The following is a 50,180-nucleotide window of genomic DNA, read 5'->3' as shown; positions in this document are numbered from 1 at the left end:
TGCTTAACCGAAAAACAGGTAACAAAGGGTAATGGCCGTAATAATACCCACTAAATCGGCGAGTAACATGGCGCCAACGGTATAACGGGTATTCTTTACATTTACAGCACCGAAATAAACGGCTATTACATAAAATGTTGTGTCTGATGATCCTTGTAAAATACTCGACAGGCGACCAGCAAAGGAATCCGGTCCATGCGTAGTCATGGTGTCAATCATCATACCTCTTGCACCACCACCACTAAGGGGCTTAATTAAAGCCGTAGGGATGCCGTCAATAAACCTGGAATCGGCACCTAAAATGGTACATACATGTTTTAAACCATTGATAATGAGTTCAAAGGTGCCACTCGTACGCAATAAACTGATGGCGATTAACATCCCTACTAAATAAGGAATAATACGGATTGCTGTATCAAAACCTCCTTTTGCACCATCGATAAATGCATCAAACACATTGATGTTTTTGTAAACACCGCCAAGGATAATTAAAAAGAAAATCAGCAGTAATATACCATTGCTCAATATGCCAGAGAAGGTTTGCAAAGCACCGGTGCTTAAGCTGGTCAGGTATAACACCATTGCTGCAATGACAGCGGAGATGCCTAATACCCAGGCCAGGATCACAGGCTGGAAAACGTTGATCTTTTGTTTGAAGGAAACAATCAGCATTGCGGCAATAGTAGCCATAAAGGTGGCAATCATGCAGGGAATAAAAATATCTGTCGGGGTAGCTGAATTCAGCGATGCCCTGATGGCAATGATACTTACAGGAATTAACGTTAACCCTGAAGCATGCAAACAAAGAAACATGATCTGTGAATTCGATGCCACATCTTTATTAGGGTTGAGCTCCTGTAAACTTTCCATCGCTTTTAACCCGAATGGGGTAGCGGCATTGTCAAGCCCTAGTAAGTTTGCCGAAAAGTTCATCACCATGTGGCCTGTTGCCGGGTGTCCTTTTGGAATGTCCGGGAAAAGTTTAGAGAAGAAAGGACCAATGATTTTAGATAATAGCCTGATGCCTCCAGCGCGTTCGGCAATGCTCATGAAACCCATAAAAAGAGCCATAATACCAATTAGCTTTAAACAGATGTTGACGGCTGTCCAGCAAGTTTCAATTACGCCATCCACTTTTAGGGGATTGCCCACATCACCAGCTTTACCAATGATCATCCAGTTGAAAATTTCGGACTGCCCAAGAAAAAAACATTTAAAACTGGCTACTACAATTGCAACGATAATAAATGCGGACCAGATTCTGCTTAATGCCATGTATATTTTTATTTTGAAAGGGTCTAATTTATAGTTTTGATTGTAGAATACCGTTTTTGAAGGACAATAATATCATATTATCTTTTTTTAGGGTAAAATTAGCAGGTTGATAGATGTCAATAGGGCCTTCAATCTGTAAAGTCTCCTCTTTATATATATGATAGGCACCTAAATGATCAAGATCGCCAATATCTTTGATGGTATAGGTTTTAACCGTAGCATAACCTTGTTCAGCAGGCTCCTCTTCATAGCTCAGACCAATGCTTACCCGTATATCCTGGTGAAGAAGATTTTTAATCAGGATATGAAAAATCTCCTTGTTGTTTTTTGGAATGGAGAAGTAGTGCTGCAAGGGCTCTTCAACATAATTTCTGGTGCTAATGGCATATAAACCACTTAAGATGGAGAGAAAGAAATACTTTCTGATTTCTTGCTTTTCTTCATCGCCAAACATTCCACCGGCTTCAATTAAAATCGTTGAAGTACCTGCCGCCTGGAAATTGTCGCCAAAAGCCCGGGCTTCATATTCATCATCAAACAAACCTATTTGTTGTGGCAAAAGTGGATTTAGGTATTTGTACATCTGGGCAATGACCAGCATGGCATTTTGCCGCACTTCGTTTACACTCAGCGCTTCATCAAAGGCGGGTGCTAAATAGGAGAGGGTTGCTGGTTTTCCTGTTTTTTTGACACTCCATAAGGTAGACTGGTCATGGAGGTTAAAGCCAAAATGAGGGTTGATTTCAGCTCTGGTATTTTTCAATAACCGTGCTTCCGGGCTCACCTGGTGATTAAAATCGCGGTTAATGTCTATTTGCTGTGCATTCCTTCTTACAAACCTCTCTGCACCATCAGGGTTCACCATTGGCAATAAATAAAGGGTACAGCTTTTAGCCAGCAAACTGCTGATTTCCTGGAACTGCGGAAGCTGCAGGAAATTAAAAAGATCGAACAGGGCCATGGTGCCTGTGGCCTCATCACCATGCATCTGGCTCCAAAGAAATACCTTTATAGATCCATTACCCCATTGGATTAAATTGATGTCGCGGCCTTCATGAGATTGCCCAATGCAGCGCTGCTCAAATGCTTCAGGCAGTTTCTTAATTAATTGTTGGATAGTTTTATGTTTTAAAAAGCGGCTGTTCAGTGCCGCTTCTTTAAAACTATGGTATTCTTCTAAGTATGTTAATGCCTGCATTAAGGTTTTTCATTGGTCAGGTCAAAGCCCCAGGTATTGCCTTTTTCAGTGGCAGAGATGCCTCCTACCATCCATACAGGTGCTTTTGCACCCTTCAGGTAGTAGTCGAAAAACTGTTGCTGTCTGATTTGTATGTCTTTTCTATTCTGGCGCAACATCAAGTTGTGTGCCTCATTGTTGTAGTTTAACAACCATGATGGTTTACCTAATCTTTTTAAGCCTGTAAAAAGCTCAATACCCTGATACCATGGCACAGCGCCATCAGCATCGTTTGCCATGATCGCAATTGGTGTATTGACCTTAGGCAAAAAGAACAGGGGAGAGTTCTCGATATATAATTCAGGTTTTTCCCATAACGTAGCGCCAATTCTGCTTTGCGTTTTTTCATATTGAAACTGCCTGTTCATGCCACTTTCCCAACGGATACCACCATAAGCAGAGGTCATGTTGGCAACAGGGGCACCAGCCCATGCGGCTGCATACATATTGGTTTGTGTAATCAGGAAAGCTACCTGGTAACCTCCCCAGCTTTGTCCTTGCAAGCCTACCTTTGTGCCCTCAACCCAATTGTTTTTCTTCAGCTGCTCTACACCAGAGTTGATAAATTCCATCGCTGATTTACCCGGATAGCCGGTTTCGTAGCTGATATCCGGTGCAAAAACAAGGTAGCCATTGCTCACAAAATAAGGTATATTTAACCGTGAGGGAGTAGGTGCTGGTGCCTGGTAATTATATAATCCATCAGATAGTTTCTCATAGAAATACACAATCATTGGGTATTTCTTATTCGGGTCAAAATTCTCTGGTTTATATAAAATGCCCTCTGCTTTGAAACCTTTTGGTGTGTTCCATTTAACCAGTTCTGCAGTACCCCAGTTGTAGTTTTGCTGCTGTGGATTAGTTGCACTCAATTTAACCTCAGTTTTGAAGTCTACAGTACTGAAAACATTTGGCGACTGTACATAATTTCCTTTGTCGAATAAGTAGCGATCTACCTCTTTGGCTTTTGTTAAGGTTGAATATTTAAAAGGTCCCATCACCAGCAGCTCAGGGTTTTTAGGGTCAATGCCGTTCTTTTGAAAGAAGCCATTTTCTTTGGTCACATTGTTGAAGGCCGATAAGATGATGGTGCTTCTTTTAAGCAGGAAACGCTGTTCTGGATCCAGTTTGTTATACCTGAAAGTAATATTGTTGGCTCTTCCATAACCATTGGTCACGTTTTTTGGTGTAGCTTTACCATCTGGTGTAAAGGCCCAAATGTCATAACGGTCATAAAGTAAAACAGCATCATCGTCTTCTGTCCAGGCAGCCACACCGTAAGCCGATGGATCATCAGGCACATCATTATCTTCTTCAGCAAACTTTTCGCTGATGCCTTTATTCAGTGCCGTCACTTTTCCAGTGGTAACCCCATAAGTATACCAAATACCATCCTTCTTATTGTAATAAAGAATATATTTTCCGCCAGGCGATGCTGTAGCATAACCATATAAGCTTTCAATGATCTTTTTTCTTTGTCCGCTTTTTACATTGACCAGGTAATAATCACGGCCAGCAACACCGCTCCACTGACTGGAAATCCTGTTGCCATAATCGGTGGAGGCCAAAACAAATTCTGAGTCACCATCATTGATGATGCTTGCCTCTGGCAGTTTCAAATCTGTTAAAGGCACAATCCGGGGGTCACTGTTAAAGATGTCTATATTGGTTAAATAGCTTCTCTTACCTTCTTTCTCCGCATTTTTTATTTGCATAGGCTGCAAGTAATCATCCTTATAACCCCAAATGTCTAATTTAGCATGCTCAAAGTCTATCAGGGTGGTGTCTTTAGCAGTTTTGATTGGTGCAATACCGAAGTAAAGTTTGTCTCCCGCTTTATTAAAGGTTAACTTTCCATCGCCGCTCACCGCCCATTTTGCAGGCATGCCCGGGAAGTCCGTTTCAACAAGCACCTGTGCCGTATCCAGGCTGGGGGAATTGTAGTAAACGAAATATTCTTTGACCTCTTGTTTCTCAGGACTGCTTTCTCCTAAAAAGGCGATATGTTCATTCTCTTCATCGAAAACGAAGTCTTTATAGTTTCCTTTTTTCGATACTAATGTTTTGATCGTGCCTTTAGTGGTGTTCAGTAAGATCACACCTGTAGGACCTGAACAGGCCATCACCAGCTGCTGGCCGTTTTTGCTGAAAGCATAAGAGGTCACCAATTTAAAGCTGCGTTCTATACCTGTGTTCAGGTTTTTGAAAACCAAATCCGTGCCTTCCTCAGCACCTTTTTTTGCTGCTGCAGCTGCTTTTGCCGCTTTGGTGGTGTCTACAGCTTTTTCTAACTGATAGGCAATAAGGTCAGCACCTTGCTCAGGTATTTTGTAGCTTTTAACTCTTGCAACCTTTGTAACAGTTAAAGTTCCTAAATTCAGGATCCCTAAACTGTCTTTGGTCATTTCTTCAGGTTTCTTTTTTTTGATTTTTTCCTGTCTGGTTTGTTGGAATGTTGGCTTAATCAAAAAAGCAGCGTACTTTGAGCTGTTGCTAAATTTAACCAGGTCTGCCCGTGGTATTTCTTTTTGAGTACGGTTAAGGGTATGGTTGAAATAAGTCTTTGCATCACCTTCTTGTTCCATAAGGGCATAGGCAGCCCACTGCCCGTTATTAGATAAAGACTTACTGCCAATACTTTGCCAACTGTCGTACACACTGTGGTCGAGTGGTTTTTTCTGAGCATAGCTCATACTAGCCAATAGGAGTAAAAACAGGGTTAATGTAGGTTTCATTGCTGTGGTTTAATTGAGGGTAATCAAGCGATCAGCAGCTAAAATACAATATTTAGCGCTATTTAAAACCAAAAAAAGGTGCCTTTTTGGGGCACCTTTTTTAAATATTTGTTAATCAAACTATTTTTTCTTTTTATCCTGAATCTTTACTTGTTGTTGCTGACGCATATAGTCATCTAAGCGAGATTGGAATTTAGATTTTTTCTTTTCTTCTTTAGGTTTTACTTTATTTTCTCTTAAAGTAGCATGGATCTTTTCGTCGTTCACCATACTCTTAATTAAGAATTGCTGACCAAAAGTAAGCATGTTAGCTAAGAAATAATAATAGTTCAAACCAGCAGGGTAATCATTCAGTACACCTAAGAAAATGATTGGCATAATGTAACCAATGTATTTCATTTGACCTTGAGCACCTGAAATCTGGTTGTTATAATAAGTATAGATCAACGTTGATATCGTCATCAAAATACACATTAAACTCAAGTGATCACCGATAAAAGGAATGCTGAAACCAAATTTAATGAAATCATCATAAGTAGAAAGGTCATGCATCCATAAGAAACTTTCTCCTCTTAACTCAAACAAGTTCGGGAAGAAGAAGAAAAAGGCCATTACAATCGGTAATTGCAATACCATAGGCAAACAACCACCAATAGGGTTAACGCCTACTTGTTTATAAAGTTTCAAATATTCCTGTTGTAAAAGAGTAGGGTTGTCATCGCCAACTTTAGCTTTAATCTCATCCATCTCCGGCTTTAAAATTCTCATTTTAGCCATTGAAATGTATGATTTATAAGTTAATGGTGATAAAACAAGTTTCAACAAGATGGTTAAAACAAGGATAATTAAACCATAGTTCCATCCAAAACCTTCCAGGAAGTTAAATACCGGAAGTACCACATACCTGTTGATGTATTTTAATGGCCAGTAACCCATTTCTACCAATTTCTCTATTTCATGACCTTGTTTTTTAAGCTCAGAGAATTTGTTGTTACCGAAATAGAATTTCATGGCGTAGCTTTGTGAAGCTGACTGGTTAAATTTCAACTGCATGTTTGCAGCATACCATTTTACCTCACCAGGCTCCGTGCTCACTTTAACTTCAAGTTCGCCTTTTTCAAATCCATCTGCAGGAATTAATACACCTGAGAAAAAGTGCTGCTTAAAGGCAATCCACTCAATCTTACCTTCAGTAAGTTCTTTTTTAACGTCTTTGTCAACACCAAGGTGATCAGGGTTTTCCTCTGCATACTTAAAGTAAGGTGCAGAATAACGCTGTTCGTTTTTAATAGATTTTTCTTGCTCCTGTAATACAGTTTCCCAGTTAAGGGTAATGTTGTTGTTCTGGATTACCTGGTTTAAGCCGTTCAGGTTAATATTGAAATCAATATTATTGCTGTTAGGTTTTAAATCATAGAAATACTCAATGTATTTACCTTCACCATAAGTTGCACGCATGGTTACCGAAGTAGCACTTGCATTGACAGCAGTGAAATAAAGATCGTTTGTACTTATTGTCTTTCCACCAATGTTCAAGTTCAAACCAAATTTATTTTGATCGCCTTTAAATAGAATTACAGGTTGACCAGAATATGCCTTAACGCCTTTTACTTCAACAGATAGAATTTTACCTCCTTTATTGGTGAAGGTAACTTTCAATTTTTCGTTTTCTACAACGCTGGTCACTTGTTTGCCAGTGATGTTAGCACCAAAAGGTCCTTTCATAGCGGCAGAATCTACAACCGGAGTTGCAGTTGGAAGTGGTGTAGCAAGGTCTGCAGGTTTAACACCTGCTTTTTTTGCTGAATCCAGAGAGATCCTTTGTTGTTCTTTCTTTAATTCAGCTTCACTTGGCTTGAAAAAGTAAAAAGAACCGGCCAAAACGATCATGATCAGGAACAGCCCTGTAAATGTATTTCTATCCATTATTAGTGTTTAAACGCTTATTTGTTTGTTTTCTATTCGCATACTCCATCGCAGCGGCGACAAATTTAACAAAAAGTGGGTGAGGATTAGCAACTGTTGATTTTAATTCTGGGTGAAATTGTGCACCCACAAAAAACGGGTGGTTTTTAAGCTCTACAATCTCTACTAAATTGCTCTCTGGATTGATGCCCGAAGCAATCATTCCAGCATCTTCGTATTGTTTTAAATACTGGTTGTTGAACTCGTAACGATGTCTGTGTCTTTCAGTGATGTGGGTTTTTCCATAAGCAGCACTTGCTTTTGATCCCTTTTTAAGGTCACATGGGTAAGAACCTAAACGCATAGTGCCACCTTTGTTGGTCACCGTTTTTTGCTCTTCCATCATATTAATGACTGCAAATTCTGTATCCTGGTCAATTTCGGTCGTGTTGGCACCTTTCAGGCCTAACACATTACGGCCAAATTCGATCACGGCACATTGCATCCCTAAACAAATACCAAAGAATGGAATTTCATTTTCTCTGACAAATTTAATGGTATCGATTTTCCCTTCAATACCACGGCTTCCAAAGCCAGGTGCAACTAAAACAGCATCTAAATGACCTAATTTTTCTTGTACATTGTCTGGATAAATACCTTCTGAGTGGATGTATTCCAACCTTACTTTACATTCATTTTTAGCACCTGCATGGATAAATGATTCAGTAATAGATTTATAAGCATCAGGAAGCTCTACATATTTACCAACTAAACCGATTCTTACATCTGCAGTAGGGTTTTTAAGTCTTCCAAGGAAAGCTTTCCAGTTATCCATATCTGGCTCAGTTTTCTGTGGCAATTTCAATTTGCTCAATACTGTTTTATCCAATTGTTCCTTCATCATTAACAAAGGCACACTATAGATAGATGCTGCATCAATAGATTCAATTACAGCATTGATATTAACGTTACAGAATAAGGCAATTTTTTTGCGGATATCTGGCGTCAGGTGATGCTCTGTACGACAAACTAAAATATCTGGCTGAATACCATATTCTAATAAGGTTTTTACAGAGTGTTGTGTTGGTTTAGTTTTTAATTCTCCGGCAGCAGCTAAGAACGGAATTAAGGTAAGGTGGATCACGATGGCATTGTTAGCACCTTCTTCCCATTTAAACTGACGTACAGCTTCAATAAATGGTAAAGATTCAATATCACCTACAGTACCACCAAGTTCAGTAATGACAATATCAAACTGACCACTTTCGCCAAGAATCCGCATGTTGCGTTTAATCTCGTCGGTAATGTGGGGTACAACCTGTACTGTTTTCCCTAAATACTCGCCCTGACGTTCTTTATTAATTACATTCTGGTAAATACGACCCGTGGTAATGTTATTGGCTTGCGAGGTAGGTACATTTAAGAAACGCTCATAATGACCTAAGTCTAAATCTGTCTCTGCGCCGTCTTCTGTTACATAACATTCACCGTGCTCATAAGGATTGAGGGTTCCAGGATCAATATTAATATAAGGGTCGAATTTTTGGATGGTTACCCTGTAGCCTCTTGCTTGTAAAAGTTTGGCCAATGAAGCGGAGATGATGCCTTTTCCTAAAGAGGAAGTAACACCGCCCGTAACAAAAATATACTTAGTCATGTTTGTGAGTTTGTGTGTGCCAGAACGGCATTTTAATAGCTATTCTTAACGTTTTTGTACGGGATACAAAGTTAACAAATAAAAGGATACTCGCCTTGTCTTTTTGAAATTTTAGTAAAGCAGGTTTGAGGTGTTGTCAAAATTGCAGCACCAAAAAAAAACGCCAGGAATCTTCCAGGCGCCTTTTTAACTTATATTTGGTTAGAATATGCGGTTTAGGTATTGTTTTTATTAGCTGTTAACTAATTGGTTTTATAATGTTAAGAAATTATTTTGACACAACCATAACAATTCTCCGGGAAACACGTATATAACTGAAAATCAGTATATTTAATTTTTAAGAACAGCATTCATAATAAATTTTCACTTTCTGCTCTTTTTCAGACCAGGCAATATAAGCCTTGCTTTCTTTTCCAAGTCTATATTTGAAGCCATTTAACTGGCTGTTTTGAAGTTCCTTAAAGAAAACAAGGTCCTTAGCGTTATGATCGGGTCTTTCATCGGGCATTAAGGCAGGCCATAAGAAGTTCTCTTCATCTAGAAACAGGTTGAACTCCTTATTCATAAACTCCCGCTGCTCATTTTCTTTGCGCAAGTCTACCGTTTCTTTATAATTATTGATCAGTGCTGATGCTTTAAATACTTTTCTGAAAATCTCTTTACCTTTAAAAGAGTTAATACGAAAGATAAGCAGCATTTCTTTTGCTTTCACTCCCGTTAATTCAACTTTAAAAGTATCCATTTTAGTGCTGTCACTAAAATAGCTTGTCGTCGATTTAAACTGGGCAGCCTGAACCGCTGTTTGGTTTTCAGAATTATTTGTACAAGCGGACAATAGTAAAACAAACAGGCAAAGTGGGCGTAAAATGTATTTCATTGGCTTTATCATCATTTAAACAACGATTTAATGGATCTTTTTAAGATCATCAGGCGTATCTATCGCTAAAGTTTCCAGGGTCGTTATTTTTGTTTTGATTTTATAGCCATTTTCGAGCCAACGCAATTGCTCCAGGTTTTCTGCAAGCTCTAATGGAGAAGGCTGCAGCTGTGTAATTTCTAAAAGAACTTTACGGGTATAGCCATAGATGCCTATATGTTTATAAAAAGAATGGCTTGCCAACCAGTCTGCCGGTGCTGCATTCCTTAAAAAGGGGATAGTTTGGCGACTAAAATATAGGGCTTCTTCTAAAGTATTTAAGGTTACTTTAGGTATATTAGTATTAAACAACTCCTCGTCTGTGGTAATGGCTTTCACTAAGGTAGCCAATTGTACTTGTGGGTCGTCAAAGCAACGGGCAACAAGGTCAATTTGTGCAGGGTCTATAAAAGGTTCATCGCCTTGTATATTGATGATGATGTCAAAGCCTGTTAATTGCTCAATAACCTCTGCACAACGGTCTGTGCCACTTTGGTGGTTGCTGCCGGTTAAAACATAATCACCACCGAAGCTTTTAACTTCATCCATAATCCGCTGATCGTCTGTAGCTACCACTACATGATCAAGGGCGCCAGATTGTAAAGCCTGTTCATAAACCCTTCTGATCATGCTTTTACCTGCAATCTGGGTTAATGGTTTCCCCGGAAAACGGGTTGATGCATATCGGGAAGGAATAATGCCTATGGTCTTCATTGGAGAATTAATTTGTTATGGAACAGTCAATGCTTTGTAAGGGGATGTTGAATAAGCTTCTTTATCAAATTACCCCTTGCAATTTAATGGAAATAAAGCGTATGTTTAAATACGCTGAATTAAAATAGACCGTGAATTTCTGCTTCTATAGATTGTATAATAGCACCCAGATCTTCTGGATTATTAGTGAAATCTAATTTATCTTTATCTAAGATCAGCAATTTACCCATCGAATAGCCTTTAATCCATTCTTCGTATTTCTCGTTTAATTTTGATAAGTAATCAATGCGAATGCCTGCTTCATAATCTCTGCCACGGCGTTGAATATTGTTGACCAAGGTAGGCACAGATGCTCGTAGGTAAACCAATAAATCTGGTGGTTTAATAAAAGAGGTAATGTTGTCAAAAATGGCCCTGTAATTTTCATGATCCCGTGTGGTCATTAAACCCATGTCATGAAGGTTTTCTGCAAAGATGTGTGCATCTTCATAAATAGTCCTGTCCTGAATCACATTGCGCTGATGTTTCTCAATCTCCACAATCTGTTGAAAGCGACTATTTAAAAAATAGATCTGGAGGTTAAAACTCCATCTTTTCATGTCGCTATAAAAATCTTCCAGGTAAGGATTGTTATCTACTGCTTCATACAAAGGTTCCCAGCCGTAATTCTTTGCCAATAAACCTGTAAGCGTCGTTTTACCGGCGCCAATATTTCCAACTATTGCTATATGCATTCTAAAATGGTTTAAAACCAATTAATTCTCTAACTTCTTTGATGGTTTTATGAGCACTTTCCCTTGCTTTTTCTGCCCCGTTTGCGGCAACTTTACGTAAGTAATCGGTATCTTTAGAAATACCTTCAATACGTTCTAATATTGGTGCATTGGAAATGATCATGTCTTCTGCTAATTGCTTTTTGAAATCGCCATAACGGATGGCCATTTTATTGTATAATTCATCGAAGTGAGCTAGTGTATCAGCACTGGAAACAATTTTCATCAGGTCAAACAGGTTTTGTATAGCTTCTGGTTTGGTTTGATTTTCTTCCGTTGGTCCGCCGTCGGTTACCGCACGTGATACTTTTTTGCGGATAATGTCTGGTGTATCTGATAAATAAATGCAGTTGCCATCACCTTCAGATTTACCCATTTTACCTTTTCCATCTAAGCCAGGTACTTTAACCAGGTTTTCAGCATAGGTAAAAGCATAAGGCTCGGCGAAGTATTCCTTATTGTAGAGTCTGTTGAAACGATTTCCGAACGTACGGGTCATCTCTAAATGCTGTTCCTGATCTTTACCTACAGGCACTTTCGTGGCATGGTGTATCAGGATATCCGCAGCCATTAACGAAGGGTAGGTTAACAATCCTGCATTCACGTTGTCTGGATGTGCACGTATTTTATCCTTAAAGGAAGTGCTTCTTTCCAGTTCGCCCAAATAGGCATTCATATTTAAATACAAATAGAGTTCTGCAACTTCAGGCACATCACTTTGTACGTATAAGGTAGCTGCTTCGGGGTCAATACCACAAGCAAGGTATTCTACCATCACATGTTTTACGTAACCGTTTAAATCTTGTGGCGTAGGGTGTGTAGTTAAGGAATGAAGGTCAGCAATAAAAAAATAGCAATTGTATTCATGCTGCATTTTTACAAAATTACTCACTGCACCAAAATAATTACCTAAATGTAATTTCCCCGTTGGACGTATTCCACTAACAACCGTTTCTTTCATAGGGCCGAAATTAATAAAAAAATGATTTGGAATTGTAATTTAACATGCATCTCTCTTTTTTTACTATTTTTGAAAGGCATGAATAAACGCTTAAGACAAATTCACCGGACTTACGTCATTATTGTCATTCTGTTTTTCTTTATCCTTTTTTACCCTTTTTACTACTTCGCGGCCAGTAAACCAAAATGGTATGGCTTGCTCAATAAGTTGAGAAGGTTGAACAGCATGTGCTGCAGCTTTTTTACTGGGATCTTTTTCAGGCTCACTTATGAAGATCCATTGAAAAAGGACCAGACTTATATCTATTGTGCTAACCACAGCTCTAACCTTGACATTATGGTCTTCTGCCTGCTGGCTAAAGGCAGGTTTCATTTTATGGGCAAAGAAGAGCTTTTAAAAAACCCGGTATTGAAGCTTTTTTTCAATACCATAGATATTCCCGTCAACAGAAATCACCGCATCTCTGCTTACCGTGCTTTCAAAAGGGCTGGACATAACCTTAAAGAGGGCAGAAGCCTCATTATTTTTCCTGAAGGGGGTATTGAAGGCGAAACTTATCCGCCACAGCTGCTGCCCTTTAAGAATGGTCCTTTCCGGCTGGCCATTGACCAGGGAGTGAGTGTGGTGCCCGTTACGATTTGTGATGTATGGAAAAAAATGTGGGATGATGGCAATAAATATGGAAGTAGTCCGGGGATTTGCGATATTTACATTCATAAACCAATATCCACTGTTGACCTTGGCATTGATGATACCGATATGTTGAGAGGGAAGGTGTATGATTTAATAAACAGTAAACTTGTTACCCAATGAACATAGATAAGAAAACCATCCATAAAGTTGCCGAGCTTGCCAGGATAGAAGTGAAGGAAGAGGATGTAGCTAACTTAATTGTAGAGATGAGTAAAATACTTACCTTCATGGAGAAGCTCAATGAGCTTGATACCACACAGGTGGAGCCATTGGTCTACTTAAACCCTGCTGTTAATGTTTTTAGAGAGGATGTAGTGAAACAGGAAATTACCGTTGAAAAGGGATTAATGAATGCCGCACTTCACAACGAAGCTTTTTTTATGGTTCCTAAAATCATAGAAAAATAAAAACCATGTAACATAAAGGCCCTTATGAGGGTCTAAAAAACAAAAGCAATGGAACAACCACTCATTCAAGTAAAAGATATAGGCCGGAAATACGTCATCGGATCTGAAGTTATCCACGCCCTGAAATCAGTTACGTTAAATATTAATAAAGGTGAATTTGTTGCTTTAATGGGTCCTTCGGGCTCAGGGAAATCTACTTTAATGAATATTTTGGGTTGCCTTGATACGCCAAGTAAAGGAGACTATATCCTCAACGGTATCAATGTAAGTAAGATGACCGATAATGACCTTGCCGAGGTAAGGAACAAAGAAATTGGCTTCGTTTTCCAGACTTTTAACCTTTTACCACGCTCTACGTCCCTGGATAATGTGGCCTTGCCTTTAATTTATGCAGGTGTAAGCAAGACTGACCGCGATAAACGTGCACAACAGGCATTGGAAAATGTTGGCCTGGGCAATAGGGTTACCCACAAACCCAATGAGCTTTCAGGTGGACAGCGCCAGCGTGTGGCTGTAGCGCGTGCTTTAATCAATAACCCGTCGATTATTCTTGCCGATGAGCCTACAGGAAACCTGGATACCAAAACCTCCGTAGAGATTATGGGCTTGCTGGAAGAAATTCATGCAAAAGGAAATACCATCATCCTGGTTACCCACGAAGAAGACATTGCCCAGCATGCTCATCGGATCGTAAGAATGCGTGATGGCCTGATTGAGAAAGACTATGTTAACCCAGATATTAAAACAGTGTCTCCACGGTTAAGTGTCCTCGAAGCTAAAGGGGATGATTTTGAAAGCATGGGTTAATCCATCAACACAACAATGAAGATATATACTAAAACCGGCGATAAAGGACTTACTTCTCTTATTGGGGGAACCCGTGTACCCAAATACCACCTTCGGATAGAATGTTATGGCACCGTAGATGAACTCAATTCTTATATTGGGCTTATTCGCTGCCAGGAAATAAAAAGTCATTACCAGCAGGTGCTGAAAGAGATTCAGGACCGTTTATTTACCATCGGTGCTTCTTTGGCGGCAGATCCTGAAAAGTCAAAGATGAAGATCCCGGACCTTCATCTGGCAGATATTGAGTTATTGGAAACAGAAATGGACTCGATGAATGTAGAACTGCCAGAACTGAAACATTTCATCCTTCCGGGGGGTAATACCGTGGTTTCTTATTGCCATGTGGCCAGATGCATTTGCAGAAGAGTCGAAAGACTTACTTTTCAACTGGCAGCGGATAGTTTTGTTGACGAAAAAATGACTATTTATTTGAACAGATTAAGCGATTATTTATTTGTTTTGGCAAGAAAGTTGAATTTAGACGCTCAGACCGAAGAAAACATCTGGATTCCGCGAATCTAAAAAATTGTAAAAAATTTTTGTTTTCATCAGGTTTTTTAATATACTTTTGCGGAAATAAAAAAGAATAACTAATTACTATAAGATATGTATTGGACATTAGAACTCGCATCGCATCTGGAAGACGCTCCATGGCCTGCAACAAAAGATGAATTAATTGATTACGGCATTAGATCGGGTGCACCTGTAGAGGTCATTGAGAACTTGCAAGCCCTGGAAGATGATGGCGAACCATATGAAACTATTGAAGAAATATGGCCCGATTATCCGACCAAAGATGATTTCTTCTTTAATGAAGATGAATATTAATTACCCCATTTAAAGCCTCACTTGTTGAGGCTTTTTTATTTTTGGAACGATGATTGTTTGTGTAATGTCAGGAAAGTTATTAAAGCTTACCGGAAACACTTATTTAATAAATCAAAACAAAAATTAACATTATGGGAAATTTACTCTATTTAGTTGCAGTGGTATTAGTGATACTATGGATTATCGGCTTTTTCTTTCAAGGATTTGGTGATGTTGGCGGGTTAATTCACGTTTTATTGGTGATTGCAGTTATTGCCATTATCTTAAAATTAATTAACAGAGCTACATAATATAAAAAAGGCTCCTGTTTTCAGGAGCCTTTTTTTTGTAATATTAAATTGGCGAAAGTCAAATCCAAAGGATAAGTGATCTTTATGTTCTCCCGCTCACCCTCAATCAGGGTAATTTCATAGCCTGCATGTGCTACAACTGATGCATCATCGGTATAGGCATTGTGGTAAGGCTGCTGGTAGGCCTTTTTCAACTGCATACTTTGAAAAGTTTGGGGTGTCTGTACCAGGTAAACCTCATCTCTGTTTAAAGCCTTATTCCCTTCGTTCTCTGCTATTCTAATGGAGTCAGTAGGGTGAATGGCTGCCACAGCATTTCCTCTTATTAAGGCTACGTTAAAAGATTGCTCAATTAATGCCGCAGAAACAAGAGGCCTAACGGCATCATGAACCGCCACTACAGCATTTCCTTTAATCATTTTGAGGGCATTACTTACAGAATGAAAGCGCTCCTGACCACCTTTAACAACTTCGTGTGCTACAGTGAAGTTATATTTAGTACATAATTCTTCCCAATATTGGTGCTGGTGTATATTGAGTACCAACAAGAGCTGTGGCTTTAGTTTACAATCGTTAAACGCTTTTAAAGTATGCATCAGGATAGGCAAGCCGTCTAACAAGAGAAATTGTTTAGCTTCCTTTGTTTGCATCCTGCTGCCAGTACCTCCGGCAACAATAATCGCGTAATATTTCATGTCTTAATTGTTTTGCTGTTAATGGAAAAGAAATATAGATGATACAAAAATAGGAGATCTAACCTCTGGTTAAAATCTCCTATTTCTATTAATTTTAAAACTTAACTTATATAATTAACATGGCATCACCATAGCTATAAAAGCGGTATTTTTCTTTTAAGGCTACTTCATAAGCATGTCTTACATAGTCATAACCACCAAATGCACTCACCATCATCAATAAAGTAGATTCAGGCGTATGGAAATTGGTGATCATTGAATTTGCAATGCTAAACTCATAAGGAGGGAAAATAAACTTGCTGGTCCAGTCGTTAGCAGGTTTCAATAACCTTCCCGAAGAAACAGCAGATTCAATAGCGCGCATAGAAGTAGTTCCTACAGCACAGATTCTTTTTTTATTTTCCAAAGCTTTGTTGACCAATGCAGCATCTTTAGCTTCAATAATGAACTGCTCAGAGTCCATTTTGTGTTTGGTTAAATCTTCAACCTCTACAGATCTGAAAGTACCTAATCCTACGTGTAAAGTAACCTCAGCAAAGTTGATTCCCTTTAGCTCCAGTCTTTTCATCAGCTCGCGGCTAAAGTGTAAACCTGCAGTAGGGGCAGCAACAGCGCCTTCATGTTTAGCGAAAATAGTTTGGTAACGCTCTTTATCCTGGGCTGTAGCTTTACGCTTGATATATTTTGGAAGAGGTGTTTCGCCTAAAATTTCAATGTTCTTTCTGAATTCTTCGTCAGTACCGTCAAATAAGAAACGGATGGTACGTCCTCTTGAAGTTGTATTGTCTACCACTTCAGCAACAAGAAGGTCGTCATCACCAAAATATAATTTGTTTCCTACACGGATTTTACGGGCAGGATCTACTAAAACATCCCATAAGCGTAGTTCTTTATTCAGTTCACGTAGCAAAAATACTTCAATTGTAGCACCAGTTTTTTCCTTATTTCCATACAATCGGGCAGGAAAAACCTTGGTATTGTTTAAGATCATTACATCCTGATCATCAAAATAGCTTAAAACATCTTTAAATATTTTATGCTCAATTTTGCCGCTATCCTTGTGTAAAACCATTAAACGGGCTTCATCACGTTGGTCTGAGGGGGTATTGGCAATTAATGACTCAGGTAAATTAAATTTAAATTGAGATAACTTCATGTTTTTCGATGTAATAATTAAGGGCGCAAATTTAGCAAATAAAATCCCTAATTTATAAATAAAGACAATAAGCACTAAAATAATGCCCAAATTTAGTTATTTTTTAATATGCTGTAATTAGCTGTAACCTTTTTAAGTAGTTTTGGTCTAAACCCTACTTATGATGATCTTTAGACTTATCGCTGAAAGTTTTTTGTTTGCCGCAGATGCCCTGCGTCAAAACAAACTCCGCACTATGCTCTCTTTGCTGGGCATCACAATTGGTATTTTTACTATTATTTCAGTGTTCTCTGCTGTAGATACGTTGAGAAATAAACTGCAGTCAAGTGTAGATAAGCTAGGCTCTAACACCATCTTTGTGCAAAAATGGCCATGGGTGTTCAGTGATGATTTTCCATGGTGGAAATACATCAACAGACCCGAACCCAGTTTAAGGGATTATAAAGCCTTAAAAGAGCGTCTTGAAAATGTACAGGGCATCTCTTTTGAAGCCTCGGCCAGCAACCGTACCGTAAAATACAGAAGTAATTCTGTAGAGAACGTTACCTTGAATGCAGGTTCACAGGACATGAATAAAACCTGGAATCTTGATTTCCAGGAAGGCCGGTATTTTACCGAAAACGAAGGTAAATCTGGCGCACCGCTGGTTATTTTAGGTGCAGACATTGCCGAAGGCCTGTTTGATGGGCAGCCCGCAGTAGGTAAACAAGTAAAAGTAATGGGCCGCAGTTTAACAGTAGTTGGCGTTTATAAAAAAGAAGGTGAAGACATGCTGGGCATGTCACAAGATAAAAATATCCTCATTCCGCTCAACCTTGCCCGTGGATTGTTTGATGTAGAGAATGGAAATTACGGACCTACCATTACGGTCAGGGGTAAAGAAGGGGTGAGCCTGGAAGAGGTGGAGAGTGAACTTCAGGGCGTAATGCGCTCCATACACCGCATTAAACCCGGTGCTGAAGATGATTTCTCCTTAAATAAAGCGACACTGCTGTCTAACCAGTTAGACATTATGTTTAAAATGGTAAACATTGCCGGATGGGTAATTGGCGGCTTTTCCATTTTAGTAGGAGGATTTGGTATTGCCAACATCATGTTTGTGTCTGTTAAAGAACGCACCAATATTATAGGAATCCAGAAATCTCTGGGTGCCAAAAACTACTTTATCTTATTGCAGTTTATGTTTGAGGCTGTAGCCTTATGTATTCTGGGTGGTGCCTTAGGCTTGTTTTTAGTGTATATCATCACCGTGGTCGTCTCCCAGGCCCTGGATGTAAAGGTTATCCTTGATATGAACAACGTCATCACTGGTATTACCATTTCCGTAGTCATTGGTGCCATCTCTGGTTTCTGGCCAGCCTATGCGGCATCAAGATTGGATCCGGTAGAAGCCATCAGGTCTTAATTAAGCCTTTTTGATCAATTGTAGAGCCTTTTCCTTTAACCGGGGGAAAGGCTCTTCTTATATATACCTAACTGATCACTTACCTATAGCTAACTCATGGCTAACTCATGCCATAGAACAGGTAAGTACTTAGTCCGGACTTGTTACCGGATTTGCGGTAGCAAACCGGTAGCAGGTCCCTACCTGGTCCCTAGCTGCCCGCTTATATAGGTTAGTGAAAAGTAAGGAAGGGGTAGGGTATAGGAAAGCTATCTATTAGTACCATTTAAGGGTTAGCTTAGGGTGCTTTAATTATTTTTAATACTTTTGCTATCATTTACAGCAGTAGACCGGCCCTATTTTCAATAACAACTGCCACATTTTATATTTACCTCAATTTTAAGCATGTTCTCCAGTAATCGATTATTCGACTTCTCACAAAAAGTAGACTATAAAACCGAAATATTAGCGGGCTTAACCGTGGCCATGACCATGATGCCAGAATCATTGTCATTCGCTATTCTAGCGGGCTTCCCCCCTTTAGTAGGGCTTTATGCCGCCTTTATGATGGGCATTGTGACTTCCATTTTTGGCGGTCGGCCGGGATTAATTTCCGGAGGTGCCGGTGCGGTGGTCGTAGTGGTTATTGGCCTCATGCAGTCTCATGGTATTGAATATGTTTTTGCTGCAGTAGCTATGGCCGGGGTGATCCAGATTTTAGTGGGCCTGTTTAAATTTGGGAAATTTATCCGACTGGTGCCACAACCGGTGATGTATGGTTTTGTAAATGGTTTAGCGGTCATCATTTTTATGGCGCAGCTGGAGCAATTTAAAACTGTCGTTGATGGAAAAAGTACCTGGCTGGTCGGTGAGCCTTTGCTTATTATGGGCGCTTTAGTGGCTTTAACCATCGCCATTATTCTTGTTGTACCTAAAATTACCAAGGCTGTGCCGCCTTCTTTAATTGCCATTATCATTGTGTTCCTCATTGTTTTAGGCTTTGGCATCAATACTAAAACGGTGAGTGATATTGCTTCTGTGAGTGGTGGCTTTCCGCCTTTTCACGTTCCTCAAATTCCACTCACCTTTGAAACTTTTAAAATTATTTTCCCTTATGCCATCATTATGGCTGGAGTAGCGTTAACTGAAGGTTTGCTGACCTTGAATCTGGTAGATGAAATTACGGGTACCAGGGGTAACGGCAATCGCGAATGTATAGCGCAAGGCAGTGCCAATATCTTAAACGGCTTTTTCTTTGGCATGGGGGGCTGTCCTATGATTGCTCAAACTTTGGTAAACCTTACCGCAGGGGCAAGGGCAAGGCTTTCGGGTATTGTTGCCGCACTGACCATTCTACTCATTATCCTTTTTGGTGCCCCGGTAATCGGTTTGGTACCTATGGCTGCCCTTACCGGCGTGATGATTATGGTGGCTATTGGTACTTTTGAATGGGTAAGTTTTAAAATTGTCAATAAAATGCCCAAACAAGATATTATTGTTGGTGTTTTGGTGGCGCTAATTACCATTTGGCTGCATAACTTAGCCTTGGCCGTGCTGATCGGCGTGATTATCTCTGCCCTGGTATTTGCCTGGGAAAGTGCTAAAAATATTAAGGTAAGGAATTTTATTGATGAAAATGGTGCCAAGCATTATGAAATATATGGCCCCCTTTTTTTTGGTTCCATTACAGCTTTCAATGAAAAGTTTGATGTAGCTAATGACCCTATAGAGGTGATTGTTGATTTTAAGGACAGCAAAGTAACAGACATGTCTGCTATAGATGCGCTACATAAACTGACAGCACGTTACCAGCAGCTTGGCAAGACCCTTCATTTAAGACATTTGAGTAATGACTGCAGAAGGTTACTTGAAAATGCAGGCAGTTTAATTGAGGTCAATATTGATGAAGATCCCACTTATAATGTTTCTAAAAACCAGGAATAGTACGGTTTTTGAAAATAAACATTTCCTGTTGAAAAATACAGACATAAAAAAACGAGGCCTTATTATTAACGCCTCGTTTTTTTATGTTAAACAGCAATTGCTTTGTGTTGAATTGCTGCGCTGCTTAGTTTAATTTTGCCAATGCCTTCGCAATTCTTGCTACTGCATCTCTTAGCGTTTCTTCAGCAGCAGCATAAGAAATACGGATGCAATCCTCATTTCCAAAAGCTTCACCAGTAACTGTAGATACATGTGCTTCGTTTAACAAGTATAAAGAAAGATCTTCTGCGGTGTTAATGGTTTGTCCGTTAACACTTTTGCCGAAGTAAGATTTTACCTCTGGGAAGAAGTAAAAAGCACCATCAGGAAGGTTAACATTGATACCCGGAATTTCTTTCAACAATCTGTAAACAATATCTCTGCGTTTTTTAAATTCAGCAACCATTACATAAACGGTGTCTAAACCATCCTGATAAGCTTTTAAAGCTGCTCTTTGTGCAATAGAACAAGTACCTGAAGTAATTTGTCCTTGTAATTTATCACAAGCATTAGCAATTTCTTTATTTGCGGCCATGTAACCTACTCTCCAGCCTGTCATGGCATATGATTTAGAGAAACCATTGATCACAACCACACGGTCTTTGATAGAGTCGAAAGAAGCAATAGAAGTATGTTCACCTACAAAATTAATGTGCTCATAAATCTCATCAGAAAGGATATAGACTTGTGGGTGTTTTTCAAATACGGCAACTAAAGAAGCCAGTTCTTCTTTGCTGTAAACGGAACCCGTAGGGTTACATGGCGAAGAGAACATAAAAACTTTTGTTTTCGGCGTAATGGCTGCTTCTAATTGCTCGGCAGTAATTTTAAAGTTCTGCTCTACAGAAGCGTTAATAAATACGGTTTCACCTTCGGCAAGTTTGATCATTTCTGAGTAAGAAACCCAATATGGCGTAGGTACAATTACCTCATCACCAGGGTTTACTAAGCATAATACCGCATTAGATAAAGATTGTTTAGCACCTGTAGAAACCACAATCTGGTCAAAATTATAGTTTAATCCATTTTCCTTTAATAACTTCTCAGCAATCGCTTTTCTCAGTTCAGGGTAACCAGAAACAGGCGTATAGTAAGAGTAATTTTCATCGATAGCTGTTTTACCAGCTTCTTTAACGTGCTCAGGCGTGTAAAAATCGGGTTCACCGAAGCTCAAGTTAATTACATCTATCCCTTTTGCGGATAGTTCTCTGCCTAATTTAGCCATTTTAATGGTCTGCGATTCGGAGAGGTTATTGATTCTGTTGGATAAAAAGGTCATCATATAGTGTAGGTAAGCAAAATTTAATTCTGTTGGAAAGCAAATATATAAACAACACCGTATTTTAAACTAAAAAAAATACTTTATTCATAGACTTTAACTGTTAAACGTTATTTTTGTACGCTAATTATCAAAGTTTGAATCCTAAGAAAAAAGCAATTTTAGTGTCGTTATGCGTCAGCATTATCCTCATGCTTGCCAAATTTACGGCCTATTTTATCACCAATTCCAACGCTATTTTAACGGATGCCGCAGAGAGCATAGTCAACGTACTAGCCAGCAGCTTTGCGTTTTACAGCATTTACCTTACCACTCGCCCTAAAGATCAAAACCATCCATACGGACACGGTAAAGTAGAGTTTTTTTCTGCCTTTGTAGAAGGCGTATTGATTGGTGTCGCAGGGATTATCATTGTTGGTAAAGCCTCCTATAATTTAATCTATCCGGGTGTCATTAAACAACTTTTTGAAGGTGCAATCATCATTGGTGCCACTGGATTGGTTAATTTGCTGGTGGCCTATTACCTGATTAATACGGGTAAAAAACACCACTCCATGACCCTCGAAGCAGATGGTAAACACCTGATGGTGGATGCGATAACCAGTGCCGGATTGGTTATTGGTGTATTATTAATCCACATGACCAAATTATATTGGCTAGATAGTGTCATTTCAGTGATGCTAGGGTTATACATCATTTATAATGGCTACAGGCTGACCCGAAGATCGGTAGGTGGTTTAATGGATGAAAGTAACACGGAACTGGTGGAAGGCATTGTAGCTATTTTACAGGATAACAGGCAAGATCCATGGATTGATGTACACAATTTGCGTGCCCAGCAATATGGGGCCGACCTGCATATCGATTGTCACTTTACCTTTCCTTATTATTTTGAGCTCACCAAGGTGCACCAGGAAATTTCTGCCATCGATAAGCTCATCAATGACAAGAAAGGGAGGTCGGCTGAGCTTTTTATCCATGCCGATCCTTGTTTGCCTGAGTGTTGCCACTATTGTAAGATGAAAAAGTGCCCGGTAAGGCAGGAAAATTTTAGCGGAGAAATTAAGTGGAACATTGAAAACGCCACTAAAAATAATAAACATTTCAATCAATGAGTTATTTTAATGTAAGGGTTTACGGTTTATTAATTGATCCGGATAAAGGACTGTTAATTAGCGATGAACAAGCTGAGGGTAGAAACTTCAGTAAGTTCCCGGGCGGCGGTTTAGAGTTGGGCGAAGGCCTGCGTGACGCCTTGAAAAGGGAATTTATGGAAGAATGTGAAATGGAAATAGAGGTGCTCCAACATTTTTATACGACAGATTTTTACGAGAAATCCTCTTTCAACGAAAGCCAGGTGATCAGCATCTATTACTTTGTGAAAGCGCTGCGACCATTGGAGCTCCAGATGGAGACTGAGACCTTTAACTTCCGCGGTGATAGTAAACAATCGTTTCGCTGGATGCCCTTAAAGGACCTTAAAGCCAGCGATGTGACCTTTAAAACCGATCAGACGGTAGTGGAGTTACTGCAGAAAGAAATAGATCTTTAAAGCGCCAGAACGCTATTTGGCGTAATGGCAAAAACCCGGTCGCCCTGTAATGGTTTAATCATCGATAACCCTGTAAATTTACTAAAGGCAGGTAAAATAGCATAGTCTTTGCCGAAGTAAAAACAAGGGAAGCGGAGGTGTTGCCTGGCACGCCCAAAAACAGTGATGCCTGGGTGGATGTGCCCTGATAAACAGTAATATTCATCATTCAATTTGGGCTGCTCATGGATGAAACGGAAGGGGTAGAGCAGCACTTCTTTTTCAGCAACCAGGAGATTTAATTGCGCATAATCAGCAGCCTTCAGTGCATCGTGGTTACCCTTAATCAGGCGTACTTTTAAATCGGGATACTTTGCCCTCCACTGTGCAAACTGTTGCACATCTTCATTCATGTAATTGTGGAACATGTCGCCTGTAATCAGCAGTTCTTCAGGATTATATGTTTCAATTAATAAGCTTAAAGTATGTATGTCTGCCAACCCTGGTCCACTAGGCACCTGGATGCCTGATTTCCTGAAAAAAGCCGTTTTGCCAATGTGAAGGTCACTGATGATCAGCATGTTTTTAGCCTTCCAGTAGATGGCTTTTTCTTTGCACAGCAACAATTCTTCTCCTCTACACTTGATGGTCATTTTTTCTTCTTGGTTTCTTTTCTGCCTCGGCAGTCATTCGTTGTATCCTTTGTCCTAACTCTTCTGTACTCATGTTTTCGCGCAGGCTGTCTACCTTGATTGGAAAACAAAGCGGGGTATAACTATCCGTTCTCACCACAATGAGCTTGCTCTGCTGTACGCGGTTCAATGCCGCGGCTAAACGCGGTTCTTCAATCTGCTGGTAAAAAGCCTCATCATAAGCCTGTCGCAATAATAGGTTATGTTGGTCATAATCACTAAAGACATTGAAAAATAAACCTGCAGAAGATTGCAAATGTTTGTTTGCGGTGTATTTACCTGGGTAGCCCTGAAATACCAGTCCGGAAATACAAGCGATGTCCCTAAATTTTCTTCTGGCCATTTCTGTGGCATTAATACTGGCCACAATATCTTCAGCAAGGTTTTCAGGACTAAAAAGTTCTTTCAACTGCTCTTCAATGATGGGTATCGGCTGCTCACTAAGCAGCTCAAAGCCATAATCGTTCATGGCAATGGAAAAGCTGATGGGTGTTTTACGCCCAATGCGATAGGCAATCAAGGCTGCCATCACTTCATGCACCAGCCGGCCTTCAAAAGGATAGGCAAAAAGGTGATAACCATCGCGGGTATTGATCAGTTCAATTAAAAACTCATCATCGCGGGGTACATGAGATACCTTTGCCTGTCGCTCAAACAAAGGCAGAATGATCTTCAACTCCTCGTCTTCATGACTTTTATAAAGCGTTTCATTGTATTTTTTACGGAGGATGGTGCCCAGGTTGGCCGACAAAGAAATTCTGCCACCCAGCCAGCTTGGGGTAATGGCACTCTTCATTTTGCTTTTGCGTACGAGCACCATCATATCCTTGACCATTACAAATTCAAGGATCCTCCCTGCCAGGGTAAAGCTATTACCGGGTTTAATTTTAGAGATGAAAGATTCTTCGATCATGCCTATAAAACCACCGGTCATGAATTTCACTTTCAGCATGGCATCGCTGACAATAGTGCCAATGTGGAGCCTATGGCGCAAAGCAATCTGACGACTTTCCACCTTATGTAAGCCATCAATTAATACTACTTTACTGAATTCATTATAAGCGGTTAAGCTATCGCCACCTGTAGTGATAAATTGCATGATCCACTGCCACTCTGATAGCAGGATTTCCCTGAAGCAATGCGTTTCTCTGACCTCCTGATAAATGGTTTGTTCATCAAAACCATCGCCCACGGCAAGGGTAACCAAGTATTGAACCAGGGTGTCAAATGCCATCACTACGGGTTCTCTGCTTTCAATATTCTGGGTTTTTGCCGCTTCTTTAATGGCTGCAGCTTCCACCAGTTCGAGCGCATGTGTGGGCAAAAAATAGATGACAGAGGTTTCGAAAGGAGAGTGACCACTGCGACCTGCACGTTGCAAAAAACGGGCGACACCTTTTGGAGAGCCTATTTGAACAACCGTATCGACGGGTTTAAAATCTACACCCAGGTCAAGGGAGGAAGTGCTGATGACGGCTTTCAGCAGACCGGCATGCAGCGAATCTTCAATCCAGTTTCTCAATTCCTGATCTATAGAGCCATGATGAATGGCAATTAAGCCTGCCAGACTTTCGTCGAGATTTAATAAATTCTGGTACCAGAGTTCCGCCTGACTACGGGTATTGGTAAATATTAAAGTTGTTCTGCTTTTGTGGATTACCGGCAGCAGCTTATGGGCCAGTTTATGGCCTAAATGCCCTGCCCATGGCAACAGGTCAATATGATCGGGCAGGATGGACCTGATGTCGATTTTCTTTTCTATATCTGCTTTAATGGTGGTTTTTAAAACCTCCGGATAAGGCACCAACACATCCAGTGCTTGCTCCATATTGCCGATGGTAGCAGAAATACCCCAAATGCGAAGCAGACGCTCAGGATGCCTGATTTTGAGTAATCCCCTGATTCTGGAGATGGCCAGCTCGGTTTGCACGCCTCTTTTGCTACCCAGCAATTCATGCCATTCATCAACGACGATGGCCCTTAAATGGTCGAAATTTGAGGTGGTACCTTTTTGTGCCAACAGCAGGTGGATACTTTCTGGCGTAATGATGAGCACCTCTGGCATTTGCTTTTTCTGCTTCAGCTTGTCGGCTGCAGTGGTGTCGCCATTGCGAACGCCCACCTGCCAATCCAGTTCCAGCTCCAAACAGACCTCCCGCATAGCCCTGGCCAAATCTTTGGCAAGGGACCTTAATGGAGTGATCCAGATGAGCTTTAAGCCTGTTTTCCTCTTCCCGGGGGACTTTAGTTTGGCATGGTCGGCTTTCTCATTCAGTTCTTCAATAACGGCAGCGAGGAAGAGGGAAAAGGTTTTTCCAAAACCCGTAGGGGCGTTCACTATACCACAATAGCCCTCGGCATAATATTGCCATGCTTCTGTTTGAAATTGAAAGGGCTTTTTCTTGCTCGTCTTCAGCCATTTCATCACCTGTTTGTAGCCTGTACTTTTTTCGATGCTCATTTTAGTGTTCTAAAGTAGAATGCAGCAGCTGCCGTAAATCTTCCAGTGTATTTATTTCCGCTGCTTTTTTGTCTTTGCGCCACCTCGCTATTCTTGGAAAACGTAAGGCCAGTCCGGCTTTATGCCTTTTACTTTCGGCAATGCCCTCAAAGGCAATTTCAAAAACCAGCTCCGGTTTTACCGTTCGCACGGGACCAAATTTCTCTATGGCGTTTTTCTTGACAAAGGCATCTACCTCTTTAATTTCTTTATCTGTTAAACCTGAATAGGCTTTGGCTATGGTGATTAAGGCTTCGCCATCTCTGACAGCAAATGTATAATCGGTAAAAAAATTAGCCCTTCTTCCATTTCCCTTTTGGGCATAAATCATCACCGTATCTACTGTATATGGGTTGATTTTCCACTTCCACCAGTCGCCTCTTTTTCTGCCAGTATGGTATTGGGAGCTTAGCTTTTTTAACATCAAACCTTCACTGTTGTTTTCCCTTGCCAGCTGGCGGGTATCTGCAAGTTCTTCCCAGGTATTGCAATTGATAACTGGCGAAAGCAGCACGATGTCGTTGTTGTTTAAGGCGCTCAGCGTTTTCTCCAATAAAACCCTGCGCTGTTCCAGGCTTTCCTGGCGTAAATCCTGACCTCCATATTCCAGGATGTCGTAGGTGTAAAATCCTATTGGCGCATCGTTCAACTGGAGTTTGTTAATGGTCTTGCGGTTGAGCCTTTGCTGCAGGATGCTAAATGCCTGTACTTTTCCTTCCTTGATGGAGAGGATTTCACCATCGAGTACGGTGCCATCTGGCAGCGCCTCCTTTAAAAAGTGAAGCTCAGGAAATTGATCTGTGACCAGCTCTTCGCCCCGCGACCAAATGAATAGCTCGCCGTTGCGTTTCACAATTTGTCCGCGGATACCATCCCATTTCCACTCTGCCTGCCATTCTTTGATATCGCCCAAACTTTCTGTAGGTGTTTCAAGGGCATAGGCCAGGCAAAATGGGTAAGGCCAGGAATTGTCGGTGTTGACATGTAAACCTTCAATCAGTTCTGCATAGGTAATTTCATCGGGCTGCCACTTGCCCATAATGCTGTGCATGATTCTGTTGCTGTCGGTATCGCTTTGTTTGGCCAAAGCATTGACCAGCATTTTGTGCGACACGCCGATCCTGAAGTTTCCCGATATCAATTTATTAAAAATAAAGCGTTGTCCGATACTTAAACTATTCCAGCTTTCTAAAATAAACGCTTTTTTCTCCTCATCAGTCTTTCCGTTTAGATTTTTGAGCGCATTGATCCACTGGTGTAATTTAAGGTCTGTTTCTTTCTCTGGCGGAGGTAGAATTAGTGCAATGGTTTCACTTAAATCGCCCACGCTATGGTAGCTTTCTGAAAACAGCCATTCAGGAACCTCGCTTTTTTCGATGGCCCATTGCTTAATTAAGGCTGTGCTGACCGGTCGCTTTGGGCGTTTTCCGGTAAACATGGCAATGACGTAAGGTTTATCCTGCTCGTCTGCGGTGCTAAAATAAGCAACAAGCGCAGCGATTTTATCGTTGGTCTTGTTGCTCATCTCCAGCTGTTGTATAAGTTCTGTAAAACGTTTCAAATTACCCTTTCTCGGTTAATATTTCTGTTTCTTCTTCTTCCTCGATACCATATTGTGTTTTTACCTCTGCCGCCTGGATGCCAATTTCATTAAGGTACCGGGAGAAGGTGGCTGTAAAGCCATGGGTTACAAAAACCTGCTCTGCTGTAGTGGCTTTTATGGCATCAAGTAATCCCGGCCAATCGGCATGATCACTGAGGGCAAAGCCAGCATCGGCACTTTTCCATCTTCTGCCTGCCCTTACCTGCATCCAGCCTGAGCAAATTCCTGTTGCCGCTTGTTGCAGGGTTTTTATCCACCTGCCTTCTGCCAAAGCGGGGGGGACAATGAGAATGCCTTTTTGGAGTTCCTCTTTTTTGAGCTCAGGAGTGATTCTGATGGTTTCTGGCAAGTCTACACCTGCATTGATAAATCTTTCATTGAGGTTGGCAATGGCATTGTGTACATAGATATTACCAAAGCCATCGAGGTTTTTAATAAGCCTTTGTGCTTTACCTAAACTATAGGCCACCAATACGGTTGTTTTTCCTTTATCAAGGTTATCAGCAGCCCAGTTGCGAATGTCGTCAAAGATCTCCTCCTGTGGCCGCCACTTGTAAATAGGCAGTCCGAAGGTAGATTCAGATACGAAAGTATGGCATTTTACAGGCTCAAATTCCGTGCTGATGCCATCGTATTCCACCTTATAATCGCCGGATACTACACAAATCTCCCCTTTATATTCCAGCCTCACCTGTGCAGAGCCAATAACATGTCCTGCAGGATGAAGGCTTACTTTTACACCATTTATCGTCCGTGGCTCCTTATAGGCCAGGGTTTCAATCTTTACATCTCCCAGTCGTTGCTCCAATATGGGCTTGCTCAGTGTATGACATAGATAACATTCATTGCCCCATTTTGAATGGTCAGCATGCCCATGGGTGATGACCGCAAATGGGACAGGTTTCCATGGATCTATGTAGAAATCACCTTGTATGCAGTAAATACCTTTATCTGTAAATTTAATTAATGCCATTAACTGATAAACAATAAAGGGCTGTTAAAAGTTCCATTTCATAGATATTAATTACCACAGGTCAATGCCAGTCGTTTTATTCGGCAGTACATTTGTATATAAATAAAATATTATGGCACAATCGATTTTACACAAAGCCGGTACTCGTGGTCGTGCTGACCATGGCTGGTTAAAAAGCTACCACACTTTTAGTTTCGCCAATTATTTCAATCCTGAACGGGTGCAGTTTGGTGCTTTGCGCGTTTTAAATGATGACCAGGTTGCAGCGGGAATGGGTTTTGGTGAACATCCGCACAAAGACATGGAAATTGTGTCTATAGCGTTGGAAGGTGCCTTGCAGCATGAAGACAGCATGGGTAACGTAGCAGTGATCAAACCGGGAGAAATCCAGGTAATGAGTGCCGGAACAGGTATTTCTCATAAAGAATACAACAAAGATAAAGACCAGTTGGTAAAGTTTTTGCAGATCTGGATCTTACCGAATCAAAAAAATGTAGAACCTCGCTATGATCAGATCAACATTGAAAGGCCTGAAAAAGTAAATCAACTGGTACAGATTTTATCTCCTGATCCAAGTGATGAAGGGGTGTGGATTCACCAGGATGCCTGGTTCCATTTAGGGAAATTTGACCAGGATACAGAATTGGCCTATCAGGTGAAAATGCCCGGTAATGGCGTTTATTTCTTTGTGTTAAAGGGCAATGTTACTGTAAATGAACAGCCTTTAGAAGATCGTGATGGCTATGGTGTTTGGGATACGGAAAGCATAGCTATTAAAGCTACAGCAGGTACTGAATTGCTTTTAATGGAAGTTCCAATGGACTAATTGCTTTTATACCCTATACATTTAATTCATAAAAATGCCCCCAGTATCGTTTGAATTTTGGGGGCATTTGATTTAAAACTGTGTTTGATGTTTTTTACTTTCCTCCCGGAGGACAATTGTCATGCAGGAATTTGGTAAAGGTTAAAGCGAGATGTTCACTGGTGCCTTCGCCTTCATAAATGCCGTGTGTACGGTTAGGGTAGGCCATCAATTGAAAAACTTTTCTGCTTTTTACCAGTTCATTGATCAGCATTTCTGCATTCTGGTAGTGTACATTATCGTCTCCTGTACCATGGATGTATAACAAGTTGCCTTTTAAATTGTGCGCATAATTAATAGGGGAGCCTAGTTTATAAGCTTCCTGGCTTTTTAAGGGCGAACCCATATAGCGCTCCTGGTAAATATTGTCATAGGTAAGTTGATTAGCTACTGCCGCAATGGCTATACCTGTTTTATAAATCTCCGGATATTGAAACATAAGGTTCAATGTTGACGAACCGCCACCACTCCAACCCCACACGGCAACTCTGTCTTTATCTACAAAAGACCATTCAAGAATTTTCTTTGCTGCCATGGCCTGATCTCTGATGTTGAGCCTGCCGATGTTCTGAAAAATGCTTTTGCGCCATTCTCTACCTTTGGGAGCAGGGGCACCACGGTTCTCCAGGGAGATATAGATATAACCATCTTTGGCCATATTGCCTGCGTAAACACTACTTTGATCTACACCATAAGTGTCCGTAACAGTTTGCGATGCAGGTTCACCATAGACATAAAATACAACAGGGTATTTTTTAGTCTGGTCAAAGTTATCTGGTTTTTTCATCCATCCATCCATTTCTACGCCATCTTCAGTCGTAATTTTAAAGAATTCTACTTTATTTTTAACAGCAGGAACTTTCGCTAGCTGATTGGTAAGGCTGCCCTCCATTGTTAATGGGTTGTTGGTGCTCAAATTCATCCATTCAGACAAAGGCCTTATGTTTGCACTCTGGTAGCGATGATAAGCATATAGACCATCAGGGGAGATGTCATAACTGTGTGTGCCCGGCATAACTGCAGAGGTTACCATTTCTAGTTTTCCTTTGCCATCGAGCTTAGTTTTGTACAGGTATTTCTGTGTAGCATTGTATGGCGAAGCAATGAAATAGAAGGTATTGTTTTTCTCGTCCACCAGGCTGCTTTTGATCACATCGTATGGCCCTTTTGTAATTAACGTTTGTTTTTTACCGTCAACATTCATGCGGTAGTAATGTTTCCATCCGTCTTTTTCACTTTGCCAGATGAATTCTTTATTGTCATTGATCCATGTCCATGGTTCTGCGGCATCAATCCATGCTTTATCAGTTTCGCTGTAAATGTTTTTAACCGTTGCTGTTTTGGTTTCCACCACAAAGATCTTGCTTACATTTTGTTCCCTGTTCAGTTGTTGCAAAATGATCGAACTGCTGTTAGGTACCCAGTCCATGCGGGGAATGTAATTTTGTATAGCATCACCGGGAACAGGCATCCAGGTGGTTTTTGCTGTATTGATGTCTACTATACCTATTTTACAGGCTGATGGGTTCTGACCAACTTTAGGGTATTCTACCGGAATGGTGTAAGGATAGATAGAATCGGTGTTATTGATCATCAGGAAATTTTTAATCTTAGTGGCATCTAATTGCCAATAGGCGATGCTGCTGCCATCAGGGCTCCACCTGAAACCGTCTCTGCAATCAAACTCCTCTTCATAAACCCAGTCGAAAGTTCCATTGATCAAACGGTCAGTACCATCGGTAGTCAGTGTTTTTACAGCACCTGTGGCAACATCTTCCACATAAAGGTTGTGTTTGCTCACATAAGCCACTTTGCTGCCATCTGGAGAGAATTTTGCAAACATCAGCGATGATGCTGGTCTGTCTTTGCCAATTTGTTTCACCTGGTTAGTGGCTAAATCCGTCACATAATAGTCGCCACGGGTATTGTAGCGCCACACTTTTTTGGTATTGGTAAACAGCAAAACCTTTTTGCCATCATCAGAAAGCTGGAAATCACTGATGCTGGTGGCTCTGAGTCCTGGGGCATTCATTAAGGTGTTCGGAACAATTACCTTGCGTTCATTTTTAGGCAGCGTCACGGCAGTGATTCCACCATCAGCAATTTGATAGTAAGCATGTCCTTCTTTTGCCCAATTGAGCTGGCCGCCCTGCTGTGCCTGGCTACTGCTGAAACAAAAAAGTAAGGCTGCTACAATAGCGAAAGGATAACTGATGAATTTTAGTTTCATGGTCGTAATTCTATAAATTGCTGATAAACATTTTGTAGGTATGCTTTCCCTTGTCCAAGGGTTTCTTCGGTTTGTGCGGCATTGCCTTTGTTTTGTTCATACAGCATTCTTTTGCCTGTATTGTCAAAGGAAACGGCCTGTGTGTTGGTAACGAAACCGAGTCCATTATCCCAACTAAAAAAAGCGAATTGTTTGGTGTAAGGGTTTAAAAGGTTTTTGCTCCAGATAAACTGTGTGGCATCCATGTCTAACTGTTTCATAAGGGTTGCAGCAAGGTCAATCTGACTGCCGATACGACCTTCAATTTTGCCCCTGTATTTTGGTTTAATCACCTCTCCATAAAACATTAAGGGAATATGGTAACGTTGTGGCATATATACTTCATTGGTCATGTTAGGTAAAAGGTGACCATGGTCGGCGATGAAAATAAACAATGTATTCTTATACCACGCTTTACTTTTTGCTTTCTCCAGAAAGTCATTGATACAGGAATCTGTATAATAGGCCGTGCTTTTAAAGCTTTCTGCATTGGTGGCTGAACCAAACTTATAAGCACCAGGAACTTCAAAGGGCTCATGGTTAGTCAAGGTCAGGGTGGTTGTGAAGAAAGGTTCTTTGGTTTTGTTCAGCTCTTCAAGTTGTCTGTTGAGCAAAACACCATCGTATGCTCCCCATTTGGAGTTCATCTCACTATCTTTAAACTTGCCTTTGTCGATCAATTTCTCATAGCCATGCATCAGGATGAAAGCTTTGTAGTTGTCAAACTCTGATTGTCCGCCGTAGAAGAAAGAGGTGGCATAACCATTTTTCTGAAACTCCTGAGATATGGCTGGAATCTGCTGCATTTTATTGGTAAACTTCACCATATTTCCTGCCGCTAAACTAGGGTAGCCTGCAAGGGTGCCCAGTAAACCTTTATCAGTACGGTTTCCGGTGGAATAAATTTTACTGAATAAAACACCTTGTTTGGCAAGACTGTCAAATTTAGGCGTAATGCCATCAGCGTTACCAATAGATTTGGTGAGGTCTGCAGTAAAACTTTCCATCAGCAAGAGTACCACATTAGGCCTGTTGGTGGTCAGAATGCGTTCCGTGGTATCTTTAGTTAATGCATAAAGTTCTTTCACCACTGCTGTTGCCTCATCTTTGCTGTAATAAAGGTATTTATTTTTGCTGGCTTTTCCAGAAGAGAATGCACTTTCAAAAATGTTCCATTCTGTATTTACTGCAGCATGGTTTAAAATCAGCTCATCAGAGAAATAGGCAGAACTTTGGTTCATGGTAGAAACACCTAAACCACCCCTGATGCACAGGAAGTTGATGCCCAGCAATAAAACTGCAACGATGATTTTTGCCCATATGGGTATAGTTACAAAAGTAAGCCTAGGGAGCAATAATAGCCTTTGCAGGAGTAAACCGCAGACAAGCAGTACCGAAATAATGATGATTGTTGGCAATAGGGGTGATGATGCCCCTGAAGCTATAGATTCTGAAGGGGAGGTGAAAGCAAAACTCAGCGCTTTAAAGTTGAGTTTTGTTCCCCATTCCCGGTAAATGTTAAAATTAATGGCAGAAATGATGGTGAATACAACAACAAGGATTGTGTTGTACACTTTAATCCATTTGAGGTGCACTGTTTCCCGGCGGGTAAAAAACCAAAAAAGGTAACCAAACAAAGGGGCTACACTAAGGTAGCCCACCATTGATAAATCTATAGGGATGGCATTGTGAAACGTTGCCAAAACGGTACTTAGAGGTATTTCTTTTAATTTTTGGTAGTAAAGCGCCAAAAATAAAGCACGGTCAATAAAGAAGAAAATTAACCAGTAGAGGTAAAATCGTATAAAAAAACTTAGACTTTTAAACATTAAAATTAACCCCCGCCTCTTAATGCTTCTAATTGAGCCATCGTCATGACATCATAACCAGTCGGCACATCCAATGTAAAAGGACCTACATTTTTTTCTGTAATGCTTTTGATGGTCAGGATCGTTTTGATGTTATTTTGGCTTAAGCTGAATTTGATAGGTGTGCCTTTAAGACCTTTAAATTCACTATTGGTTGCCCCAGGAGTTAATTCAACATCTTTGGTTGCCCATAACTCATAAGCATTGCCATTGTTGTCAGTGTAGGTATATTTCTCTGTATTAAAACCTGAAATCGTTTCTTTTACACCTGTAGCTTTAAAATCACTGTATTTAATGCCACCAGATTCTTTGTCAAGGTCCTCTTTAGTCATTTTAGTAGCTATTTGTTTTTGGGCCATTGGTACTTTAATCAATAACAGGGCATTGTTGAGGCTGCCGTCTTTAATGATGGTAATTATTGCAGGTCCCATATCCATGGCTAAACGGGAAATGTTTCCATTGAACTCCAGTATATTTTCTGTGGGAAGGTTAGAAACATCTATAGTGGACTTCTGCTCTTCACTTAGGTTATACGCTACGCCATAAGTGATTACACCCTGGCTAATTTTTTTCTGTGCATGCGCATAGATGGCTGTGCATACTAATAACAGCGATAATACGCCCGTTTTGATCGATTTAAACATATTGATTTATTTAGTTATTACCAGTTTAATTTTTGTTTGTTCAGAAAGGAGGTGATGCCTTTTTTGAAATCTTCACTTTCTCTTACTTCTGCATTTATTTTTACGGCCAGGTCAAGACTTTCCAATAATCCAGGGTTTGTTGTACGTCCAATCAATTGCTTGGTTACCTTTAAAGCATTGGCTGAGGTGGTATTGCACAAATTTAAAGCAAAATTCCTTGTTGTAAGATCAATATCTTCTTTATTTGTTACGAAATTAATCAATCCATAAGCCAGGGCTTTCTCTGCACTGAAGAGATCGCCTGTCAAAAGTATTTGCTTAGCGATAGTTTCACTGGTCTTGCGCATTAAAAAGCAGGATACAATGGCTGGCACAAAGCCCAGTTTGACTTCTGTATAGCCATATTGTGCCTCAGGCACGGAAAAGATGAAATCACAAACTGTTGCTAATCCGCAACCTCCGGCAATAGCATGGCCCTCTACCTGTGCAATGATAACTTTCGGGCAAAAGTATATGGTGGTAAACAGGTTTTTAAGGTTGTTTGAATCAGCCACGTTCTCTTCAAAGGTATAATGCTGCAATTGCTGTAGATAAGCAAGATCTGCACCGGCGCTGAAAGTATTGCCATTGGCTTTAAGAATGATTATTTTCACCTCTGGCGCAGCTGCGGCCATGGTTAATTTTTCTGTAAGTAAGGCTACTAGCTCCGGATTTAAAGCATTCCGCTTTTCTGGCCTGTTCAGGGTGATCGTCGCAATGCGGTCGGTAACCGCATATAAAACCAATGGTTCTGTCATACCGTTTTTTATAGATAATAAGGTTACCAAAGATGCTGTATTTTCTTTAAATGCAAAGTCACATTTTCAATTTGCAGCGCTTTAACGCGGTGTTGATCTAAACAGGGCTTAATCGAGTATTGAAAGGTCTTACTATTGACATCCAAATCTGTAAAAAGGAACGCTTTAGTCGATTGGATATAAACGGCAGCCTTGTTTTTACGCAGTTTAAAGACAATCACTTTTTGTTGCTCCTGTGCCTGCAATTCATGAAATGTTGAACTCGTTTGCAGCAGCAAGAAACTCAATAAGGCGAGGAAGAGCATTTCTTTGCGTTTGCTGTTGAAGGCCCATACGATGAAAATTAAGCTGGCGGTCATTAACAGCAATTCTGTCTTGTTCCACCAAATGGCAGAAAAAGTGGAGAAGGGTAAATCAGCAATGTATTTAAGTCCCTTATTGGTAAAGGTAATTACTCCCTGTAAGATTGGTGCAAGAAAATAAAGCTTGAACAGCAGCAAGCTTAAGCCAAGGTACATCATTAAGGCTGCGGGAAGCATGATAAAAAGGTTGCTCACCAAAAAATATACCGGAAACTGGTGGAAATAATAAACACTTAAGGGGAAGGTAGCGAGCTGTGCCGCTAATGATAAAGCCAGCAATTTCCATAACTGGTCTGCCCACCAGAACTTAAAATAGAGCAATTGATAAAAGATGGGTTGAAGATAAATCAAGCCGAAAACAGCAAGATAGCTGAGTTGAAAACCTACGTCAAAAAGCAGGGAAGGTTGGCCTACCAATAACACAAATGCAGAGAAGGCCAATATATTATAGCTGTTACTGTGCTGTTGTGCGGCTTTGGCCACAATAAAAGTACTCAGCATGATTGCAGAACGTAATACAGATGGCGAAAAGCCAGTGAGCAGCGCATAAAACCAAATCAGACAAATGATCAGCACTGCTTTCATAATTTTTAAACTTTTGCGACGGTCCATGAATCCAAGCATCCAGTTGAGCACCACGTAAATAATGCCTACATGCATCCCTGAAACGGAAAGTGCATGGATAGTGCCGGTTTTGGAATAAGCTGACCAGGTTTCCTGGCTCAGGTCTGCACGGTAACCTAAAATCAGGGTGGAAGCCACTGAAAAAGCTTCTTGGTCAGGCAGGAGTTTCTCGAGAATCCTAATTTGACGCTCCCTTAAAGCAAAGGCAAAGGCCAGAATAGCGTTCCCCTGTTGTGGTTTGATTAAGGTCGCATATTGCTGATCGAGGTAAACCTGGTGATGGATGTTTTGTAAAGCCAGCCATCCCTTGAAGTCAAATTCTGATGGGTTTTGAGGTTCTTCAATTTCGGTATAATTTGCCGGAAGCATGAGCTGGTCGCCATACTTAAAAATCTTAGGTGTTTTTCTGTAAGCATGTAAAGTAACCAGCACCCTTCCCTGGTAAGGAATGCCTCTATTGTTTTGGTAACCATAAATAACCTTCGCTTTAAAGCGCAGCTGTGAGGCCTTCCACTGCGGACTTTCTTCCAGCATGATGATCAGCTTATCCAGCTTTTTATAGGCAAAATAATCAGGTTGAAGCCTCGCTTGATGGAATAAAAAAAGCGAGCCTCCTACGCAAAAAGTAAGCAGGTAACTGAGACTGGCGGTAAGAATCTTATGCCTGTAAGTGCGGAATTTTTTGTAACCCAGGTTCTGTAGGAGCAGGTAAGAAAACAACAAAATTGACACTGTAGTAAAAAAATAAAACAGTGTTAAGGAAGAGAATTGATAAGCCGTAAAAATACCGGTCATCAGAAATAACATCAAGTTGACATAAATGGTCTCGGCTCTTGCGTTCAATGCATTAATATTTTATGTTCAATGTTTTAAAATTGATACCTTAACTGCAACTTCACCTCAGATTTTCGGTTTCCCTGTATCTCATCAAGGCCGGAACCCACTGTTTCCTGATCCTGATAAAGAAATAAAGCATAGCGTGTCCATACCTCCATATGCCTGAGTATTTTGTATTTTATGTTCAGAAAAGTTCGGGCACCTTTGCCATTGTACATGCCGAAACTGAAGCCATAAAGTACATCATCTTCATAGGCATAGACCCGGCTGTTATAAGATTCTGTATTGAAATAAGCCAGTCGGATGTTTGCCGATAGGCGCGAAGAAAGAGGCGCATAATCAATGTCCTGGTAAACAAGGTAGCCACTTTCTGTTGCGGCTTCGCCCTTATGATAACGACAAAGCTCTACACGGTTTTGGAAGCTGAATTTGCGGTTGAGTCGCCAGTTGACTTCTACTCTGTAATTTTGCTTAGACACCTCATCAAGGTATTTCTCCTTTACATCAACATCCGTATTCTGCTGGTTCTCCTTTGTTTTATACCTTGCCAGGGCGCTAAAGGTTTTTGAGGGTTTATACATCAATTGTGTCATCACCTCAAACCCATCAGATGGTGCGTTAATTCTGTATTTTAACCATGGGAAACGAAAGATATCGGCATAGATTGAGCTTGTCCATTTGCGCCCAGGGGCATAATTTAAACCTGCATACCAGCCTTTTTCATTCGTAGCATCGGAGTTTTCGCCCATCGCCTGGCTAAAGAAATTATGGTAATTTATATCATAATGCCTGTTCACTAATACCGCGGAGAGCTTTGGCGAAATACTGGCCATGGCACCATTTAGAAGGGCCATACCTCCATTTAAGCTTTTCGCTCCTTCACCAAAGAGGTAAATATTAAAAAGTGTATAATTATAATGCAGGCCTATATTGCTCAGTTCTTTACCGGTAAAATTGTAAGCATTATAAGCTTGGTTTCCAGTAACAAAGCTGTCGTCATATCGTGATTGGTAGCCCACTACACCTGCCGATAAGTTATCACTTAGGTATTGCAGGGCAGCACCGTAAACCAGTTGTTCCAGGCTCTTTTCGTTTTTAAGTTCCGTTTTAGTGCGGTGTAACCCGCTGGTACTGATGTTAACCTGGGTAAATATGCCGGAATCATTTTCCGTCTGACTGGCATCCAATTTCCGATAAGAAAGGAAAGGTGTAAAATTCAGTTTCTGAGTGATGGCAAGGGTGGCCGCTACGCCCCTGAAGAAGGAAGCTTCGTTAGAAGAGGTATAAGTCTTTAAGCCGATGTCATTTTTAGCTACGCCAGCAACATCAGGACCTTTGCCAAAAGAAAAACCCGACCATAAGGTCAGTCCCTGACCAAATTGCAAGCTGTAATCACCTAAAATAAGCTTAGATATTTTACCGATTTTGTAAAGGCCTAAACTGAAGGAGTTAAAGTCGAGACCATATTTATGATCACCAGCCAACAGTTGTTCACCTGCATCTTTTTTTAAGACGGCAGAGAAGCTAAATAACTGGTCGTAACGGAAACGATATTTGAGAAGCAGCTTCTCCTGACTGCCTAAATACCTGCTGCCCGGTAATTCCTGGTAGCCTTTCTGTGGTTCTACGGTTTGTGCAAAGCGCATGAGCACCTCACTGTTACCTTTATGCAGCATATTTTTAAAACCGAGGTTTGAATAACCCGAGGGGATACTGAGGGTCACAAAAGGAAGAATGTTCTGGATGGTTTGCACATCAAAAGCCGCGATGGATTGCAGCTCCATCAAATCTATTAGTTTCCCATTGCTGGAGATGTGGCTAAAAAAGTTGCTGATTTGTAAGGGTGATAAAATCACCAGGCGTTTCAGCTCCTCAACAGAAGTCTTATTTAAGTTAATGGGATGATCTGCAAAGTATTGCAATTGCTCTGTTAACTCCGAAAGATCGAAGTCATCAGGCAAATCAGCAGCTAAACGCTCCACAATATCTTTGATCAGCTCCCGTTGCTGTGCAAAGAGGCGAAGGTGGAAACTTGAAAGCAGAAAAAACAGGAAAAGTGTTCGCCAAAGTATGCAGGCAGGTTTTGTCATTTCGAGAGGGTCTTGGTCTCAAAACAACACTATTTTTAATCTAATAAAAAATCAATTTTCAATTATATTTCATCATTTAATTTCAACAAGAAGTCCTTCAGTTTCTCCAAAGAATCGATGATCTTTTGGTTCTCTTTCATTTCACCACTGTTGTTTTTTAAATGCTCTTTAGCACCTTTTAAAGTGAAACCCTTGTCATCAACTAAATGAAAAATGATCTTCAAATTTTCTACATCAGCAGGGGTAAATAAACGGTTACCTTTCTTGTTTTTCTTTGGTTGCAATACGTCAAATTCCTTCTCATAAAACCTGATCTGTGAGGCGTTAACGCCAAACATTTCAGTTACTTCACCCATACTGTAATACATTTTATTAATTTCTCTTTCCTTGTATGGCATAATTTATAGTTGATTATTAGCTGTTTATGGCATTTATTTAAAGTATTCAAATGTAAAAGGATTTTAGTAGAATACCGCAATAAAGTTTTAATTTTGTTGGATAATAATAGAAGGATGACCGCAAAAGAAATTAGAAGTGCTTATTTACAATTTTTTGAATCTAAGCAGCATCATATTGTTCCCTCCGCACCAATTGTTGTAAAAAACGATCCAACGCTGATGTTCACCAATGCAGGGATGAACCAGTTTAAAGATTTATTTTTAGGTGAGGCCCCCATTAAATATAACCGTGTTACTGACACACAACGTTGTTTGCGCGTTTCAGGAAAACACAACGACTTAGAAGAAGTAGGTATTGATACCTATCACCATACCATGTTTGAAATGCTTGGCAACTGGAGCTTTGGAGATTATTTCAAAAAAGAAGCCATTGCCTGGAGCTGGGAATTGTTAACGGAGGTTTATAAAATCCCTAAAGATAAATTATACGTTTCTGTTTTTGAAGGCGACGAAAAAGAAGGCTTGCCACAGGATACTGAGGCTTATGAAATATGGAAACAATATGTTCCCGAAGACCGCATTATTTTAGGTAATAAAAAGGATAATTTTTGGGAAATGGGCGATACAGGACCTTGTGGTCCCTGCTCTGAAATCCATGTAGACTGTCGCCCTGATCAAGAGCGTGCTACGGTTTCAGGAAAAACCCTTGTCAATGCAGATCACCCACAGGTTATCGAAATTTGGAACAATGTATTTATGCAGTTTAACAGGCAGAAAGACGGTAGTTTACAGCCTCTACCTGCTAAACATGTTGATACAGGAATGGGCTTTGAAAGACTGGTAAGAGTGCTGCAGGAAAAAGCTTCTAACTACGATACAGATGTATTTCAACCGCTTATTCAGTTCATCTCTCAAAAGGCAGGTATTGCTTATGGTGATGATGAGAAAACTGATATCGCTATGCGTGTAATGGCAGACCATATACGGGCAATTTCTTTTGTGATTGCCGACGGACAATTGCCGGCAAACAATAAAGCAGGTTATGTAATCCGCCGAATTTTGCGTCGTGCTGTACGTTATGCTTATACCTTCCTCGACCTTAAAGAACCTTTCTTAAATCAACTGGTGCCTGTATTGGCAGAACAGTTTAAAGGTGTTTTTGATGAACTTGCTGAACAGCAGGACTTCGTACAAAAGGTAGTGCTGGAAGAAGAGGTTTCCTTTTTAAGAACTTTAGCAACGGGCATCCAACGTTTTGAGAACTATACCAAAAAGCAAGGCGAGATCCTGATGTCAGACAATGCCATTGATCCTGATAAATCATTTAACGATCCATGGGTATTTAGTATCCTGAAAGATCAGATGGTTATTTCTGGTGCTTTCGCCTTTGAATTGAATGATACTTATGGTTTTCCTATCGATTTAACCGAATTAATGGCCAGAGAAAAAAACTGGCAGGTTGATATGGAGGAATACAATATTGCCCTGTTAAAGCAGAAAGAACGGTCGCGTGCGGCAACGGCCATTGATACCGGCGACTGGATTGCCGTTAATCCTGATTTAGATACTGAATTTGTAGGTTATGATGATTTTGAAGTTGAAACCCAAATTATTAAATACCGCAAAGTAAACCTTAAAGGTAAAGAGCAGTACCAACTGGTATTGAGTAATACACCTTTTTATGCAGAGAGCGGCGGACAAGTAGGTGATACCGGCAGACTGGAAGACCATAGCCGATTGTTCTTCGTAGAAATTACAGATACTAAAAAAGAGAATGGCCTAACGGTACATTTCACTGATTCCTTGCCTGAAGATTTAGAAGGTGTTTTCTGGGCAGTGATTGATAAAAGACAACGGATCCTTTCTCAAGACAACCACTCTGCAACGCATTTATTGCATGCAGCATTGAAAAGAGTGCTGGGGAGCCATGTTAACCAGAAGGGCTCTTTGGTGAATCCTGATTACCTGCGTTTTGATTTTTCGCACTTCGCAAAAATTACAGATGCAGAGCTGGCAAAAATAGAACACCTGGTGAATGAAAAAATCAGGGAAAACATTCCATTGAAAGAACAACGAGATGTACCCTATGAAATAGCGCTCTCCAGTGGGGTAACTGCTTTATTTGGTGAAAAATATGGTGATTTGGTACGTGTGGTTACTTTCGACGATCATTATTCTAAAGAATTGTGTGGTGGCACACATGTGCAGGCAACTGGCCAGATTGGTTACTTTAAAATCATTTCTGAAAGTGCTGTGGCAGCAGGGGTGAGAAGAATTGAAGCCATTACTGCGGATAAAGCAGAGGCTTTTATTGGCGAGCAATATAAAGAACTCAATGAGCTCAAAGCCTTGTTAAAAGGCAATAAAGATTTGAAAGCTGCTGTGACTTCATTGCTTGATGAAAATGCGAAGCTCAAAAAAGAAGCCGAGAAAGCGCTCATTGCCCATGCTACAGACCTTAAACATGAAATTGTACACCATGTTAAAACCATTAACGGCATTAACCTGATTGCAGTGCATATAGATTTACCCCATGTAGATGCGGTGAAGAACTTAGCATTCTCCATTAAAGAGATGGTGGATAACCTGTTTTTAGTCTTTACAACACTTATAGACGATAAACCTGGAATAACCGTGATGCTGTCAGAAAACCTGGTGAGCGGTAAAGGCTTAAATGCTTCTTTAATCGTTAGAGAACTGGCTAAGGAAATTCAGGGTGGTGGCGGCGGACAGCCATTTTATGCTACTGCCGGTGGTAAAAATAAAGAAGGCCTGCCAGCTGTTTTGACAAAAGCAGCAGCGATGGTAAATTAATAATTACAAAGATATAGACACAAAAAAAGCCGCTGATCAATATGACCAGCGGCTTTTTTTATATAAAGTCTATTAATGGCGACCTCTGTTGCCGTTATTTCCATGTCCGTTTCCTCTATCGTTTCCACGGCTATGTCCATTACTTTTGCCGTTGTTACGGTTATGTTTAGGACCTTTTGAATAATGCTTTTCTTGTTTGTAGTATTGCTTGTTAGAACTTCTTTGGTAGCTTATTCTGCTGCGCCCAGGTTGTGGTCTTGAATGACTATAATTGCTCGCATAGCGTGTTCTATAGGTTTGGTGTCTTAAATAAGGACGGTTTCCATTGATCACAACTTTACGTCCACTGTGTAAATTGTAGTTTCTGTGTCTTGATGGTAAACTTTTTCTGTGTACCCAGCTGTTGCCACTCAAATAAATAAACTGGCGGGTAGGCACATAATAATATGATTCTACTTCTGGTAAGTAATAGTAGTCCACGTGGTTATAGCCACTTGGACCCCATGAGGGTTGTGCGCCAATATTTACATTTACGCTAATCTGGGCTTTTGCAGGCATTGCAGACATTGCTGCAAATCCTAATAATGCTAATACAATTAATCTTTTCATAACCTGTTCCATTGTGTGTACACACCTAAAGTCAAAATTGATGCCACAATTAGTTTACACCCTTCAAATTCTTAGGATAGGGGTTTAAGACTATTTTGGTTATATTTGCATTGAACAACACATAATTATATTGTTAGCTTAAAAACAATCAATGAGTACGATTACGGCAACCACAGTTTCTGAATATGAATTGGTATCAGGTTTAGAGATTCACGTACAACTGAATACAAATACAAAAATATTTTCTGCAGACAGTGCTGCTTTTGGAGCTGATCCAAATGAGCATATTTCTCCGGTGTCTCTTGCTTTACCCGGGGCCTTGCCGAAGTTAAACCAGCAGGTAGTGGCTAAAGCTATAAAAATGGGCTTAGCACTTAATTGTACAATCAACCAAACGAATTTTTTCGACAGGAAGAATTACTTCTACGCTGATCTTCCTAAAGGCTATCAGATTACCCAGGATAACCTTCCGATTTGCCAGAATGGTTTTCTTGAAGTCATCTTGAGCAATGGAGAAGTTAAACGCATAGGCATCAACAGGATTCACCTGGAAGAAGATGCTGGTAAAAGCTTGCACGATCAGGATGATAAATATTCATTCGTTGATTTAAACCGTGCTGGTGTTCCATTGATTGAAATTGTAACTGAGCCTGATATCCGCTCTGCTGAAGAAGCCTCGGCATTACTTACTGAAATGCGTAAACGCGTTCGTCACCTTGATGTGAGCGATGGTAACATGGAAGAGGGGAGCCTAAGGTGCGATGCTAACATTTCTATCCGCCCTGTGGGGGCTACAGCATTTGGTACCCGTTGTGAAGTGAAAAACTTAAATTCCATCAGGAATGTGCGACGTGCAATGGATTTTGAATTCAACAGGCAAGTAGAGCTGGTCAATGCAGGCGGACAGGTGGTACAAAGTACCTTGAATTTTGATGCTGATAAAGGCACTACATCGCCTATGCGTAGCAAAGAAATGGCTAATGATTACCGTTATTTTCCTGATCCTGATTTAGCGCCTTTAGTAATTTCTGATGAGTGGCTGAACAAACTGAAAGCAGAAATGCCTGCCTTGCCGAGAGAAATCTCGCAGCAACTGGTTAACGATTATGGGTTTAACCTTACCGAAGCCACCTTGCTTGCCGAAGATGCCGCACTTTTAGCCTATTTCAACGCAGCCCTTACCGCCGTTAAACAACAGAAGAGCCTGCTCAACTGGCTTGTTGGCCCCATCCGTGCTTTATTAAATGAAAGAGAAATACAGATTACAGGTTATGCAGTGAGCCCACAACAGCTTGCCGAAGTGATTAACCTGACAGATGATAAAAAAATTACCCAGCAGGCTGCCTTGCAACAGCTGTTGCCTGCATTAGAACAAGCTCCTGAAACTGATGTGCTTGCCTTGACCAAGACATTGAACCTCCTGATTGAAGATGACAATGATGCCCTTGGTGATTTTGTAGACCAGGTATTGTTGAAATACGAGGCGCAGGTTGCCGCCTATAAAAAAGGTAAAAAAGGGGTGTTAGGCCTTTTTGTAGGTGAGGTGATGAAGATGGCCAAAGGAAAAGCAGATCCGCAGAAGGTGAATGCTTTAGTTCAGGAAAAATTAAGTTAAAGATATGATGAGAAAATTAGCCTATATATTGCTAGCCAGTATTGCTTTTGTAGCATGCAAAGACACAGAGAAATTTGTGATTAACGGGAAGTTTAACCATGCCACTCCGCAAAATAAAGTATACCTGTTTTCCTTAGATAAAGCCAATCCTATTGCGGTAGATTCTACTGTCTTATCTGATAAGGGGGAGTTTAAATTTAACCATGCTTCTGAAGATGTCAACTTCTTTAGGGTTTCTGCGGGCAGCAATGAATACATGATCATTGCTAAAAACGGCGATCAGATTAAGCTGGAGGCAGATCTTACAGATCCTAATATGCAGTACAGTCTTTCTGGTGCTGAGGAAGCTGATAAACTGGAATCGCTGAATGTCACTAAGAACAAGTACATGGCCCGGATCAATGGCATCCAAAAGAAATTTGACGACCTGGTAGCTAAAGCCCCTGATAACCGCGAAAGCATTATGGAAACTTTGCGCCCGGAGTATTCAGCAGAAATAGAAAACCTGAACAAGGAAATCCTGTCCTTTGCACAAAACAACACCAACTCTCTAGCGGGTTTTTATGCCATTAACCTTTTAAATCCTGCAGAATACGAACAGCAGATGGTGGCCTATGCCGATAAGATCAAGAGTAATTTCAATAATAACCCTGCAGTAACAGCGTTCCTGGTAAGAATGGCGCACCTAAAAACCGTTCAGGTAGGGCAAATGGCACCAACTTTCACCGTTAACAGCATTGATGGCACTAAGATCAATCTTGCTGATTTTAAAGGTAAATATGTGTTGTTAGACTTCTGGGCATCGTGGTGCCAGCCTTGCAGACAAGAAAACCCTAACGTAGTCAAAGCCTTCCATACTTATAAAGACAAAAACTTCACAGTATTGGGTATCTCCCTAGATAAAGACCAGGCAGCATGGAAACAAGCCGTTGCAGCAGATCAGTTAGCCTGGGCACATGGCGGCGAACTGATGGATTTTGAAGGTCCTGTCGTTAAACAATACCAGGTAGATGCTATTCCTAGTTCTTTCCTCATTGATCCACAAGGTAAAATAATTGCTAAAAACCTGAGAGGGGAGCAGTTAGCAGATTTTTTACACAAAACCTTAAAATAAACGCTATTTAAAGTTAAGCTGATTGGGTGACTTAACAATTTGGTAACCTGCTTTTAACGTAGTAACGCATTTGATTGACTAATTTCGTAACAAATAATTAAAAGATATGAGTGCTGCCAAACAAAAGATTCTTATTGTTGATGATGAACCTGATATTTTAGAGTTAGTTGAATACAACCTCAAAAAAGAAGGTTACCAGGTTTATGTGGCCAGCAATGGGAAAGACGGTATTGCTGTAGCCCGTAAAGTACATCCTGATTTAATTATCCTGGATATCATGATGCCTGTAATGGATGGAATTGAGGCTTGCCGGTTAATGCGTTCTATCCCCGAGTTTAAAAATACTTTTATGGTGTTTCTAACTGCAAGGAGTGAGGAATACAGTGAAATTGCCGGTTTTAATGTAGGGGCAGACGATTATATTGCCAAACCTATAAAACCAAGGGCATTGGTGAGCAGAATCAACGCTATTCTTCGCAGAAATGTAAGCAACGATGAAGTTTCTGAAAATAAAGTAGAAATAGGCGATCTGGTGATTGACAGGGAAGCTTACCTTGTTTTTCAGGCCGGTAATAAAGTGGTATTGGCCAAAAAGGAATTTGAGTTATTGTATCTATTGGCCTCAAAACCAGGAAAGGTGTACACCCGTGAGTCTATTCTAAAAAATATATGGGAAGATTCTGTCGTGGTTACCAACCGTACTATAGATGTGCATATTCGTAAATTAAGAGAAAAATTGGGCGAGAATTATGTATCTACAGTGAAAGGGGTAGGCTATAAATTCGAACTTTCTTAGTACTTTTGTGATTTAGAAATCTATATCATTGAAATATCCCTCTTTTAAAGACCTTATTTTATTTGAAAACGATGATTATATCGTTGTCAATAAACCCCCCTTCGTAGCTTCTCTTGATGAACGCGGAGGATCTGGCGAAGTAAACATTTTACGCCTGGCCAAACAATACAGTGATGATGCACAGGTTTGTCACCGTTTAGACAAAGAAACCAGTGGTGCCATTCTGATTGCCAAACATCCTGAAGCTTATCGTTCTGCATCTATGCAGTTTGAAAGACGTAAGGTGAGTAAAATCTACCATGCCGTGGTTGATGGTCAGTTTACTTTTAACGACCTTTTTGTTGACCTGCCTATTTTGAATGATGGCAATAAAAATGTAACCATCGACAGGAAAGAGGGTAAACGCGCTGAAACCTTTTTCAACTCTATTAAATTTTACAAACACTATACTTTAGTAGAATGTAAACCTGTAACGGGCAGAATGCACCAGATCAGGATACATTTGGCTACACAAAGGGCTTCCATCTGCGGAGATGATATGTACCGTGGGAAACCTGTTTTCTTATCGGCACTTAAAAAAGGCTACCGCATTGCTAAAGATGCGGAGGAGCAGCCGATCATGAAACGTTTTGCTTTACATGCCCGATTCCTTACCTTTAAAGGAATGGATGACCAGGATATCTTTATTGATGCCCCTTACCCAAAAGATTTTGCAACGCTCATTAAGTTACTTGATAAGTTTGATAGCTAAATAAAAACTATGTACATCCGGTTAGTGAACTATATTGATACTTTGAATCAATACCGTAAAACTAAGATCTCTAACAGAAATTTCCTGGTCATTGCCGCTTTTATAGTGGGTATTCTTGCCGGATGTGCTGCTGCTCTTTTAAAAAGTCTTTGTCACCATATCGAAAGCTTTCTTCAGGAAGGCTTTGAGTGGCATTACAAATATTACTTATATCTCTTTTTCCCCATGATCGGTATTTTATTATCGGTCATGTATACGCGCAGGTTTATCCGCAAAGGGAAATTTGAAACGGGTTTAACACCTGTTTTATATACCATCTCTAAGAAGTCGAGTAAAGTAGAACCCCATAACATCTATTCTCAAATCATCACCTCGGCTTTAACCGTTGGTTTTGGTGGTTCTGTAGGGATTGAATCGCCTATAGTAACCAGTGGCGCTGGCATTGGTTCTGCTGTAGGTAGATTTTTAGGCTTGTCATACCGCGAAACCACCATGTTATTGGCTTGTGGTGCCGCTGCCGGCATAGCAGGGGCGTTTAACAGTCCCATTGCCGGAATTGTATTTGCTATAGAAATTTTGCTGCCCGAATTTACCATCCCGGCCTTTATTCCACTCTTGTTATCTGCCGCCACAGCAGCTGTAGTTGCCCGTTTATTTTATGCTGAGCAACTTTTCTTTTTAGTTACTGAAGGTTGGGCTGTGAGCGCTATACCATATTATGTGGTCCTGGCTTTGTTGATAGGCTGCTTTTCTATCTATTTCACCAAAATAAATTACTTTGTAAAGTCCTTCTTTTATAAAATCAACCATCCCTATAAAAAGGTGATCATTGGCGGTTTAATGCTCGGTGGACTGGTTTTTTTATTCCCCACCTTGTATGGCGAGGGCTTTGTGACCATCAGAAACCTGATGAGTGGAAACTACCAGGCCATCGTCAATAATAGCATCTTTGCTGACTACGCTCAAATTCCCTTTGTCATTATTTTATTTACCTTCGTTACCCTTTTTGCTAAATCTTTTGCCACCTTAATTACGTTAGGGGCAGGCGGAAACGGTGGTGTTTTTGCACCAAGCTTAATTATGGGTGGACTGATAGGTTTTATCTTTGCCTTCAGTGTCAATACCCTTGGTTTAGGTCAGTTAAGTGTAGCCAATTTCATTGTGGCGGGTATGGCAGCGGCTGTAAGTGGCGTTATGCATGCTCCTTTAACAGGTTTGTTTTTAATAGCTGAAATTACCGGAGGTTATGTGCTGATGGTTCCCCTCATGATTACCTCTGCAATTTCTTATTTTGTAAGCCGTAGCTCCAACAAATATTCAATTTATACCAAACCACTGGCAGAAAGTGGCACGTTATTGTCGCATGAAGATAAAGACAGTACCGTATTGAACATGATGAAGCTTCGCTACCTGGTAGATAAAGATTTCCTGGCTTTAAATGAAGATGACCTGATTGCCGACAGAATTACAGAAATCTTGCAGTCTAAAAGAAATGTTTTTCCAGTTTGGGGTGCAGACCAAAGCTTTATAGGCTTGCTCTATATGGATGATATTCTAAGGGTAACAACGTCTAAAACTGCAGAGCAGGTGAAGGTGAAGGAGCTTACGCAAGCTGCGCCAGATGTGGTGAACATAGAAGATACCCTGAAAGTGGTGTTGACTAAAATGGAAACCGAAAACGTATGGATTTTGCCAGTGATGGATGCGCAAGCAAACTTCATAGGCTTTGTATCTAAAACGGCCATCTTCAATAAATACAGGGATTTATTACGCCGCCAGGCAGATTATATGGAATAAAATCCAATCCATTAAAATTTCATTATAATATGTCTATTCCTGATCTCATCATTGATCTACAGCTTTTCGACAGGTTATAGTTTACAGGGCATTCGTAGGGCGTTCATAGGGCCTTGGCAGGGCCATGGGATAGCCAAAGATATATAATGGACCTACCAAGGCCTTATGAAAGCTCATCTATAGATATCGTAATTATTAGGTAACAGTAAGTTGACGAAAAAAGAATTTCTGCCTGAACGCACAAGATTTTAACCGAAGGCGATCTATGTGGAACAAACAAATAATTGAATTAAGCACAGCTCACAAATTAAAATGCATAAAAAAAACCTGCTCTGGAAAAAGCAGGTTTTTTATTTTTTAAGGTAATATTTCTTTTAAACTTTATTCTACAGTTCTTTTTAAACCGAACTTTTCTATTTTACTGTAAAGATGGCTCCTTTGGATATCTATGTCATCAGCGGTTTTAGATACATTCCAGTTGTGTTTTTCCAGTTTAAATTTAATAAACTCCCGTTCAGCATAATCTTTATAATCCTGGAAATTGGTAAACTTTTCATAATCTAAACCCGGAGCGGAAGCGCTCGGGGCAAGCTGGCTGGCATGTGCCGCGCCAATGTTTGTACCACCACCTGGGTTGGCAAATGCAGCAACATCATGCTCGGTAATTACTTTATCACTTAAAATAATTAAACGCTCAATCATATTGTGCAGCTCACGCACATTACCTGTCCATGGCAAGCGCTGTAAGGCTACTACGCCGGCATCACTGATCTTCTTCACAGGCATGCCATAATCCTTACAAATCTCTTCTAAAAAGTTTTGAGCAATGACAGGGATATCTTCAATACGTTCCGTTAAATGGGGAACGTGGATGTTGATGACATTTAAACGGTG

The 50,180-nt window shown here is 40.5% G+C and carries 42 protein-coding genes; 17 read left to right on the top strand and 25 right to left on the bottom strand.

From position 1 onward, the window contains the following. Positions 1-3: 3 nt before the first annotated feature. From ACR2F7_RS17775 to trpS, 9 genes are all read right to left on the bottom strand, one after another. The gene (locus tag ACR2F7_RS17775) at positions 4-1,275 is read right to left on the bottom strand and encodes a nucleoside recognition domain-containing protein (protein WP_432714877.1); all 1,272 of its coding nucleotides are present in this window, start codon (positions 1,273-1,275) and stop codon (positions 4-6) included. A 28-nt stretch (positions 1,276-1,303) separates the two neighbouring features. Beyond that, positions 1,304-2,473 carry a M14 family zinc carboxypeptidase gene (locus ACR2F7_RS17770; RefSeq protein WP_432714876.1) on the bottom strand — a complete coding sequence of 390 codons (1,170 nt, stop codon included), beginning with the start codon at positions 2,471-2,473 and terminating at the stop codon, positions 1,304-1,306. After that, positions 2,473-5,247 carry an alpha/beta hydrolase family protein gene (locus ACR2F7_RS17765; RefSeq protein ID WP_432714875.1) on the bottom strand — a complete coding sequence of 925 codons (2,775 nt, stop codon included), beginning with the start codon at positions 5,245-5,247 and terminating at the stop codon, positions 2,473-2,475. Before ACR2F7_RS17765 ends, ACR2F7_RS17770 begins: the two co-directional genes overlap by 1 nt. A gap of 120 nt (positions 5,248-5,367) precedes the next feature. Further along, positions 5,368-7,173, bottom strand: a complete 1,806-nt coding sequence (gene yidC / locus ACR2F7_RS17760; protein WP_432714874.1) for a membrane protein insertase YidC — start codon at positions 7,171-7,173, stop codon at positions 5,368-5,370. Further along, on the bottom strand, positions 7,166-8,809 hold the full coding sequence (locus ACR2F7_RS17755; RefSeq protein ID WP_432714873.1) for a CTP synthase: 1,644 nt from the start codon (positions 8,807-8,809) through the stop codon (positions 7,166-7,168). Before ACR2F7_RS17755 ends, yidC begins: the two co-directional genes overlap by 8 nt. 337 nt (positions 8,810-9,146) lie before the next feature. Beyond that, positions 9,147-9,686 carry a hypothetical protein gene (locus ACR2F7_RS17750; protein WP_432714872.1) on the bottom strand — a complete coding sequence of 180 codons (540 nt, stop codon included), beginning with the start codon at positions 9,684-9,686 and terminating at the stop codon, positions 9,147-9,149. Positions 9,687-9,713: 27 nt separating this feature from the next. Continuing rightward, a complete protein-coding gene (kdsB, locus tag ACR2F7_RS17745) occupies positions 9,714-10,439 on the bottom strand; it encodes a 3-deoxy-manno-octulosonate cytidylyltransferase (RefSeq protein ID WP_432714871.1) in 726 nt (241 codons plus the stop codon). Positions 10,440-10,558: 119 nt separating this feature from the next. Beyond that, a complete protein-coding gene (locus ACR2F7_RS17740) occupies positions 10,559-11,173 on the bottom strand; it encodes a deoxynucleoside kinase (RefSeq protein WP_432714870.1) in 615 nt (204 codons plus the stop codon). Between the two features lies 1 nt (position 11,174). After that, positions 11,175-12,173 (bottom strand): tryptophan--tRNA ligase, encoded by a 999-nt coding sequence (gene trpS / locus ACR2F7_RS17735; protein ID WP_432714869.1) that lies wholly within the window; start codon positions 12,171-12,173, stop codon positions 11,175-11,177. A 78-nt stretch (positions 12,174-12,251) separates the two neighbouring features. Here trpS and ACR2F7_RS17730 point away from each other — a divergent pair, with 78 nt between their 5' ends. From ACR2F7_RS17730 to ACR2F7_RS17705, 6 genes are all read left to right on the top strand, one after another. Beyond that, on the top strand, positions 12,252-12,986 hold the full coding sequence (locus ACR2F7_RS17730) for a lysophospholipid acyltransferase family protein (RefSeq protein WP_432714868.1): 735 nt from the start codon (positions 12,252-12,254) through the stop codon (positions 12,984-12,986). Then, a complete protein-coding gene (gene gatC, locus ACR2F7_RS17725) occupies positions 12,983-13,273 on the top strand; it encodes an Asp-tRNA(Asn)/Glu-tRNA(Gln) amidotransferase subunit GatC (RefSeq protein WP_432714867.1) in 291 nt (96 codons plus the stop codon). Before ACR2F7_RS17730 ends, gatC begins: the two co-directional genes overlap by 4 nt. 48 nt (positions 13,274-13,321) lie before the next feature. Continuing rightward, entirely contained in the window at positions 13,322-14,080 is a 759-nt protein-coding gene (locus ACR2F7_RS17720) for an ABC transporter ATP-binding protein (RefSeq protein ID WP_432714866.1), read from the top strand. Positions 14,081-14,095: 15 nt separating this feature from the next. Continuing rightward, positions 14,096-14,644 carry a cob(I)yrinic acid a,c-diamide adenosyltransferase gene (locus tag ACR2F7_RS17715; RefSeq protein ID WP_432714865.1) on the top strand — a complete coding sequence of 183 codons (549 nt, stop codon included), beginning with the start codon at positions 14,096-14,098 and terminating at the stop codon, positions 14,642-14,644. 84 nt (positions 14,645-14,728) lie between these two features. After that, positions 14,729-14,950 carry a DUF2795 domain-containing protein gene (locus ACR2F7_RS17710; RefSeq protein ID WP_008240955.1) on the top strand — a complete coding sequence of 74 codons (222 nt, stop codon included), beginning with the start codon at positions 14,729-14,731 and terminating at the stop codon, positions 14,948-14,950. Positions 14,951-15,081: 131 nt separating this feature from the next. Beyond that, positions 15,082-15,240 (top strand): lmo0937 family membrane protein, encoded by a 159-nt coding sequence (locus tag ACR2F7_RS17705; RefSeq protein WP_432714864.1) that lies wholly within the window; start codon positions 15,082-15,084, stop codon positions 15,238-15,240. 20 nt (positions 15,241-15,260) lie between these two features. Here ACR2F7_RS17705 and ACR2F7_RS17700 read toward each other — a convergent pair whose 3' ends face one another. Together ACR2F7_RS17700 and queA are read right to left on the bottom strand one after the other, a co-directional pair. After that, on the bottom strand, positions 15,261-15,935 hold the full coding sequence (locus tag ACR2F7_RS17700) for a 2-C-methyl-D-erythritol 4-phosphate cytidylyltransferase (RefSeq protein ID WP_432714863.1): 675 nt from the start codon (positions 15,933-15,935) through the stop codon (positions 15,261-15,263). A gap of 106 nt (positions 15,936-16,041) precedes the next feature. Continuing rightward, positions 16,042-17,091 carry a tRNA preQ1(34) S-adenosylmethionine ribosyltransferase-isomerase QueA gene (gene queA / locus ACR2F7_RS17695; RefSeq protein ID WP_432714862.1) on the bottom strand — a complete coding sequence of 350 codons (1,050 nt, stop codon included), beginning with the start codon at positions 17,089-17,091 and terminating at the stop codon, positions 16,042-16,044. Between the two features lie 160 nt (positions 17,092-17,251). Here queA and ACR2F7_RS17690 point away from each other — a divergent pair, with 160 nt between their 5' ends. Beyond that, on the top strand, positions 17,252-18,496 hold the full coding sequence (locus ACR2F7_RS17690; RefSeq protein WP_432714861.1) for an ABC transporter permease: 1,245 nt from the start codon (positions 17,252-17,254) through the stop codon (positions 18,494-18,496). A gap of 384 nt (positions 18,497-18,880) precedes the next feature. Continuing rightward, positions 18,881-20,419: a SulP family inorganic anion transporter gene (locus ACR2F7_RS17685; RefSeq protein WP_432714860.1), complete on the top strand. Its 1,539-nt coding sequence runs from the start codon at positions 18,881-18,883 to the stop codon at positions 20,417-20,419. 124 nt (positions 20,420-20,543) lie between these two features. Here ACR2F7_RS17685 and ACR2F7_RS17680 read toward each other — a convergent pair whose 3' ends face one another. Beyond that, the gene (locus ACR2F7_RS17680; protein WP_432714878.1) at positions 20,544-21,737 is read right to left on the bottom strand and encodes a pyridoxal phosphate-dependent aminotransferase; all 1,194 of its coding nucleotides are present in this window, start codon (positions 21,735-21,737) and stop codon (positions 20,544-20,546) included. Between the two features lie 191 nt (positions 21,738-21,928). On the opposite strand from ACR2F7_RS17680, the gene ACR2F7_RS17675 reads away from it, so the two are divergent. Together ACR2F7_RS17675 and ACR2F7_RS17670 are read left to right on the top strand one after the other, a co-directional pair. Then, positions 21,929-22,852 carry a cation diffusion facilitator family transporter gene (locus ACR2F7_RS17675; RefSeq protein WP_432714859.1) on the top strand — a complete coding sequence of 308 codons (924 nt, stop codon included), beginning with the start codon at positions 21,929-21,931 and terminating at the stop codon, positions 22,850-22,852. After that, positions 22,849-23,289: an NUDIX domain-containing protein gene (locus tag ACR2F7_RS17670; protein WP_432714858.1), complete on the top strand. Its 441-nt coding sequence runs from the start codon at positions 22,849-22,851 to the stop codon at positions 23,287-23,289. The genes ACR2F7_RS17675 and ACR2F7_RS17670 overlap by 4 nt, the downstream gene beginning before the upstream one ends. On the opposite strand, the gene pdeM is transcribed toward ACR2F7_RS17670, so the two are convergent. The 4 genes from pdeM to ACR2F7_RS17650 are packed head-to-tail and all read right to left on the bottom strand — an operon-like array spanning position 23,286 to position 29,036. Beyond that, entirely contained in the window at positions 23,286-23,921 is a 636-nt protein-coding gene (gene pdeM / locus ACR2F7_RS17665) for a ligase-associated DNA damage response endonuclease PdeM (protein ID WP_432714857.1), read from the bottom strand. The two genes, ACR2F7_RS17670 and pdeM, sit on opposite strands and share 4 nt — an antisense overlap. After that, positions 23,905-26,421, bottom strand: a complete 2,517-nt coding sequence (locus ACR2F7_RS17660; RefSeq protein ID WP_432714856.1) for a ligase-associated DNA damage response DEXH box helicase — start codon at positions 26,419-26,421, stop codon at positions 23,905-23,907. The genes pdeM and ACR2F7_RS17660 overlap by 17 nt, the downstream gene beginning before the upstream one ends. A 1-nt stretch (position 26,422) precedes the next feature. Then, positions 26,423-28,021, bottom strand: a complete 1,599-nt coding sequence (locus ACR2F7_RS17655) for an ATP-dependent DNA ligase (RefSeq protein WP_432714855.1) — start codon at positions 28,019-28,021, stop codon at positions 26,423-26,425. 1 nt (position 28,022) lies between these two features. After that, the gene (locus ACR2F7_RS17650) at positions 28,023-29,036 is read right to left on the bottom strand and encodes a ligase-associated DNA damage response exonuclease (RefSeq protein ID WP_432714854.1); all 1,014 of its coding nucleotides are present in this window, start codon (positions 29,034-29,036) and stop codon (positions 28,023-28,025) included. Positions 29,037-29,148: 112 nt separating this feature from the next. Here ACR2F7_RS17650 and ACR2F7_RS17645 point away from each other — a divergent pair, with 112 nt between their 5' ends. After that, positions 29,149-29,862 carry a pirin family protein gene (locus tag ACR2F7_RS17645; RefSeq protein ID WP_432714853.1) on the top strand — a complete coding sequence of 238 codons (714 nt, stop codon included), beginning with the start codon at positions 29,149-29,151 and terminating at the stop codon, positions 29,860-29,862. Between the two features lie 94 nt (positions 29,863-29,956). Here ACR2F7_RS17645 and ACR2F7_RS17640 read toward each other — a convergent pair whose 3' ends face one another. The 7 genes from ACR2F7_RS17640 to ACR2F7_RS17610 all read right to left on the bottom strand — a co-directional run bounded on the left by ACR2F7_RS17640 (position 29,957) and on the right by ACR2F7_RS17610 (position 39,790). After that, positions 29,957-32,131, bottom strand: a complete 2,175-nt coding sequence (locus ACR2F7_RS17640) for a S9 family peptidase (protein ID WP_432714852.1) — start codon at positions 32,129-32,131, stop codon at positions 29,957-29,959. After that, positions 32,128-33,999: an LTA synthase family protein gene (locus ACR2F7_RS17635; RefSeq protein ID WP_432714851.1), complete on the bottom strand. Its 1,872-nt coding sequence runs from the start codon at positions 33,997-33,999 to the stop codon at positions 32,128-32,130. The genes ACR2F7_RS17640 and ACR2F7_RS17635 overlap by 4 nt, the downstream gene beginning before the upstream one ends. Before the next feature lie 5 nt (positions 34,000-34,004). Next, positions 34,005-34,682 (bottom strand): hypothetical protein, encoded by a 678-nt coding sequence (locus ACR2F7_RS17630; RefSeq protein WP_432714850.1) that lies wholly within the window; start codon positions 34,680-34,682, stop codon positions 34,005-34,007. Positions 34,683-34,699: 17 nt separating this feature from the next. Then, positions 34,700-35,479 carry an enoyl-CoA hydratase/isomerase family protein gene (locus ACR2F7_RS17625; RefSeq protein WP_432714849.1) on the bottom strand — a complete coding sequence of 260 codons (780 nt, stop codon included), beginning with the start codon at positions 35,477-35,479 and terminating at the stop codon, positions 34,700-34,702. 23 nt (positions 35,480-35,502) lie between these two features. Then, positions 35,503-37,308: a ComEC/Rec2 family competence protein gene (locus tag ACR2F7_RS17620; protein WP_432714848.1), complete on the bottom strand. Its 1,806-nt coding sequence runs from the start codon at positions 37,306-37,308 to the stop codon at positions 35,503-35,505. A gap of 26 nt (positions 37,309-37,334) precedes the next feature. After that, on the bottom strand, positions 37,335-39,392 hold the full coding sequence (locus ACR2F7_RS17615) for a helix-hairpin-helix domain-containing protein (RefSeq protein ID WP_432714847.1): 2,058 nt from the start codon (positions 39,390-39,392) through the stop codon (positions 37,335-37,337). A 62-nt stretch (positions 39,393-39,454) separates the two neighbouring features. Further along, positions 39,455-39,790: a MerR family transcriptional regulator gene (locus ACR2F7_RS17610; protein ID WP_432714846.1), complete on the bottom strand. Its 336-nt coding sequence runs from the start codon at positions 39,788-39,790 to the stop codon at positions 39,455-39,457. A gap of 114 nt (positions 39,791-39,904) precedes the next feature. Here ACR2F7_RS17610 and alaS point away from each other — a divergent pair, with 114 nt between their 5' ends. After that, the gene (gene alaS, locus ACR2F7_RS17605) at positions 39,905-42,604 is read left to right on the top strand and encodes an alanine--tRNA ligase (protein ID WP_432714845.1); all 2,700 of its coding nucleotides are present in this window, start codon (positions 39,905-39,907) and stop codon (positions 42,602-42,604) included. Positions 42,605-42,676: 72 nt separating this feature from the next. Here alaS and ACR2F7_RS17600 read toward each other — a convergent pair whose 3' ends face one another. Next, positions 42,677-43,213 carry a hypothetical protein gene (locus tag ACR2F7_RS17600; RefSeq protein ID WP_432714844.1) on the bottom strand — a complete coding sequence of 179 codons (537 nt, stop codon included), beginning with the start codon at positions 43,211-43,213 and terminating at the stop codon, positions 42,677-42,679. A 151-nt stretch (positions 43,214-43,364) separates the two neighbouring features. Between ACR2F7_RS17600 and gatB the strand changes: the two genes are divergently transcribed. The 5 genes from gatB to ACR2F7_RS17575 all read left to right on the top strand — a co-directional run bounded on the left by gatB (position 43,365) and on the right by ACR2F7_RS17575 (position 49,286). Next, positions 43,365-44,828, top strand: a complete 1,464-nt coding sequence (gatB, locus tag ACR2F7_RS17595) for an Asp-tRNA(Asn)/Glu-tRNA(Gln) amidotransferase subunit GatB (RefSeq protein ID WP_432714843.1) — start codon at positions 43,365-43,367, stop codon at positions 44,826-44,828. A gap of 4 nt (positions 44,829-44,832) precedes the next feature. Beyond that, a complete protein-coding gene (locus ACR2F7_RS17590) occupies positions 44,833-45,942 on the top strand; it encodes a redoxin domain-containing protein (RefSeq protein WP_432714842.1) in 1,110 nt (369 codons plus the stop codon). 106 nt (positions 45,943-46,048) lie between these two features. Next, the gene (locus ACR2F7_RS17585; RefSeq protein WP_432714841.1) at positions 46,049-46,738 is read left to right on the top strand and encodes a response regulator transcription factor; all 690 of its coding nucleotides are present in this window, start codon (positions 46,049-46,051) and stop codon (positions 46,736-46,738) included. Positions 46,739-46,766: 28 nt separating this feature from the next. Further along, entirely contained in the window at positions 46,767-47,489 is a 723-nt protein-coding gene (locus tag ACR2F7_RS17580) for an RluA family pseudouridine synthase (protein ID WP_432714840.1), read from the top strand. 9 nt (positions 47,490-47,498) lie between these two features. Continuing rightward, positions 47,499-49,286, top strand: a complete 1,788-nt coding sequence (locus ACR2F7_RS17575; RefSeq protein ID WP_432714839.1) for a chloride channel protein — start codon at positions 47,499-47,501, stop codon at positions 49,284-49,286. 381 nt (positions 49,287-49,667) lie between these two features. Here ACR2F7_RS17575 and ACR2F7_RS17570 read toward each other — a convergent pair. Further along, the coding region (locus ACR2F7_RS17570) for a helix-turn-helix domain-containing protein (RefSeq protein WP_432714838.1) at positions 49,668-50,180 on the bottom strand (513 nt) is incomplete at its 5' end.

Origin of the sequence: Pedobacter sp. (genome assembly GCF_045628745.1) — a bacterium.
In the GTDB taxonomy this organism is placed as follows: domain Bacteria; phylum Bacteroidota; class Bacteroidia; order Sphingobacteriales; family Sphingobacteriaceae; genus Pedobacter.
This window is presented reverse-complemented; position numbering and strand designations above follow the sequence as displayed.

Bases quoted from the DNA above. Each gene is read 5' to 3' on its own strand.
- trpS (WP_432714869.1), bottom strand. From the start codon at position 12,173: ATGAAAGAAACGGTTGTTAGTGGAATACGTCCAACGGGGAAATTACAT.
- ACR2F7_RS17660 (WP_432714856.1), bottom strand. From the start codon at position 26,421: ATGAGCATCGAAAAAAGTACAGGCTACAAACAGGTGATGAAATGGCTG.
- ACR2F7_RS17705 (WP_432714864.1), top strand. From the start codon at position 15,082: ATGGGAAATTTACTCTATTTAGTTGCAGTGGTATTAGTGATACTATGG.
- ACR2F7_RS17675 (WP_432714859.1), top strand. From the start codon at position 21,929: ATGCTTGCCAAATTTACGGCCTATTTTATCACCAATTCCAACGCTATT.
- ACR2F7_RS17720 (WP_432714866.1), top strand. From the start codon at position 13,322: ATGGAACAACCACTCATTCAAGTAAAAGATATAGGCCGGAAATACGTC.
- queA (WP_432714862.1), bottom strand. From the start codon at position 17,091: ATGAAGTTATCTCAATTTAAATTTAATTTACCTGAGTCATTAATTGCC.
- ACR2F7_RS17625 (WP_432714849.1), bottom strand. From the start codon at position 35,479: ATGACAGAACCATTGGTTTTATATGCGGTTACCGACCGCATTGCGACG.
- ACR2F7_RS17755 (WP_432714873.1), bottom strand. From the start codon at position 8,809: ATGACTAAGTATATTTTTGTTACGGGCGGTGTTACTTCCTCTTTAGGA.
- ACR2F7_RS17635 (WP_432714851.1), bottom strand. From the start codon at position 33,999: ATGTTTAAAAGTCTAAGTTTTTTTATACGATTTTACCTCTACTGGTTA.
- pdeM (WP_432714857.1), bottom strand. From the start codon at position 23,921: ATGACCATCAAGTGTAGAGGAGAAGAATTGTTGCTGTGCAAAGAAAAA.
- ACR2F7_RS17650 (WP_432714854.1), bottom strand. From the start codon at position 29,036: ATGGCATTAATTAAATTTACAGATAAAGGTATTTACTGCATACAAGGT.
- ACR2F7_RS17740 (WP_432714870.1), bottom strand. From the start codon at position 11,173: ATGCATATAGCAATAGTTGGAAATATTGGCGCCGGTAAAACGACGCTT.
- ACR2F7_RS17715 (WP_432714865.1), top strand. From the start codon at position 14,096: ATGAAGATATATACTAAAACCGGCGATAAAGGACTTACTTCTCTTATT.
- yidC (WP_432714874.1), bottom strand. From the start codon at position 7,173: ATGGATAGAAATACATTTACAGGGCTGTTCCTGATCATGATCGTTTTG.
- ACR2F7_RS17575 (WP_432714839.1), top strand. From the start codon at position 47,499: ATGTACATCCGGTTAGTGAACTATATTGATACTTTGAATCAATACCGT.
- ACR2F7_RS17610 (WP_432714846.1), bottom strand. From the start codon at position 39,790: ATGCCATACAAGGAAAGAGAAATTAATAAAATGTATTACAGTATGGGT.
- ACR2F7_RS17685 (WP_432714860.1), top strand. From the start codon at position 18,881: ATGTTCTCCAGTAATCGATTATTCGACTTCTCACAAAAAGTAGACTAT.
- ACR2F7_RS17700 (WP_432714863.1), bottom strand. From the start codon at position 15,935: ATGAAATATTACGCGATTATTGTTGCCGGAGGTACTGGCAGCAGGATG.
- ACR2F7_RS17590 (WP_432714842.1), top strand. From the start codon at position 44,833: ATGATGAGAAAATTAGCCTATATATTGCTAGCCAGTATTGCTTTTGTA.
- ACR2F7_RS17690 (WP_432714861.1), top strand. From the start codon at position 17,252: ATGATGATCTTTAGACTTATCGCTGAAAGTTTTTTGTTTGCCGCAGAT.
- alaS (WP_432714845.1), top strand. From the start codon at position 39,905: ATGACCGCAAAAGAAATTAGAAGTGCTTATTTACAATTTTTTGAATCT.
- gatB (WP_432714843.1), top strand. From the start codon at position 43,365: ATGAGTACGATTACGGCAACCACAGTTTCTGAATATGAATTGGTATCA.
- ACR2F7_RS17710 (WP_008240955.1), top strand. From the start codon at position 14,729: ATGTATTGGACATTAGAACTCGCATCGCATCTGGAAGACGCTCCATGG.
- ACR2F7_RS17730 (WP_432714868.1), top strand. From the start codon at position 12,252: ATGAATAAACGCTTAAGACAAATTCACCGGACTTACGTCATTATTGTC.
- ACR2F7_RS17775 (WP_432714877.1), bottom strand. From the start codon at position 1,275: ATGGCATTAAGCAGAATCTGGTCCGCATTTATTATCGTTGCAATTGTA.
- ACR2F7_RS17770 (WP_432714876.1), bottom strand. From the start codon at position 2,473: ATGCAGGCATTAACATACTTAGAAGAATACCATAGTTTTAAAGAAGCG.
- ACR2F7_RS17630 (WP_432714850.1), bottom strand. From the start codon at position 34,682: ATGTTTAAATCGATCAAAACGGGCGTATTATCGCTGTTATTAGTATGC.
- kdsB (WP_432714871.1), bottom strand. From the start codon at position 10,439: ATGAAGACCATAGGCATTATTCCTTCCCGATATGCATCAACCCGTTTT.
- ACR2F7_RS17640 (WP_432714852.1), bottom strand. From the start codon at position 32,131: ATGAAACTAAAATTCATCAGTTATCCTTTCGCTATTGTAGCAGCCTTA.
- ACR2F7_RS17670 (WP_432714858.1), top strand. From the start codon at position 22,849: ATGAGTTATTTTAATGTAAGGGTTTACGGTTTATTAATTGATCCGGAT.
- ACR2F7_RS17750 (WP_432714872.1), bottom strand. From the start codon at position 9,686: ATGAAATACATTTTACGCCCACTTTGCCTGTTTGTTTTACTATTGTCC.
- ACR2F7_RS17645 (WP_432714853.1), top strand. From the start codon at position 29,149: ATGGCACAATCGATTTTACACAAAGCCGGTACTCGTGGTCGTGCTGAC.
- ACR2F7_RS17585 (WP_432714841.1), top strand. From the start codon at position 46,049: ATGAGTGCTGCCAAACAAAAGATTCTTATTGTTGATGATGAACCTGAT.
- ACR2F7_RS17600 (WP_432714844.1), bottom strand. From the start codon at position 43,213: ATGAAAAGATTAATTGTATTAGCATTATTAGGATTTGCAGCAATGTCT.
- ACR2F7_RS17615 (WP_432714847.1), bottom strand. From the start codon at position 39,392: ATGACAAAACCTGCCTGCATACTTTGGCGAACACTTTTCCTGTTTTTT.
- ACR2F7_RS17680 (WP_432714878.1), bottom strand. From the start codon at position 21,737: ATGACCTTTTTATCCAACAGAATCAATAACCTCTCCGAATCGCAGACC.
- ACR2F7_RS17765 (WP_432714875.1), bottom strand. From the start codon at position 5,247: ATGAAACCTACATTAACCCTGTTTTTACTCCTATTGGCTAGTATGAGC.
- gatC (WP_432714867.1), top strand. From the start codon at position 12,983: ATGAACATAGATAAGAAAACCATCCATAAAGTTGCCGAGCTTGCCAGG.